Genomic DNA, 55290 nt, shown 5'->3' with positions numbered 1-55290 from the left:
GCAGTCGACAATGGCCGAATCCGTTGCCCACCAGCGCACGTCGCATGTGCGTTCGAAAAGATTGCGGTCGATCAACTCGATGGCGTTGAGCGACAGGTCGACCAGTCGTTCTCCCCGGGCCTGCTCCGACATGAGCCGGGTCAGCGTTTCAAGCATCTGGATTTCTCCGGACAGCTCTTCGCCAAGAGCGATCGAAATCCCTTCGACTTCCGAAGAGACGCCCCGGACTTCCTGGGCGACGACAAGGAAGCCTCGGCCCTGGTCGCCGGCCCGTGCGCTTTCGATCATGGCATTGAGTGCCAGAATACGCAGGCGCGCGGTAATTGCCCGGATTTCGCCGACTTTGGATGCCGCCAGTTCCCTGACTTCGGTTGTCCGTTCGACAATATCTGTCAGTGAGGGAACGTGTTCGTCAGCGAAGTCCGGTGCGGGCATGGTTCTCATCTTCAAATTCTGGTTCAAATTCTGCCGGTCGAATGCCGTTTGCAGGCAGTGTCAGGTCCCTTCGTCCTGCCGGTCGATAACGGGGCTGGTTAGTGAGCGTTTCTCACGCTCCAGTAGCGGCAGTTTCCGGGGCTTATTGTTAAAAATTAGTTTGAAATTTCAGGAAGTTCCCAAAAAGTATTGTCTAATTTGACTAAACTTTAGGCAACTGTAGGTATTTCCATTTATTTCCCTTTAGGGAAGAAATGGCCCTGAATACTCGGCCAGCTGAACCGGAAAATCCCCCGAAGGGGTCTTTCCTGTCAGTAAAGGCTGCCATCCGGAAAATCCGTGCCTGAACAAAGGCGCCGGGCATTGTGGGTCTTCGTGCGTAGCAATATTTTTACCTAATCACCTTTAGAGTCCCAGTCAGTTTGCAGAGTGGGATGTCTCAAGCGGCGTCCTTCTAGAGTGACAGGATTCGCCGTGACGTTATCAATTCCCGGCCGTTTCATTTCAATGGTCGTCACCGCTGCCGCCATCATGATGGGCGGAACCGGTTTCGCGTTCTATACTTTCCGTCAGGCGCTTGTCGGCGAAATCGGGAATGCCGATTCCGCGGCGGCGTTCATCTCCGGAAATGTTGCCGGCAAGGTCGATGGTCTCATCATCGACCAGATGATCACCATCGCCCTGGTCTGTACGCCGGTCGGGATCGCCTTTCTCGGCCTTGCGTTTTTCCTGGCCATGGGTGTGGCGCGGCCGCTCAAGCGGCTGCAGAACGGCCTTGACCAGCTTTCGCACGGCGATCTGGATATCGAGATCGACGGTGCCGAGCGCAGGGATGAAATCGGCGCGATCGCCCGTTCCATCACCGGCTTCCGCCAGAAGCTTGCCGAACGCACCGCAGAAGAAAAACGGCAGCAGGCGGCCCATCAGGAGCAACTGAGCGAAGAACGCCGGACCCTGATGCAGGACATCGCCGATGACTTCGAGCATTCGGTGATCCATGCGGTCCAGGCATTGTCCCGCGCGGCGGACACTGTCGGCCGGAATTCAGAACAGTTGCAAGGGGCAGTCGGCTCGTCGCTCGAGGCGGTGAACGGGGTCGGAGATGCCTGCGGGTCTGCGAATACCTCCGTCGGGTCGCTGACGTCGTCGGCGACGCAGCTGTCGCAGTCGATCGCCAATATCGGCCGCGATGTGGATAGCGCATCCGAAATTGCGGACAATGCGGTCCGGGAAGCCCGCAAGACCGATGAGATCGTCGGCCGGTTGTCGGAAACGGGCCGGGCCATCGGCGAGATCGTCGAGTTGATCAGCCAGATCGCGAGCCAGACGAACCTGCTGGCGCTGAACGCCACCATCGAGGCTGCGCGGGCGGGCGAAGCCGGGCGGGGCTTTGCGGTGGTCGCTAACGAAGTGAAGGCGCTGGCCGAACAAACCACGCGGGCGACGGAAGATATTTCCAGTCAGGTTGCTTCGGTCCAGGATGTGGCCGAACAGTCCGAAGAGGCGATGCGTACGATTGCCAGCACAATCGACCAGATCAGCGATCTGTCCCGGAGGATCCGCGAAGCCGTGGAAGAGCAGGAAACGGCAACCCATGAAATCGAGCGGAACGCCGATATCGCCATGTCCAGTTCCGAGCGGGTCGCGTCCAATATCGGAACCTTGTCCTCGGCGATGGATGCAAGCAGCGCGGCCACGTCGGAGATGCAGGCGGCCTCGAGCGATCTGTCGTGTATTTCCCACGGACTTGAAAAGCAGGTCGCGCAATTCCTGCAGAACATCCGCGCCGCATAGGTGCAAACACAGGCGGAGTTGGCTGCCAGTCCCTGCTGTGGCCATTCGGTCACAGCCGGCCGCGAAGAAACTCCGCGCGGATAGCCGAGGCTTCCATGAGGGGCTGAAACAGGGTATCCGAATATTCAGCGGTTCAGCTAGAATCGTCCCGTAACTTTATTTTTGGCCACGACCGCAACGGTCCAAGGACAGGAGGGCGTAAATGACAATTTGCATGATGTCGATCGAACACGTCCATGTGTCCGGCTCCTGGGGATGTCCGCGCCATTGAGGCGCCCCGACACCAGTCTTCTTTAACTTCCTGACTCCGGCTTCAAGCCAACCATTCGAACCTTTTGGGTGTGCTGCATGCCTTTCGGCATGTCCTGCCGGCGTCGCATTTTCTGATTTCTTGCGGAGACGAAGATATGTCTGCCCGTTTTTCACCGAGGCCGCGACGGCCTGACACTCAACTGCCCCCGTTCGTCCGCAGGCGGGCCAACCGGCTGCGCAACGGTGCGCGGGTGCTGCGTGTTGCGGTGTCCGTTTTTCTCGTCAGTTTCGTGCTGGCGTCGGCCCTGTTCACGCCGGTTTTCCTCCTCGAGGTCAGCCGGATGGAGGTCGTTTCCGGTGATCGGTTGATGGAAATCAGCCGGTTTGCGGACCATCTTCAGGCGCTGTTCCTTGGACTGCTTGTCCTTGCGGTGGCGATTGTCAGTTTGTTTGCAGGCGTTCTGCTTGCGCGCGGCGCCTGCCAGGTCACACGCAGGCTTGCGGAGCGCGAATTGCCCGATGTTCCTTCCAGATGCCTGTTGAAAGGCGGAATTGCGGAGATGTGTGGTGTTTGAGCGGTTTGAAAATCTGATCGACCCCTTTGAGAAAACCGGGCTCGACGTACCGCCGAAGGGTTTTATCGCCTTTTGCTGGTACTACACGAAACCTGCCTGGAAGATCCTTGCGGGTGTCGCCGCGCTCGGCGCTCTGGTCGCGATAATGGAGGTGACAATCTTCACCTTCCTCGGCGACCTGGTGAACTGGCTGGAAAAGGGTGACAAGGAAACCTTCCTGGCAGACAACTGGCCGGCTCTTGTGGGAATGGCCGTCGTTCTGCTCGTTTTGCGGCCGCTGTTAGAAACGGCGTGGCAGCTCTTATTCCACCAGGGGCTGATGGCGACCTATCCGATGTCCATCCGCTGGCGGGTGCACCGCTACCTGCTGCGCCAGAGCATTTCCTTCTACCAGAACGACTTTGCCGGACGGATCGCCAACAAGCTGATGCAGACCGCGCTGGGTGTGCGCGAGGTGGTCACCCGGATTGCCGATATCCTGATCTACGTGGCCGTCTACTTCACCGCCGCGGTCTTTGTTGTCGCCAGCGCCAACCTCTGGTTCATCGTGCCGTTCCTCACCTGGCTTGCGGCCTATCTGGCGGTGATCCGGGTGTTCATTCCAAAGCTCAGGGACGTGTCGAAGGAGCAGGCGGACGCGCGCTCGCTGATGACCGGCCACGTGGTGGATGCCTACACCAACATATCGACGGTCAAGCTCTTCTCCCACGCGGACCGGGAAGAGACTTATGCCAGGATGTCGATGTCCGCGTTCCTGACCACGGTGTTCGGACAGATGCGGCTCGTGACGTTGCTGAACATCGCGCTGACGAGCATCAACATGCTGCTCCTGTTTTCGACAGGCGCGCTTTCCATCGCATTGTGGCAAAGCGGAACGGTCTCGACCGGGGATATCGCGATTGCCGTGGCGCTGGTCCTGCGTCTTCAGGGCATGTCCCACTGGATCCTGTGGGAACTGGCGGGCCTGTTCGAAAACGTCGGAACCGTTCAGGACGGGATCTCGACGATTTCGCGGGAACGTGACGTGCGCGACGCGCCGGATGCGACGGACCTTGCGGTGTCGCGCGGCGAGATCCGCTTCGAGACCATTCGTTTTCACTACGGCAAGGAGGCCGGTGTGATCGAAGGTCTGGATCTGACGATCCGGCCGGGCGAAAAGATCGGCCTGATCGGACGCTCGGGGGCGGGCAAATCGACGCTGGTCAATCTGCTCCTGCGGTTCTACGACCTGGAGGGTGGCCGGATCCTGATCGACGGTCAGGATATCGCCGGCGTGCGACAGGATGCCCTGCGGGAAAATGTCGGCGTCGTGACCCAGGACACCTCGCTGCTGCACCGCTCGATTTTCGAGAACGTGGCCTACGGTCGCCCGGAGGCGAGCCGGGAGGCGGTGACAACCGCGCTTGAAAAGGCTCATGCGCTCGAATTCGTGCACGGTCTGAGCGACCAGGCGGGGCGCACCGGCCTGGACGCCCATGTGGGCGAGCGGGGTGTGAAGCTCTCCGGCGGTCAGCGGCAGCGGATCGCGATCGCGCGTGTTCTTCTGAAGAATGCGCCGATCCTGATCCTCGACGAGGCGACGTCCGCGCTGGATTCGGAAGTTGAGGTCGCCATTCAGGAGAGCCTGTTCGACCTGATGGAAGGCAAGACAGTGATCGCGATCGCCCACCGCCTGTCGACCATTGCGGCCATGGACCGCCTGATCGTGATGGATCGCGGCAGAATCATCGAGGAAGGCACGCATGAGAGTTTGCTGGAGAAGAAAGGTCTCTACGCGCAGCTGTGGTCGCATCAGTCCGGAGGGTTCCTGGCGCCGGTGCAGGCGGCGGAATGAAGGCATTTATCGGGCAGTCGCTGAGTTGCTTGATTCTGTTGCCGATATCCGGTTTTTTACAGAGCCGTCTTGCACTGCTTCCGTAATTTGGGGCAGAAAAGGGGCGCGGACTGTCTTTTTCCCGCGACATTCTCCGAATGGTTCGTTTGTCGATCTGGACAAGCGGGCTCAAGGGTGCAAAAAGACAACCGTTTTGACGGGTGTGGAGAGATCCGCGCCTTGTCTCCGTTGAGACCCGCTTTGATCCGCTTCGCTTCCTGTTCCTGCAGAAAGCCCGCGGCCCGAAGGTGGGCTTTCGGTACAGGTTGAACAGGTTTCGAGAGGACGCGACCTTGGCACATACGGATACGGCGGAACCGACCCGCCGCGACTTCCTCTATATTGCGACCGGCGCAATGGGCGCGGTGGGTGCAGGAGCCTTGGCATGGCCGTTCATCGATCAGATGAATCCGGATGCCTCCGCACTGGCCCTGGCTTCCATCGAGGTCGATGTTTCTGCCATTGAGGAAGGGCAGTCGATCACAGTCAAATGGCGCGGTAAGCCGGTCTTTATCCGTTACCGCACCGCCGAAGAGATCGCGGAAGCCACAGCTGTTCCGCTCAATGATCTGCCCGATCCGCTGGCGCGCAATCTGAACCTTCCCGATACCGCGGAAGCCACCGACCCGAACCGCGCCGCCAAGGACATGGAACCCTGGCTGGTCATGGTCGGCATCTGTACCCACCTTGGCTGCGTGCCTATCGGCCAACAGGGCGATTTCGGTGGCTGGTTCTGCCCATGCCATGGTTCGCACTACGATACCGCCGGCCGTATCCGCAAGGGCCCTGCGCCCGAGAATTTGCTCATTCCGCCGTACGAATTCGTGTCTGACGCGAAGATCAAGATCGGTTAACGGCAGGAACTTGAGGAGACAGCCATGGCTGGACATTCTAATTACGTACCGCAGAGCGCTGCCGCCAAGTGGCTTGAGAGCCGTCTGCCGGTCATTTCACTCGTTCGCGGCTCTTTCGTGGACTTCCCCACTCCGAAGAACCTGAATTACTGGTGGACCTTCGGCGGGATCCTTTTCTTCGTGCTGATCGCCCAGATCATCACCGGTATCGTGCTGGTCATGCACTATACGCCGAACACGCTGATGGCCTTCGACAGTGTCGAACACATCATGCGCGACGTGAACTTCGGCTGGATGCTGCGCTACCTGCACTCCAACGGCGCCTCGATGTTCTTCATCGCCGTCTACATCCATATCTTCCGCGGTCTCTACTACGGTTCCTACAAGGCGCCGCGCGAGATTTCGTGGATCCTCGGCGTGATCATCTTCCTGATCATGATGGGCACCGCGTTCATGGGCTACGTTCTGCCCTGGGGCCAGATGTCCTTCTGGGGCGCGACCGTGATCACCAACCTGTTCTCGGCCATTCCGATGGTGGGTGAGGCGATCCGGACCTGGCTGTGGGGCGGTTTCGCCGTCGACAATCCGACGCTGAACCGGTTCTTCTCGCTGCACTACCTGCTGCCGTTCATGATCTTCGGCGTGGTCATCCTGCACGTGTGGGCCTTCCACACCACGGGCAACAACAACCCGAGTGGCGTTCAGCCGAAGTCGAAGCAGGACACGATCCCGTTCCATCCGTACTACACGATCAAGGACCTGTTCGCGATCGTCGTGTTCATGATCCTGTTCGCCTGGTTCGCCTTCTATGTGCCGAACTACATGGGCCACCCGGACAACTACATCGAGGCCAACCCGCTCTCGACCCCGGCGCATATCGTGCCTGAATGGTACTTCCTGCCGTTCTACGCGATCCTGCGCGCCATTCCGGACAAGCTCGGCGGCGTGGTTGCCATGTTCGGCGCGATTGCGGTGCTGTTCATTCTGCCCTGGCTCGATACGTCCAAGGTTCGTTCAGGCACCTACCGTCCGCTTTTCAAGCAGTTCTTCTGGATCTTCGCCGCGGACTGCGTTGCGCTCGGTTATCTCGGCGCCATGCCGGCAGAGGGTGCGTACGTGATCTTCTCCCGGATCTTCACGGCCTACTACTTCGCACACTTCCTGATCATTCTTCCGCTGCTCGGGTTCCTGGAAAAGCCACGGCCGCTGCCAGCCTCGATTTCGGAAGCGGTTTTGAAGGGTGGTTCCGGAACCCCGGCCGGTGCGGCCTCCGCGCCGAACACCAAGTGACGTCGAACCGATCAGGAGTTATTGGAAAAATGAGCACCATGATCAAAATGGTTCGTGCATTCGCCGCGGTCGCAGTTGTTGCGACTGCAGCTCCGGCGCTGGCCGCCGGTGACGCACCGCACATCGCGCGCCAGCAATGGTCGTTCTCCGGTCCTTTCGGGACCTTCGACCGGGCACAACTTCAGCGCGGCTTCAAGATCTACAAGGAAGTCTGTTCGGCCTGCCACGGAATGCGTCTGGTTGCTTTCCGCAACCTGGCGGAGGAAGGCGGACCCAGCTTCACCGAAGAGCAGGCCAAAGCGATCGCTGCCGAGTACACCGTCACAGACGGCCCGAACGATGACGGCGACATGTACGATCGGCCGGCGACGCTTGCCGACCGGTTCCCGTCGCCGTTCCCGAACGAGCAGGCCGCCCGGGCGTCCAACGGCGGTGCCTATCCGCCCGACTTCTCTCTGCTGGCAAAGGCGCGTGCGGCGCACCGCGGGTTCCCGTGGTTCGTCTTCGATGCCTTCACCCAGTACCAGGAGCAGGGGCCGGATTACATCTACGCACTGCTGACCGGTTATGAGGAAGAAGCACCCGAAGGCGTGACCATTCCCGAAGGCAGCTACTACAATCATGCGTTTCTTGGCGGCACCTCCATCGGGATGGCGCCTCCGCTGAGCGAAGAACTGGTTGAGTACACCGACGGGACGCCGATGACGGTCGACCAGTATGCCCATGACGTCGCCGCCTTCATGATGTGGGCTGCGGAGCCGCATCTGGAAGCCCGCAAGAAGACCGGCTTCCGGGTCATGATCTTCCTGATCGTGTTTGCCGGTCTGCTCTACTTCACCAAGAAGACGCTCTGGCGCAACGTCGACCACTAAGCGTCAGCTTGGGTTGAGTGAACGAAAATCAGGCCGCCGGATTCTTCGGCGGCCTTTTTCGTGGCGCGGGTTTGACATGATGTCATTTGCGGGGCCTAGTGTCCCCGGAACAATCGTTTGAGGAACTCCATGGTAAAATCAGTTCTCGGTGTCGTTGGGGGATCAGGGATTTACGACCTGCCCGGACTGGAAAACTCCGAATGGGTCGCGGTTGAAAGCCCCTGGGGAATACCGTCGGACAAGGTTCGCATCGGTTCCATCGACGGGCTCAAGGTTGTCTTCCTGCCCAGGCACGGACAGGGGCATGCCCTTTCGCCCACCGGCATCAACTACCGCGCCAATATCGATGTCCTCAAACGCTGCGGCGTGACCGATCTCGTTTCGGTGTCGGCCTGCGGCTCGCTCAAGGAAGAATTCGCTCCGGGCACCTTCGTGCTTGTCGACCAGTTCATCGACCGCACCTTTGCCCGCGAAAAGAGCTTCTTCGGCAATGGCTGCGTGGCGCATGTCTCCATGGCCTATCCGGTCAGCCCGAAGCTGGTCGATTGCGTCGAAAAGGCCGCGCGGGCCGAAGACCTGCTCTACCGCCGGGGCGGCACCTATCTGGCGATGGAAGGTCCGCAGTTCTCCTCGCTGGCGGAAAGCCATCTCTACCGCTCCTGGGGCTGCGACGTCATCGGCATGACCAACATGCCGGAAGCCAAGCTCGCCCGCGAGGCGGAGATCTGTTACGCGACGGTTGCCATGATCACCGACTATGACAGCTGGCATCCGGATCACGGCGAGGTCGATATCCAGACCATCATCAAGGTGCTGCACGAAAACGCGTCGAATGCCCAGCGACTGGTTGCACGGATCGCCAGGGATCTGCCGCGCGAGCACGAAGCCTGCCCAGTCGGGTCCGACACGGCGCTGGAATATGCCATCATGACTGCTCCCGAGGCCCGCGATCCGGAACTGGTCGCGAAGCTGGATGCGGTCGCCGGACGCGTGCTGAACCGCTGAGCGGACGACGCCTTCCTCAACGATCCAGAGACCTTACAGAGACACTTCAATGAATGAAAAGACTGCGCGGGAAGAATTGATCGAGTCGATCCGCACGATCCCGGACTATCCCAAGGAGGGTATCCTCTTCCGCGATATCACGACGCTTCTGGGCAACGCGAAGGCCTTCCGCCGGGCGGTGGATGCGCTTGTTCAGCCCTGGGCGGGATCCAAGGTCGACCAGATCGCCGGGATCGAGGCACGCGGCTTTATCCTGGGCGGTGCCGTGGCGCACCAGCTCTCCGCCGGGTTCGTACCGATCCGCAAGAAGGGGAAACTTCCCCATGAAACGGTCAGTGTCGCCTATTCCCTGGAATACGGTCTCGATGAAATCGAGATGCACAAGGACGCCATCAAACCCGGTGACAAGGTGATCCTGGTGGACGACCTGATCGCAACCGGCGGCACCGCGGAAGCGGCCTGCAAGCTGTTACAGTCCATGGGAGCCGAGATCGTGGCAGCCTGTTTCATCATCGATCTGCCGGATATCGGCGGGCGGCCGAAGATCGAGGCTCTCGGCGTTCCAGTCCGGACACTGGTCGAATTTTCGGGACACTAATGATCAATGGGAGGGGCTTCATCCGGAGGGCAGATGCCACCCGTATTCGATGAACGCTTCGAACAAGCTTTCGAGACGCTGCTGCACTGGCGCCGGGATGTGCGCCGGTTTCGTACAGAGCCACTTGCGGACGGCTTGCTGGACAGGCTCCTCGACCTTGCCGATCTCGCGCCTTCGGTTGGAAACAGTCAGCCGTGGCGTGTCGTGCTGGTGGAGGATCCCGGCCTGCGGGCGCAGGTCGTCGCCGGGTTCGAGTCCGAAAACCGCGTAGCGCTTGAAGCTTACGAGCCAGACAAGGCCGCTCTTTATGCCCGGCTGAAGCTTGCCGGACTTCGGGAAGCGCCTGTTCATTTGGCCGTATTTTGCGACTGCGAAACCGACCAGGGGCATGGTCTCGGACGCCGCACCATGCCGGAAACCCTGCAGTATTCCGTGGTCGGCATGATCCAGACCCTTTGGCTTGCCGCACGTATTCACGGGGTTGGGGTGGGCTGGGTTTCCATTGTTGACCCTGCCGCCGTACACGATACGTTAGACGTCCCGGCAGACTGGCAGTTGGTCGCGTACCTTTGCGTCGGTTACCCGCAAGAAGAACATACAGACCCGGAACTCGAGCGCGAAGGCTGGCAGGGCCGAACGTCACTCTCGAACCGGATTTTCAGGCGATGAGGACCCAGGGATGAGTGTCACGATCCGGCCGATATCGGAAGAAGATCACGAAGCCGTCCGCAATTTGCTTACGGACCGTTGGGCGGGGCCTGAGATTCTGCTCGATGACGAAATGGTCGATGCGTCGAAACTGCCCGGTTTCCTCGCTCTGGACGAAGGGGACCTGGTCGGACTGGTGACGTTGATCAAGCGGCCGGACGAATGGGAAATTCTGACCCTGGATTCTCTGAGTCGCTGGGGCGGCACCGGAACCCTCCTGCTCAATGCCGTGATCGATCAGGCCCGGGACAACGGGTTGAAGCGGCTGTTCGTGCGGACATCCAATGATAATCTGGATGCGTTCCGCTTTTATCAGCGCCGGGGGTTCCGCCTTGAGCGGATCGTTCAGGGCGTGATCGACAGGGAACGGGAGCTGAAGCCGGACCTGCCCTTGCGCGGAGACTACGGCATCGAGATCCACGACGAGGTGCTGCTCGCCCGTAGCCTGTAAATCGCCCCGCGCTTAAGGACGGCGTTCAACGAAAACAGCGCTCTTGAAGAAAAAGACCGGTTCGCCGTTTTGGTTGGTGCCGTGGTTTTCGGAACGCACGACACCCCAGCGCGGGCGGCTTCTGGTTTCGATCTTTTCGCTGATTACCCGCTTGTAGGTGATGGTGTCGCCCACATAGACAGGGCGCAACCACTTGAGATCCTCAAATCCGGGCGAGGGGCCTCCTTCGGCGATCGGCTCGCCGCGCTGCAAGGCCGCTTCCTTCAGGGCCTTGGCCATGTCGACGCTCAACCGCATGAATACGGCCGCCGTGTGCCAGCCGGACGCGCAAAGCCGGCCGAACTGGCTTTTCGCGGCAGCTTCCTCGCTCAGGTGAAACGGCTGCGGATCGTATTTTTTCGCAAAGGCGATGATGTCTTCCGCGGTAAAGGTGTGGCTGCCGAGCGTCAGTTCCTCGCCCACGGCAATATCCTCGAAATAGGCCGCCATCAGTTATCCGCTCCCGAGACCAGGGCCGCACGTCGGCCGAAGAAAATCGGCCCGATCTGGCGCATGACATCCGTTCCGGACTGATTGCGGACGTTGATTTCAAAGGTGACGATGCCCAGGTTCGGGCGCGATCGCAGGTCCCTGGTGGCGATGACCGTTGCCGTTGCGGTCAGTGTGTCGCCGGGAAAGACGGGCTTGAGCCATGACAGCTTGTCGATGCTGTTGCTGCCCTGACTCGAGGTCCTGTTCAGGAGCCCGTCCGCAAGCAGTCTCATGACCAGGGCGCCCGTATGCCATCCGGATGCGGAGAGGCCGCCCAGCAGGGAGGCTTTTCCCGCTTCGTCGTCCAGGTGAAAGGGCTGTGGATCGAATTCGGATGCGAATTCGATGATTTCTTCCCGTGTGACTGATCTGGAGCCAAGATCGTACGCTTGGCCGAGTTTGAAATCTTCGAAATATATTTCTGTCTGCATGCGCGCAGACTAAGACAGTGCGGTTTTTCTTGCGACCCCTTTTTGTCGGAAGTTCAGCAGAAAAATTTCCTAGTATTCTTATAGTTATTTGTAATTTCAGAAGTTGGTATTCAGAATTATCAGGCGGGATGAGCCAAGTTTGGCACCTTATCGGAAAGCTTCCGCACAAAATTTGCGTTGCGCCGCACAATCGTTATAATGCCTGCCAACAGCCTACATCTTTTTCAAATCGTGAGTGTTTTCTCGCGGTGAACCCGTTTGTCTTATCGAGAATGGAGAAGTTCTGTCGTGACCGTCGTAAAGCCGTTGGAATCTGCCGAGGCAATCTCTGATATCGCGTTTGCCTTCATGGGCTCCAAGGCTCTGTTTTCCGCCCTGCATGTGGGGCTGTTTTCCGCCCTGTCCGAAAAGACCATGAGTGCAGAGGATGTTGCAGCCGCGACCGATCTGGACGTGGACCGTGCGACGACACTGTTGACCGCCCTGACATCGCTCGGGCTGGTGCTGAAGACGGACGACGGTTTTGCGAACTCACCCGCCGCCGAGGCCTTTCTGGTCAAGGGGCGGAAATATGATTTCGGCGATTATCTGCGTTTCCAGATCGACCGGCAAATGTACCCGTTCCTGACCCAGTTGAACGACGCTCTGACCGGCTCGCTGGAAGAGGACAAGGTGGCGTCCTATGCGGACTGGTTCTCAGACCCGGAGGAGGCGCGCCTTTACTCGGAATCGCAACATGCGGGATCGCTCGGCCCGGGACGCAGCCTGGCCAAGATGGTCGATCTTTCAAGCGCGCGGACCCTTCTGGATGTCGGTGGCGGCACGGGTGCCTTTTCGATTTCGCTTTGCAAGTCCTATCCGGAACTGACATCGAAGGTGCTGGATTTCCCCAATGTGGCCAAGGTCGGCGAGGAATTCATCGCGAAGGAAGGCCTGAGCGACCGGATCACCTATCAGCCGGGCAACGCGCTGACCGACCCCTGGCCGGAAACAGCCGATGCGGTGCTGATGTCCTATCTGTTTTCCGGCGTGCCGGGCAGCTCGATCCCGGGTCTGGTGCGCAAGGCGATGGAAACCCTGACGCCGGGCGGCCGCTTCATGGTCCATGACTTCATGGTGGACGAAAGCCGGGAAGGGCCGAAGCTCGCCGCGCTTTGGCAGCTTCAGCATACCGCCTTCAATCCGGAAGCCCGGTCGATCACCAGCGATTATGTCGCCGAGCTGATGACCGCTGCCGGTTTCGTCGATATCGAAGTCAAGGTGATGATCCCGGGCATGACCATGCTCGTTCATGGTCGCAAGCCGGACTAAGACATCCGTCATCGATTTTCGAAGCAGGACTTGAAAACCCGCCGGGACTGGCTGTTCCGGCGGTTTTTTTTATGTTCGGATCCCTTTGCATTGCGGGGCATGACAATTGGTCGCTTTCCCCCGATCCGGCAATCCGTTAAGGGATGATCGGAAATCGCCATTTGAATCGGACGGGTACCGGGGCCTGACCCAAGGTTGACGCCTTCCGCAATTCAGAGAGCCATGACATGTTCAGTCGTTTCTTGAGCCCGGGCCGCCGGGATTTTTCGTCACTCTCGGAACAGGAAGTCCTGGCGCTTGCCATTTCTTCCGAAGAAGACGATGGCCGGATCTACAAGGCCTATGCCGAGGGGTTGCAGGATCAGTTTCCCCAGTCGGCCAAGGTGTTCGAGGAGATGGCGGCCGAGGAAAACGAGCATCGCCGACGCCTGATCGAATTGCACCGGTCGCGCTTCGGTGAAACCATCCCGTTGATCCGGCGCGAGCATGTGCGCGGCTATTATGAGCGCAAGCCCGACTGGCTTGTCCGGCCGCTTGGGCTCGACAAGGTGCGGGCCATGGCCGAGCAGATGGAGGATCAGGCGTACCGGTTCTACCTCGAAGCCGCAAAACGGGCGACGGATGCCGGGACGCGCAAGCTGCTTGGCGATCTGGCCCTTGCTGAAAAGGGGCATGGGAGCCTGGCTCGCCGCCTGGGTCTCAAGTACACGCCTGAGAACGTCCAGGAGGAAGAACGGCAGACCGAACGCCGCCAGTTCATTCTGACCTATGTCCAGCCCGGTCTTGCCGGACTGATGGACGGTTCGGTCTCCACACTGGCGCCGATCTTTGCCGCCGCCTTTGCCACGCAGGACACCTGGCAAACGTTCCTGGTGGGCCTGTCCGCTTCCGTGGGCGCCGGTATTTCCATGGGCTTTACCGAGGCGGCCCACGACGATGGGGTGCTATCGGGCCGCGGGTCGCCGGTCAAGCGGGGGCTGGCGTCAGGGATCATGACCGCCATCGGCGGTCTGGGGCATGCACTGCCCTATCTCATCCCTGAATTCTGGACCGCGACGAGCGTCGCCGCTGCCGTCGTTTTCGTGGAATTGTGGGCCATCGCCTGGATCCAGAACCGCTATATGGACACGCCGTTCCTGCGCGCGGCTTTCCAGGTTGTGCTTGGCGGATCGCTGGTCTTTGCCGCGGGTATTATCATCGGGAATGCCTGAGGCGCGATTTAATTCATTTTGATTTCGCTGAGTTAACCTGAACCCAACAGGCTCAGGTATAGTTTCCCCGTCCCGATTAAGTCTTTTTGGAGAAGCACATGTTTCGTGAATTGGTTTTTAGTCTTGCTCTTGTGTCCGGTGTTGTCGGCATGTCCGGTTCGGCATCGGCCTTCGACTTCAGTTTTCAGTGGGGAAATATTCCCAAATGCACGAACGGTCATCCCGGACGAGTACCTAATCCGGTTTTCAAGTTGCGTCAGGTTCCCAAGGGAACCGCGACGATCCGGTTCGACATGAAAGACCTTGCCGTGCCGAGCTATCCCCATGGGGGCGGAACGGTGAAATATGCCGGCAAGAATACGATCGGCGCCGGCGCCTTCAAATATAACAGCCCCTGTCCGCCGGGGGGACGGCACACGTATCAATGGACTGCCGTAGCGAAAGACAAGAGCGGCAAGAAACTGGCGACCGCGACTGCGCAGCGCAAATATCCTTGAGGGTTTCCATGAATTGAAAAAGGCCGGCAATCGCCGGCCTTGGGTTTTGCTGAGGCGGGCAGACGTCAGTCGTAATAGATATCGTTGTCGTCGAGATAGACGTTGCTGGCTTCGCAGATATCGATCGAAATCGGCTCGTCCAGGACCTCGTCTCCGTTTTCGCCGAGCCAGCCGATCTGGAAGGTCTGGTCACAATTGCCGGTATCCGCGGCGAACTCCGCTCGGGCCGACTCTCCAGGCTCCAGTTCCTCGGCAAGCCAGTTCTCGCTCCAGCCGCTGCCATCGTTGGTGTAGAAGCCGACGGCCACATTTTCATCGGTGTTGTTGTAGATCTGGAAATAGCCTTCCGAGCCTGTGCCTGCCGCAAAGGCGCTGCAGGTGCCGATTGCCAGTGCCGCAACCGCTGCGGATAGTCTGATCCGTTTCACTGTGAATTCCCCCCCCCAATCGTAACGCGACGGGAGGTATTTGGGCATAAGTCCCGCGGACAGGCTACGGTAAAATGCGGGATGGCTCCTTCAGGATCCGTCCTCGGGCAGGCCGTTCTGCTTTGCTATGAAATCGGCGAGCATGGGCACGTATTTTTCGCCCTGGCCGGAGGCTTCCATGGCGGCAAAGGCGTTCTTCACCACCGCCTGAACGGAATTCACGGTGCCGACGCTGTTGGCCATGTTGGCGAGGTAGCGCATGTCCTTGTGCGCATTGACGATGGTGAACTTGTGGGCGTTCTCGTCGCGGCCGACGGACCATTTCATGAAGGTGTCGTAGAAGCCGTTGGCCATGCGGCCCTGGCTGATCACCGAATGGACCTGCTCGATGGTCAGGCCGGATTTGCGCGCGATCGCAAGCGCTTCCGAATAAAGCGCCGCGTAGCCCATGGCGATGAAGTTGTTGACCAGCTTCATCTTGTGGCCGAGGCCGACCTCGCCGAGATGCACGATGACGCCGGCCCAGCATTCCAGGATCGGTTCGATCCTGGCGAAGGTGTCCGGGTCCGCGCCGACCATGGTGTCGAGCGTGCCGGCTTCCGCTTCCTTTGGCGTGCGTGACAGCGGCGCGTCGGCGAAGTCCATGCCTGCGGCTTTCAGCTCCGCGGCGATCTGGAGCGTGGAAACCGGATCGGACGTGGAACAGTCAATCACCGTCAGCCCCTTCTTGCCCGAGGCGAGAATGCCGTCCGGTCCCCGAACGACGTCCTCAACCTGCGGGCTGGCGGAGACGCAGAGATGGATGATGTCGCATTTTTCGGCCATCTCCTTCGGGGTCTTTGCTTCGCTCGCGCCGCGTTTCAGGAGGTCTTCCACCGGTTCCCGGTTACGATGAGCCATGACGACGAGCGGATAGCCCTTTTCGACGATGTTCTTTGCCATGCCGTGACCCATAAGGCCGACGCCGATAAAGCCGATGACCGGTTTGCCCATGTCGATTTCCCCCGTCTGGAAATGCTCTTCTTTTTGCTGCACGTCAGGCTGATGTGCGTTCCTCATGGTGAGAGAACAGCATGGGTCAGGCACGCGCAAGAGGCGCGTGAGGAAAAGCTGCCATGCGGCCATCGTCCGGAGAATAGGGCTTAGAGGTGCGCGCCTTCGGGAATGATCGACGGCTGGCTGTTCAGCGCCTGGATGGCGAAGCCGGCAACCGCCTTGTACTTGGCGGCATGATCGGCGAGCTCTTCCTTGGAGATGACGTCGTTGATGTCCTTGAAGTCTCCGCCGCAGCGGTCTTCCACCACCTGAAGCACCGCGTCAGGGCCGCTGCCCCGGTTGGTCATGATCAAACGGGTAGTGAGGGGGAGCATGTCCTCCTCGTAGGCCTTGAGAGCGGCATGGGTCAGGCCGTGCTCCAGCAGGGCCGCGCCGAGCCTGCGGGCGTCGACGATCGCCTGGCTGGCGCCGTTGGAGCCGACCGGATAGGTGGCATGGGCGGCATCGCCCATCAGTGACACGTTGCCGTCCGTCCAGTGATCGAGCGGATCGCGGTCGACCATGGGATATTCGTAGACGGCATCGGCGCCGGCGACGAGAGCGGGCAGGTCGAGCCAGTCGTAACGCCAGTCGGTGAACCGGGGCATGAAATCGTCGATGTTCGCCAGCCGGTTCCAGTCGCCCCGGTTCCACCCTTGCGAGGCGTCGAAAGAGAGCTCGGTGATCCAGTTGATGGTGGCAAGGCCGGTTTCGGGATCTGCTTCGGAAATCGGATAGGCGACGATCCGCTGGGTGGAATGGCCGATCATGACCATGGTCGCACCGGTGCGGAAGGGTTTTGCCTTGGCGGTGCCGCGCCACAAGACCGGGCCGCCCCATTTCGGCGCGCCCTCGTCCGGGTTCATCTGGGCACGGATGGCGGAATGAATGCCGTCGGCTCCGATCACCAGATCGCCCTCGACGGTTCGCTCCGTGCCGTCGACGGTGGATTTCAGATGGAGGGCCGCACCCTTGTAGGTGTTGCTGAAGCCGACTGCCCGTTGGCCGGCAACGACGCAGTCGGGCCCGGCGCGCCGTATGAGCTCCCGGTAGAGCATCATCTGCAGCTCACCGCGATGGACCGAATATTGCGGCCAGTTATAGCCGGCCCATTTCCCGCGCGGCTCGGTCCAGATCTCGAGACCCTTTTTGGAAAAGAGGCCGAATTCCTGTGTCTGCACCCCGATCTTGGGCAGACTGTCCTCAAAGCCGAGTTCGTAGAGTTCGCGAATGGCGTTGGGCTGCAGGTTGATGCCGACGCCGAGCGGTTTGATCTCCGGGGCCGTCTCGTAAATTCTGAAAGGCGCGCCGATCTGGTGACAGGTCAAACCCATGGCAAGGCCGGCGATGCCGCCGCCGGCAATCAGAATGGTCATGCATGCTTTCGGGCCTTTTGACCCGCCTCCCGTTCATTCTTTTTCAGCGATTGTCGCCCGACCGGCTTTTCGCGTTCCGTTGCAAGGGCAACCGCTGTTATGTTGGCTTCGTGATACAAAACATCACGTGTGAAGTAAACGCGCTTGGCTGAAGCGCAGGGTGTTGGGAGGAACCAGCACTCGAGGAAACGGATCTGAAGGGGATTTATTTTGGTAACACCGGTCCTGACGCATTTCTGCGATCTCACCGTCGAACTGGCCGACATCATGGAAATGGGCGAGGGACGGGCCGGAAAACGGCGGATCATTCCCATCATCGGCGGAACCGTGCGTGGGCCGAAGATCAACGGTAAGATCCTCAACCTCGGTGCGGACTGGCAGACCGTCTTTTCCGACGGCATGGCCGAACTCGACACCCGCTACGCCTTCGAGACCGATGACGGTGCCATCATCGAGATCCGCAACTTCGGCTATCGTCACGGGTCTCCAGAAATTATCGCCGCGGTCGGGCGGGGCGAGCACGTTGACCCGTCGGAGTATTACATGCGGACCCATGCCCGCCTGGAAACGGGGGACGAACGCTACGCCTGGGTGAACCGCATGCTGTTTGTCGGCGCGGGCGGACGGAACAGGAACTCGGTCGAGATTGCGCTTTACGCGGTGGAATAGAGGCCGGGTGCCTGATTACAGCGGCCAGAAGACCAGGATGGCCGGCACGGAAACCCCGAGTACCAGAAGTTCCAGCGGCAAGCCGAGGCGCCAGTAGTCGCCGAAACGGTAGCCGCCGGGACCCATGATGATGGTGTTGTTCTTGTGTCCGATTGGCGTGAGAAACGCGCAGGACCCGGCAACCGCGACGCTCATCAGGAACGGATCCGGATTGACCCCCAGCGTCTGTGCGATCTGGAGCCCAATGGGAGCCGCGATCAGGCAGGTCGCGACGTTGTTCAGGAAGTCGGAGAGCGTCATGGTGACCGCCATCAGCACCGCGAGCGCGACCCAGGCGGGATAGCCGTCGGTGACGCCGACAATGCCCGATGCAATCAGTTGTGCGCTGCCGGAGGTCTCGAACGCCTGGCCGAGCGGGATGAGCGAGCCGAGCAGAACGATTACCTTCCATTCCACCGCCTCATAGACTTCCCGTCCGCTGATGAGGCCGGCCAGGGCATAGACGATGGTGCAGGCGGCAAGGGCCACGGGCAGATAGACAAGGCCGGTAACGGCGGCGGCAATGGCAAGGCCGAATGCGGCAATGGCGAGAATGGCCTTGTTGCGCTGGACCAGCCCGGTGCTGCGGCCCTCGAGCGGCAGCACGCCGAGCCAGTTGATCGCGGCCTTCAGACGGGTTTCAGATCCGAGCAGCAGGAGCACGTCGCCGGGCAGAATCGTCATGTGCCGCACGCGGGCGTGGACGCGCCGGCCCTGGCGGGACACGCCGAGCAGGGTGACGCCCTGGCCGTGCAGCAGGCTCAGGTCGAAGGCGCTGTTGCCGGAGATCCGGGCGCCGTCTGGAACGATGGCTTCCTTGAGGGTGAGATTGCCGCCGGTCAGACCGCCGCTGTGTTTTTCGGAGCCTGCGAAATCCAGCTTGGCCGCGCCCATGAAGGCTTCGATGGCCTTCGGGTCGCCCTCGACCACGAGAAAGTCGCCCGGCGAAACCGGTTCCTGCCGGGCAAAGCCGCGTAGCCGGCGTCCGTTGCGGATGAGGCCCAGAATGTTGAGGTCGTTTTCATCCGCAACCGGGTAAAGATCGCCAACCGTGGTTTTCTGTTCCTTCGCGCTTTCCCCGACGCGCAACTCGGCAATGTAGAGGCTTGCTTCCGGATCTTCCGTGACGGGCGCCTCGGTGACCCGGGACGGCAGCAGCCGCCAGCCGATCAGGGTGACAAAGAGAACGCCGATCACAGCCACGGTCAGGCCGACCGGCGTGAAGGCGAACATTGAAAACGGTTCGCCGAGCGCATCCTGGCGGTATTGCGCGACCACGATATTCGGCGGCGTGCCGATCAGCGTGATCATGCCGCCGAGAATGGTGGCGAAGGAAAGCGGCATCAGGGACAGGCCGACCGCGCGCCCCGCCTTCTTGGCGGCCTCGATGTCCAGCGGCATCAAAAGGGGCAAGAGCTGCGACGTTGTTGATGATGGCGGACAGGCCGGCGCCGACCACCGACATCAGTCCGATATGTGTGAACAGGCCGTGCGAGGACGACAGAAGTTTGCCTGCCACGAGTTCGATCGCGCCGGAGTTCATCAGCCCCCTGGAGACGATCAGAACCAGGGCAATGATGACCACCGCCGGATGACCGAAGCCGGAAAATACTTGATCCTTCGGGACGAGGTGCAGCACGGTTGCCAATACCAGCGCAGCGAATGCGACCAGGTCGTAGCGGATCCGTCCCCAGATCAGCAACGCAAAGACCACGCCGAAGAGTGCGAACAGGAGGGCTTGGTCAAGTGTCACGAACAGGATCTCCGGGGCCGGATGCGGGGACAGGTTGCGATCGGAATCCGGCAGACCTTAGTCCGGATCGGAAGGGCAGGTCGAGGGGTTTGTGCTCGTCCTGTATCGTCATCCGCGCAGGCGCTCCGGTATTGGCAGGAGGCTATCGTGGATCGCTTATTCCGCAGGTATTGCGGGAGGCTCGGCTTCGTCTTCGGTCGACGGCATGAAACTGACCACAAGAAATGCCAGGATCCCGGCCGCGGTCAGATAGAAGGCCGGGGCAAGCTGCATGTGGGTTTCATGGATCAGGTAGGTCGCAACGAGTGGTGATGTGCCGCCGAAGAGCGCCAGCGGGATGTTGTAGCCGATGGAATATCCGGTGACGCGTACTTCCGCCGGGAACTGTGAAATCATGGCGCCGAGCAGCGGCGCGAGATAGCAGGCGAGGACCAGCGCCAGACTGCATTGACCGAGGATGACCATGGTCGGATCCGGGTGATGGAGCAGCCAGAACGCGGGATACCCGAGAACGGCAATGCCCCCGGAGCCGATCAGCAGCAGCGGACGCCAGCCGATCCTGTCGGCCAGATAGCCGAGCAGCGGCAGCAGAAGCATGAAGACGACCATCACGCCGGTGTTGATCGTCAAGGCCCGGCTCTCGGTCAGCTTGCTGTAATCGACGAGATAGGTCGTGAGATAGACGAAGGTGAGGTAGAAGCCGACACCGTTGAGCACATTGCAGGCGATAGTGCGGAACAGGGCCGGCTTGTGGTGTTGCATTACGTGGTGCACCGGGACCCGGACCGGTTCGCGCGGCGACGGCGGCAGGTCGGTTTCATCCGCTCGTGTGTTGGACCGGATCATGAAACCGGAAACCCCGAGCAGGAGGCCAAAGGCAAACGGGATCCGCCAACCCCAGCTGTTCAGGTCGTCGGCCGGGACCATTCCGGTGGCAATCGCGGCGACGCCGGATCCCAGGAGAATGCCGAAGACCGCACCGACCATCGTCCAGGAGACGGTGAAGGATCGCAGGTGTTTCGGCGCGATTTCATAGAGATAAACGGAAGATCCGGTGTACTCGCCGCCGACGGACATTCCTTGCAGCAGCCTGAGAACGGTCAGCAGGATGGGGGCCAGAATGCCGATGGATTCGTAGGTGGGGAGCAGTGCGATCAGCGATGTCGGAATGGCCATCAGGGCCACCGAAATCAGCAAGGCCTGGCGGCGCCCGGCGCGATCCGCGATATGGCCGAGCAGGAGGCTGCCGACCGGACGCATCAGGAAGCCCGCGGCAAAGACGCCGAAGGTCGCGATCAGGCTGACGGTGGGGCTGCCGCTTGGAAAAAACTGGTGGGCGATGATCGGTGCGAGATAGCCGTAGACGGCGAAGTCGTACCACTCCAGGGTATTGCCGACCGTGCCGGCAATGATCTTCCGGATGTTTTTCCGATCCGCGCCCATCCAATATGCTCCTTACCGGACAGGCGCCCCCCGCCTATCTAAGGCCGAGGATAGGTAAAAACCCTTTATTTTCTCTTTGTCCGGTAGGGGGCGGCCTTTTCATGCCGCCCGGGCCGACTTATCCGGCGAACCTCAGGTGTTGAACTTGAACAGCAGGATGTCGCCGTCCTTGACGACATATTCCTTGCCCTCGTCGCGCGCCTTGCCGGCTTCCTTGGCCGCCGTTTCGCCGCCAAGGGAGATGTAGTCGTTGTAGGCGATCGTCTGGGCGCGAATGAAACCGCGTTCGAAGTCCGTATGGATGACCCCGGCGGCGCCCGGTGCCTTGGTGCCGGAGGTGATCGTCCAGGCGCGCACTTCCTTCGGGCCGGCGGTGAAATAGGTGATCAGGCCGAGCAGTTCGTAGCCGGCGCGGATCAGCCGGTCGAGTCCCGGTTCCTCAAGGCCGATGGTCTCCAGGAACTCGTCCTGTTCTTCCTTGTCGAGCTGCGAGATTTCCGCCTCGATCGCAGCGGAGATGATGACCGAGCCGGCGCCCTGCGCCTTGGCCATTTCCTCCACCTTTGCCGACAGCGAGTTGCCGGTGGCCGCCGATGCTTCATCGACATTGCAGACAAACAGTACGGGCTTGGAGGTCAGGAGGTTCAGGCCCTCGAGGATCTTCTTCTCTTCCGGATCGTCGAGTTGCAGCAGGCGCACGGGTTTGCCGTCCTGAAGCAATGCCAGAGCCGCTTCCATGATCGGAATGACCGCCTTGGCTTCCTTGTCGCCGCCGGTTGCCTTCTTCTTCAGCGGCGCGATCCGGCGCTCCAGGCTTTCCAGATCGGAGACCATCAGTTCGGTCTCCACCGTCTCGGCGTCGGCGATCGGATCGATGGTGCCTTCCACGTGGGTGATGTCGTCATCCTCGAAGCAGCGCAGCACGTGGACGATGGCATCGACCTCGCGGATGTTGGCCAGGAACTGGTTGCCGAGGCCTTCGCCCTTGGAGGCGCCACGCACGAGGCCGGCGATGTCGACGAAGGTGATCCGGGTCGGGATGAGTTCCTTCGAACCGGAGATCTTCTGAATGGCGTTCAGGCGCGGATCGGGAACGGCGACTTCACCGGTGTTCGGCTCGATGGTGCAGAACGGATAGTTCGCGGCCTGCGCGGCTGCGGTCTTGGTGAGCGCGTTGAAGAGCGTGGACTTGCCGACATTGGGCAGTCCGACGATGCCGCACTGGAAACCCATGGATGATCGCTTTCGGTTTGGATGTCTTGGACGTTGCCGCTATGTGCCGGAAGGCCGGGGTAAGGTCAAGGGGCATGGACGCGGTGCTGTCGCAGAAAGAGCCGCGAAATCGCGGCTCTTCGGAAGTTCGGCGTCTGCAGGCGATCAGTCCGCCTTTTTCTGGATCTCTACCGAGTGAGGATAGGGGATCGAGATGCCCTTCGCGTCGAAGGCTTCCTTGACCTTCTTCGTCATCGCGAACTTGAGCTCCCAGTAATCACCGGCCGCGCACCACAGGCGGACACCGAGATCGACGGATGAATCCCCCAGGTTGGTCACCCGGACCCAGGGCTCCGGATCCATGTGTACGCGCTCGTCTGCGTTTGCGAGTTCTGTGATGATGCCGACCGCCTTGTCGATGTCGTCGGAGTAGTCGATGCCGAAGGTGAAATCGACCCGACGGGTCGGATGGGTGGAATAGTTCGTAATGATGGAACCCCAGGCCTTGCCGTTGGGCAGGATGATCTGGACATTGTCCGGCGTGGCCAGTTCCGTCATGAACAGGTTGATGTCCTTGACCGTTCCCGACGTGCCGCCAATGTCGACAAATTGTCCGAGCTTGTAGGGCCGGAAAAGGATCAGCATGACTCCGGCCGCGAGATCGCTCAACGTGCCCTGGAGAGCCAGGCCGATGGCGAGGGTTGCGGCGCCGAGCACCGCTACAAGGCTGGTTGCCTGGATGCCGAACAACTGCAGAACAGCGATGATGGTGACCAGCAGGATCAGCCACTTGATGATCGACGCGGCGAAGTTGCCGAGCGTGTCGTCGATCTTCGGGCTGGCATTGACCCGTTTGCGCACCATGCTGCTCAGGAAGCCGGCGAGAAACCAGCCGACGATGAGAACGACTATTGCCTTGGCTGCGTTGAGAATGAGGGGCGTGTAGGCACTCGCCTCCGCGATCATTGTGTCCATGGGCCTTCCTTTTTGGCTTTGAGGTCAGGCTGAGACCGGATTGAAACGCTGTCCGTAATTTAACGTATGAGGCGCAAAGATAAACCGCTGCCGGAAGACAAATCCGGTTGCTGGCATAGGCCAACACGGCCGGCGAGCCGAACCGCCGCATATGAACGGGGTGTTTGCCCTAGTCCTTGTTGCCGAGCAGCTTCTTGAGCATGTCGGCCATGGGGCCGGACTTCGGCAGGTTCGGGGTCTTCGCCTGTCGAGCCTGGCGGATATGGCTTTGACCCTTGGCCCCGGGTGACTTCGGGGGCTTGGCAGCGGCGGTTTTCCCGCCCTGATCCCCGCCTGCCGGTCTGGAGCCGCCGCGCTTTGCCTTTTCCGGCTCGAGGGCGAGCGTCAGCTTGTTGGCGAACTGGCTGTCCTTGCCCTCCGCGAGGAGATCCGCGTTGTCGGCAATCTCGCGCAGCAGGGGTTCGATCCAGTCGCTGTCGGCCTTGGCGAAGTCGCCCAGCACATAGTTGGACACGAGCTTCTTGTCGCCGGGGTGGCCGATGCCGAGGCGCAGGCGGCGGTAGTCGGCGCCGATATGGGCGGTGATCGACCGCAGGCCGTTGTGGCCGCCGTGTCCTCCGCCGGTTTTCATGCGGTATTTTGCCGGCGGCAGATCGAGTTCATCGTAGATGACCACGATGTCTTCCGGCTCGATCTTGTAGAATCGGATGGCCTCGCCGACGGCGCGGCCGGATTCGTTCATGTAGGTGGAGGGCTTTAAAAGGAGCACCTTTTCCGATCCGAGGCGGCCTTCGGAGACCTGGCCCTGGAATCGGGCGCGCCAGGGCGAAAAGGAGGAATGGCAGCGGTGGATCTCGTCAACGGCCATGAAGCCGATGTTATGCCGGTTGCGCTCGTATTTTGCTCCCGGATTGCCGAGACCAACGATCAGCCGCATGAGATGCCCCCAGCTAACGAACGATTCTTATCGTTTGTTTCCGCCCGAAAAGGGCTTGAGAAACGAGAAGGGGACGGTCGACCGTCCCCTTCGAAATGCGTAAAGCGATAAGGCTTATTCGCCTTCTGCTTCGCCTTCTTCTGCACCTTCTTCGCCTTCGTCCGTTTCCTTCAGGCCGGCCGGAGCGGCGATCGTCGCGATGGTGAAATCGCGGTCGGTGATCGTCGGTTGGCAGCCTTCCGGCAGCTTGACTGCGGAAATGTGCAGGCTGTCGCCAAGGTTGGCGGTCGCGAGGTCGAGTTCGAGGGCTTCCGGAATCGCGGTTGCCGGAACGGTCATTTCGACCGTGTGGCGCACGATGTTGAGAACACCGCCGCGCTTGATGCCCGGGCAGGTTTCTTCGTTGAGGAAGTGAACCGGAACTTCGATCGTCAGCACCGCATTCTTGGAAACGCGCAGGAAATCGACGTGCAGCAGTTCATCGCGAACCGGGTGCAGCTGATAGTCCTTGGCAATGACCTGATGCTTTTCGCCGTCGACATCGATGATGCCGAGGTGGGTCAGAAAACCGCCTTTGTGCAGGGTCAGCGTGGTTTCCTTCACCGGAATGGTGATCGGCAGGGCTGCTTTCTTGTCGCCGTAGATAACGGCGGGGAGAAGGCCTTCGCGACGCAGTGCCCGAGCGGCCCCCTTGCCCACCCGTTCCCGTGCCGCTGCCTTCAGCTCATAGCTGGTAGCCATGGCAAAACTCCTTCGGATGTTTTGAAATGGGCCGGCGACACACTGTGCATTCATCTTTCAATCAATGCACCGCATACCGGAATCGGCCCGAAAGCGCCTCCTCCAGGGGTGCAGGCGCGCGGGTGCTATAGCGGAAAGGCCCCTGTTACGCAAGCGAGAAGCTCGAAACCACACCTGCCCCTCCTGTCGAGACTTTCAGCCGGAATGTGACGTTGGCGCGGCTTTTGGCGGTGCGGCAACGACATGATGCTGTGCGGTAAGTATTTGTCAATATGCATTTTTCTGGAAATAGCTGACTTTTTCGGTACTGGCAGGAATTCATTCATCGATTTTATTTGTAAGAATTAGCGATATCTAAATAATAATTACAGCATGTGTATATTAAATCTATACAACCTTAGGTAAGAAATTCAGTTATATATTTTTTAAATTGTTCGCCTTCTAATAGTCCTTAGAGGAAAAATGGGAGTTACTGATGAAAATACTTACCAGTGCAGTGCTGGCGGTTCTGATTGGTTGCAGCTCGGTTGCGGCCAACGAATTCCAGAGTGAGTTGACGGCTTTGGCTTCGGGGAAAATCGCTGAAATCGCGGGTTCCAGCGAGGTCGTTTCCGCCGTAAAGGCCCAGAACGAACAGACGACCGGTTACGACCAGGCCAAGATTGACGAGCTCGACAAGCAATGGCGGGCGGAGGCGGATGCCGCCGACCAGCCGATGATCGACACGGTCCTGGAAAACGATCTTTCCGCCTATCTGGCCGATGCCCAAGGCAACAGCGACGGACTTTTCACCGAGATCTTCGTCATGGATGCAAAGGGTCTGAATGTCGGACAGAGCGACGTCACCTCAGACTACTGGCAGGGCGACGAGGCCAAGTGGAAGGAAACCTTCCTGAAAGGCAAGGGCGCAGTTCATGTCGGTGACCTCGAGCAGGATGAAAGCACCCAGCAGCTTCAAAGCCAGGTCAGCGTTTCCGTAACCGACCCTGCCACCGGCGAGACCATCGGCGCGGTCACCTTCGGCGTGAACGTCGACAAACTCTGATATTTGATGAGGGGCGCTTCGGCGCCCTTCACCGGCAAAGAATAAAAATGGGAGCTTGAGGTGAGGGTATCTACGAAACTGCCGTCGGTGATTGTCGGGATCGCGCTCTTATGTTCGGCCGGCGTTGGCGTTGCCAGCTACCTGTCGGGTGCTAAAAGCGTCAAGGCTCTGGCCGAGGAGCGCTTGATGGCCGTCGCTGAAAGCCGGAAGGATTCCCTGATCGACGAACTGACAGCGGTTCGTGCCGGTATTCTCTCCAACGCCGAAGGGCAGACCATTCGGGCCGCCATAGCCGATTTCGAAGCCGGGTGGGCGAAATACGGTGATGAGGCGACCGAACGGGTCCTGAAGACCTACGTGATGGACAATCCCCATCCGGAAAACGAGCGGGCCGAGCTGGTGAAAGCCGGGCGCAAGCCCTACGACCGCTCGCACGCGAAATTCCACCCGCTGCTTCGACGATATATCGCCGACAACGGCTACGAGGATCTGATGCTGATCGATCCTGAAGGCCATGTCGTCTATACGGTCAACAAGCTCGGCGATTTTGCCGCCAACCTTCGCTCCGCGGAGTGGAAGGACACCAATCTGGCGAAAGCCTTCGAAGACGCGATAGCCGCCGATACCGGCACTGCAGTTCTTTATGATCTCGAGCCCTATCAGGCGCATAACGGCGAACCTGCCGGTTTCATGGCCACTCCGATCGGGATCGGCTCCAAAAAACTCGGCGTCCTCGTCTATCAGGTGCCGACCGACAAGATCAGTGCCACGTTGGGTAAATATGCAGGTCTCGGGGAAACCGGGGATGTCTATTTCATCAACGGTGACGGCATCGTGCAAAACGACAGCCTGCGGACCGCCGACGCTTCCGAGGTGATGAGCGATATCCTGAAGCGGAACGAGGTGCTCTCTGCGCTTGGTGGCAAGCCGGAGTTCAAGGAAATCCATGACTTCAATGGACGCGAGGTCGATGCGGCCATCATTCCGTTTGACTATCTGAAGAAGCCCTTCGCTGTTGTCGTGGTGCAGGATGTGGCCGAAGTACTGGCGCCGCTGGCCAGCCTCAGGAACTGGATCCTGGGCATCGCGGCCCTGAGCGCCCTGATCGCCGCGGCTGTCGGCGTCTATTTTTCGAGAAACCTCAGCGGCCGGATCCGGCTCCTGTCCGATGCCATGGTGCAGCTTGCCGACGGCAACACGGATGCGGAGGTGCCGAGCCAGACATCCAACGACGAGATCGACGACATGGCCAAGACGGTCGTCGTTTTCCGCAACAATGCCATTGAGCGGACCCAACTGGAGGCCGATCAGCGATCGACCAGCGAGGCGCGCGAGCGGCAGGCCGGAGAGGTCCGATCCCTGATCGACAGCTTCCGTTCGGAAGTGGCCGATATGCTGGACGCGGTTTCAAACAACTCCGAAGAGATGCGTACCGTAGCGGAAGATCTCAACGCAATCGCCGATGCGACCGCCGGCGAAGCGTCCGGCGCATCGTCCGCCTCGGAGCAGGCGTCCAGCAACGTTCAAACGGTGGCCTCGGCCGCTGAAGAACTGACGGCCTCTATCCAGGAGATCAGCCGCCAGGTCGAGAGCACCACCGGGATCGTCGGGAAGGCGGTTGAAAATGCCGCGCAGACCAACGACAAGATCGGAGGCCTCGCGGAAGCCGCTCAGCGGATCGGCGATGTGGTCAAACTGATTTCAGACATCGCCGAACAGACCAACCTGCTTGCGCTCAATGCCACGATCGAGGCGGCGCGCGCCGGCGAGGCAGGAAAGGGTTTTGCCGTGGTGGCGTCGGAAGTCAAGGAACTGGCCACCCAGACGGCCAAGGCGACTGAGGAAATCAGCGCCCAGATCAACGAGGTGCAGGATGCAACCCGGGAAGCCGTCGTCGCCATCCAGGAGATCACCGACACAATGGGTGAGGTGAACTCCTACACCACGTCGATTGCATCGGCCGTCGAGCAGCAGGGCGCTGCGACCGGCGAGATTTCCTCAAACGTCCAGGAAGCTGCGTCCGGCACGCTGCATGTGGCGGAGACGATGGTCAATATCTCCGAGAAGGTCCGCGATACCAGCGAGTCGGCCTCGAAGGTGCTGGAAGCCTCCGCAAGTGTGAGCGATCGGACGGGCGAGCTGCGCCGGACCGTCGACAGGTTCCTTGCTGCGGTTTCGGCTGCCTGAACGAAAGAAGCGGAAAGGCAAAAAGCCGGCCACGGGGCCGGCTTTTTCATGCGCGTTCGACTTCCGTCAGCTGAACAGGCTGGAAACGGATTTTTCCAGGGCCGTCCGGTTGATCGCCTCGCCGATCAGCGGGGCGATCGAAATCGCGCGGATATTGGCCGCCGCGGTGATCGCCGCCGTGGGCTCGATGGAATTGGTGATCACCAGTTCCTTGAGCTTCGACGAGGTCACGCGGGCGACCGCACCGCCGGACAGAACGCCGTGGGTGATATAGGCCGTCACCGATTTCGCGCCGTCCTTCAGGAGAGCTTCGGCGGCGTTGCACAGGGTGCCGCCGCTGTCGACGATGTCATCGACAAGGATACAGTCGTAGCCGTCGACGTCGCCGATGATGTTCATCACCTCGGACTCTCCAGGCTTGTCCCGGCGCTTGTCGACGATGGACAGCGGCGCCTCGATGCGCTTTGCCAACGCACGGGCGCGGACCACGCCGCCGACGTCCGGAGACACGACCATGACGTTGTCGGTCGCGTAGCGCTCCTTGATGTCGCGGGTCATGACCGGCGCGGCGAACAGGTTGTCGGTGGGAATGTCGAAGAAACCCTGGATCTGTCCGGCGTGAAGATCGAGCGTGAGAACGCGGTCGGCGCCGGCCTCGGTGATCAGGTTCGCCACCAGTTTGGCCGAGATCGGCGTCCGGCCTGAAGCGCGGCGGTCCTGGCGGGCATAGCCGAAATAGGGGATCACGGCGGTGATCCGGCGCGCCGACGACCGGCGTAGCGCATCGATAATGATGAGCAGTTCCATCAGGTGGTCGTTCGCGGGATAGCTGGTCGGCTGGATGACGAATACATCCTCGCCGCGCACGTTTTCCTGAATTTCGACGAAGATTTCCTGGTCCGCGAAGCGACGGACCTGACAGGAGGCCAGAGGCACGTCCAGATATTTGGAAATCTCTTCCGCAAGGGCTCGGTTGGAGTTGCCCGCGACGATTTTCATGAGCCGCAAGTCCTTCTGGTGCGACGCCGGGCGGGGGTCAGCCCTTTTTCCCGGTATGGTCCTGGTTCACATCGTGCCGCGCGTCCAAGCCGCGCTGGCCAGCCCTTAGCAGGCGGCGGCGTTTTAGCAACCGCTTTTCCATCCGACAACCGCAGGAGAGCGGTGTTTTCGTCCCTTTTCGCAAAATTCTTTCATAAAGAATGAAATTGCGCCGGCAAAACGGTCACTGTCGGTTGAGCCAGGCGATGATTTCCACCACCGAACGGTTGGCTATTCTGTCCAGTGTCGCCGAATCGATGGCCTGCCAGGGATCTCCCTTCGTCCCGCTGACGGTTTCGCTGCCGGTGATACGCTTCAGGCGGGTTCCCGACGGTGTGACGATGTCGAAGACATAAAAAACCGTGGCGGACGAGGGCTCGCCCGTGGCCGACAGGTAGCCCTTGACCCGGTAGTTCGACGCGGCGCCGACCCGGCGCACAAGCAACAGGCCCTGCTTCTGGGCCTCGATCCCGATAAGCCGGGACAGGTCGTCGGCGATATTGCCCGGCGCACCGGTAAAGGGTTCAAAGGCAAAGGTGGCGTCCGACGGGGTCGCAGGCGGCGGTGCGGCGGTCGCCTGGTTCGGCGTCGGCGAGCCGAGGGGCGAGGGCGGTTCCGGCAGCCCCTGGCAGGCGGCAAGGGTCAGAACGCTCAGGATGGCGAGACACCGGCGAAGGCCAGCAGCGGAAGGCAGGGTCATTGGCACGTTCGTAGCTCGCAGGCTGTTCGATGGCTTTCGGGCACAAGTTTCGGGTCAATCGAATCCGACTGTACCGGCAGATTTAGCCCGACTTGACCGGAAGGTCGAGAGGCAGAGCCGAAAGGCATTCCGGCGCAGCTTCGGTGGTGAGGTAAGTCTGGCCGATCGTCATGGCGGTTTCGGTGACCGAATCCATCAGGATCATGTGCATGAAAAGGGTCATGTTCGGTCTGACCTCGGCGGGATTGCCCTTGTAGGCCATGGGCCGATCCATCCAGCTCGGCGTGAAACGGGCGCCCAGGGAATAGCCGCAGGTGTTCAGCCGATGGGACATCATGTCGTGCGCGTCGACAGCCGCTGCATAGGCTTCGAAAATATCGCCGAAGGTAAAGCCGGGCCGGAGTTTGTCCTCAACCGCGGCCAGGCCGTCTCGGGCCGCCTGGTACATTTCCTGATGGCGCGCCGTCGGCCTGCCGACGATCACGGTCCGCATTAGCGCTGCGTGATAATGGCGGCAGACCCCGGCCCATTCCAGGGTGATCTGGTCGTTTTCATCGAGGGTGCGGCGGCCGCTCTTGTAGCGGCACAGCAAAGCGTCCTTGCCCGAACCGATGATGAATTCGTTTCCCGGGTAGTCGCCGCCGCCTTCAAGGATGACACCCTGCATGGCGGCAAGGATCCTGCCCTCATCCGCTCCCGGCCGGATTTCGTCCATGGCGGCATGATAGGCCTTGTCGGCAAGCTCGGCCGCCTGCCGGACGTAGGCGATTTCCGCCGGGCTCTTGACCGCCCTCAGCCGTCGTACGATGCGCGATCCGTCGCTCAGGTCGGCGAAACTGTTGAGCTGGGCATTGATTTCGATGCCGATCGTTCCTGTCATGCCGTGGGTGTCATATTCGATGCCGATCTTCGCACCCAGAAGATCCATATCGAACAGCAGATCCTTCAACTGTCCGACCGGGCTGGCGTCGGGCAGGTCGATCCAGATGCGAATATCGGAGATGTTGGAGGTGAGGCGCGCCTGGCGCTGGTCCGCCGAGCGTGTCAGCAGGACTTTCCGGCCGTCGGCGGTCACCACGAGACACTGGAAGAAACAGAAGCCGAAGGTGTCGTAGCCGGTCAGCCAGTACATGCTTTCCTGAGCGAATAGCAGCATGGCGTCGAGCTTTTCTTCCGCCATGCGCTGCTTCAGGCGCTCGAACCGGCTGTCAAATTCCTCGGACGTGAAATGCAGAGCCATAGCTAGTCTCCCGCCAGTACGATGGCCGATATCAGGCGGCCGTAGTCCGGTTCGCCACGATGGGTGGTCCGCCTGTAGGAGAAGAACCGCTCCTCGTCGGCATAGGTGCACAGATCGAGGTTTCGGCTGTTTTCCAGGCCGGCTGCCTTCAACCGGTCGATGATGAAGGCGGGCAGGTCGAACTGGTGATGATGTTCGCGTGGAGATGGGCGGAAATACTTTTCGTTTTCCGGCGCCATCTCCAGAAGCCGTTCCCGGAACTCCGGCCCGACCTCGTATGCCGCCTGCGAGATCGTGGGGCCGAGGACGGCGGTGATCCGGCTCCGATGGGCGCCAAGCGCTTCCATCGCCGTGATGGTGTTTTCCAGGATACCGGAGATTGCGCCTTTCCAGCCGGAATGGGCCGCGCCGATGACACCGGCTTGCGGGTCGGCAAACAGGACGGGACCGCAGTCCGCCGTGGCGACGCCGATCAAAAGGCCAGGCCTGTCGGTGACCAGCGCATCGGCCTTCCGGTCGGCGTTCTCGTCGAACGGCGCATTCAGGGTGATCACATCGGCGGAATGGATCTGGTAAGGGGTCGCCAGTTGCGACGGGTCGATACCCAGTTTCCGGGCGACCCGCGCCCGGTTCTCCGCGACCTTGTCCGGCGCATCGCTCGAACCGTTGCCGATGTTGAGGCTGTCATAAATCCCGTCGGAAACACCGCCCCGGCGGGTAAAGAACCCATGCCGTACCCCGGGCTGTTTGAGCTCTTCAGCCTCAATCATCCGTTTTCTCCGCCGCGCATATGGGTAAATCCTTGCTGGGTTCCGGCTGGCATGTCAAATGGGGTCAGTGCCTGCCCATCGCCGCTGAACGCCAGTACCTTGAAAAGCGTGCCCATCTGGTCCGGAGCCGCCAGCCGTTCCACGGCATCGCGGATCGTTTTCTGAATCTTGTGGCTTTTACCCGACCCAAGCACACCCGCACGTTCCAGCAGGCCGAGCCGGAGCAGGAATTCGCCCTGCTCCAGAGGGGGGAGCGGTTTTGCTCCGCCTTCTTGAGCTGCCCGTGCCAGTGTCTCGAAATTCACATGGGCGGTCAGGTCCGCGTCGCCCGGGTGGGAGAGAACGTCGTCATAGTCATGTTTGTAAAGCGCCTGCAGCGTGTCGCCGGCCGCCGTTTTCAGATAGCCGTAGTCGATGATCAGTGCCGCTCCGCCGTGGCGGGAAAGGCGGGTCCCGATCTCCTGTGCGATCGCGTTGGCTGCGGGCTGGGTTTCGAGGATGGTCCCCTCAGGTGCGTCCTGTGTCGCCGCAGGCATGTCAGAGTCGTCGAGACGACCGGTGCCGATGCCGAAACACAGGCCGCCGGTCTCCGACAGGCCGATCATGCGTTCCCGCCAGTCCTCGGTGGTCTTCACATACTGATGGATCGGCAAGGCGTCGAAGAACTCGTTGGCGACAAGGATCAGCGGCCCGTCGGGAACATCGGTAAAGCGGTCGCGGAACGCGGGCGAGAGCGGCGCTTTTTCCAATGTCTTCGTCTGTACTTTGCGGAGTGCCGGGCTGGTTTCGACGAGTGACAGACTGGCCGCGTCGACGAATTCCGGCCGCAGGGAGGCCATGCGCAGCAGGTCCGCCATCAGGGTGCCCCGTCCCGGGCCGAGCTCGACAAGCTGGAAGGCTTTGGGTGCGCCCAGATCCAGATAAGCCTGCAGGCAGAAGGCACCGATCAGTTCGCCGAACATCTGGCTGACTTCGGGAGCGGTGGTGAAGTCGCCCTTTTTGCCGAAAGGGTCGCGGGTGATGTAATAGCCGGCCTCCGGATCGGCGAGGCAGGTTGCCATATAGTCGGCAACCGTGATCGGGCCGTGAGCCCGGATCCGCGCAGCAAGCTTTTCCTTCAGGGCCGGTCCGCTCATGCGGCGTCCTTGTGCCGGCGGGTGGCCCAGATCATGGCGATCAGGCCGGCAAGCATCATCGGTACCGACAGCAGGATGCCCATGGTCATGAAGCCGCCGAGATAGCCGATCTGGGCATCGGGAACCCGGTAAAGTTCGCTGAAGGAGCGGGTGAGGCCGTAGCCGAAGGCGAAGGCGCCGGCGATGAAGCCGGGTTTTTGGAGCATCTTGAACCGGTGGCTCAGGAGGCGCATCGCAAGAAAGAGCAGGATCCCCTCAAGGGCGGCCTCGTAAAGCTGGCTCGGATGGCGCGGTTCCGGGCCGCCGGTCGGAAACACCATGGCCCAGGGCACGTCGGTCGCCCGGCCCCAGAGTTCGCCGTTGATGAAATTGGCGATCCGGCCGAAGAACAGGCCGATCGGCGCCGCGCAGCCGGCGAGATCGAACAGCGTCCAGATCGACAGACCCCTTTTCCAGGCAAACAGGATCATGGCGATCACGGTGCCGGTGAAGCCGCCGTGAAAAGACATGCCGCCGGTCCAGACGGCGAAGATTTCCATCGGATGGGTGAGATAGTAGCCGGGGTTATAGAAGAGCACGTAGCCGATCCGGCCGCCGACGATGATGCCGACGGTGCCCCAGAGCACGAAGTCATCCATGTCCAGCGGGGTCGGGCGTTTGACGCCGTTCCACAGGGTATCGTTCAGCACCAGGCGGCGCATGTAGCGCCACGCAAGCAGGATGCCGACGATATAGGCGAGTGCATACCAGCGAAGGACGAAGGGGCCGACTTGGATCAGCACCGGGTCGATGGCGGGAAAGGGGAGGACGAAGAGCGGCATCGGCGCAGCGACTCCTGCTGGCAGGGAAGGGGGGCCGTTTCGGGATCCGGTCCGGCGCGGCCAGACGCTGGCCCATTCAGCCCTGCCACGTCAAGAGGTGGGGGCTTACCCCACCGACTTTTGCGATTGGCGGCAAAACGCCGTCTTGAAGTTGCCGTCAAAGCCTCATAGGTGTGTACTGATATTTTGAAGGGACTGACAGGAGTTCGCCATGACCCAGGGCCCAAACCGCATGTTCGATGAATTTGCAAAGCTCATGACCGATGCTGCGGGCGTCGCCCAGGGCGCCCGGCGCGAGGTGGAAACCGCCTTCAGGGCGCAGGCCGAACGGTTCCTGTCCGACATGGATTTCGTTTCTCGCGAAGAACATGATGCGGTCAAGGAAATGGCCGTGAGGGCGCTGGACCGGGTTGAGGAACTTGAAGCGCGCATCGAGGCGCTTGAGAAAAAACCGGCCGCAAAACCCAAAACGGCGGCAAAAACGTCTGCAAAGACGGCTCAGGACTAATCGCCTGAATTCACTGAGAAGTTTTGAGAAGGGTCGCGGCGGATAACCTGCGGCCCTTCCTGTTTACACCAGGTCGTCCACATTTTTCCGGCCATAAAAGCGCCACGTTATGTATCGCTTTATTCGTTAGTGCTTATATACTGAATCTTAACAGGGATTCGTGGGGCATGATCGAACCGCCCAGACGGTCAGGATGCTCCGAAGGCTTGGGACATACCCGGCGCATCGGCCTGATATACAATCCGGCCCCGTGCTCCGGCTCGAAAGGGGAGTAGGCTCATGAGCCTCATCGAATTTGACTTCGAGCGACCTGACAATCCCGTCGACACCATCGAAACCGTTGCAGCGCTGAATGACTGGTCGTTCGAAAGATCGGCCGACGACGAGATTACGATCTCCGTCGCAGGCAGCTGGTGCGACTACCATGTTTCCTTTTCCTGGATGGAAGAGGTGGAAGCCCTGCATCTGGCCTGCGCCTTCGACCTGAAGGTCACGGATGCGCGCAAGACGGAAGTCGTCCGCCTGCTGGCTCTGGTCAATGAGCAACTCTGGATGGGGCATTTCGACCTGTGGAACCAGGAGGGCGTCGTTATGTTCAGGCAGTCCCTGCTGCTGGCAGGCGGCTCGGAGGCAACCTCCACCCAGATCGAAGCCATGCTCTCCAATGCGCTCGACAACTGCGAGCGCTACTACCAGGCCTTCCAGTTCGTCGTCTGGGCCGGACGGCCCGCAAGCGAAGCCATTGCAACGGCCATGTTCGAGACCGTGGGAGAAGCATGATTTTTTCAAAAGACCGCCCGTTCCTTCTTGTCGGTGCAGGAAAGATGGGCGGGGCGATGTTATCCGGCTGGATGGCGGAGGGGCTGGACCCTTCCGCCATTGTCGTTTCCGATCCGAAGCCCGGCGACGAGATCAAGGCTATTCTGGAAAAGCATGGAATTCGCCATGTCACCGAGGTTTCCGCCGATCTGGCGCCGTCGATCGTTCTCGTTGCCGTCAAGCCGCAGATGATGGACGTGGTCCTTCCGGCGATCGCTCCGGCGATCCGTCCCGATACGCTGATCCTGTCGGTTGCGGCAGGAACGCCGATTTCCCGGTTCCAGACCGCGTTCGGTCCGGTTCCGGTTGCTCGTGCCATGCCGAATACGCCGGCCATGGTCGCGCGCGGCATCACCGCGGTTTTCCCGAATGACGGGGTGAGCGAGGACCAAAAGGACACTGTCGGAACGCTGCTGTCGGCGGTTGGCAAGGTCGTCTGGCTGGAAAGCGAAGATCAGATCGACATGGTCACCGGCGTCAGCGGGTCCGGTCCGGCCTATGTCTTCTGGCTGGCGGAGTGTCTTGCGGAAGCCGGTAAAGCGGCCGGGCTTCCGGAAGAGCTTGCCAGGGAACTGGCCGAGGCGACCGTGTCGGGTGCGGGTGAGCTGATGCACCAGTCACCGGAGACGCCGACCGTGCTTCGCCAGAACGTGACGTCTCCCAACGGCACGACGGCGGCAGCACTTGAGGTTCTGATGGCCGAAGACGGTTTGAAACCGCTGATGACCAAAGCGGTGGCAGCTGCGGTGAACCGGGCGCGCGAACTCGCAGGCTGATTTTCCTATTATCGGAGCCCGAACCCTTTCAGGCCGGTGTCTTTGCTCCTATCTTTCCAAGAACATCGGACGATAACTTTGAACCATTTGATGTCAGAAAGCTGTTCACTCGGCCAGGCGCGTCGCGAAGCGCGATGTGGTGCATCGTGCAAGCGGCGCAACGCAGCCGATGGGCTGCTTTCTGACACCCGAAGGGCCGGGCTCTTTTGCCTGCTGACCGCGTTGGCTCGCGCTTGTGGTGGGAAACACCACGGCACGCGACCCGCCTTGTCAGCAGACAAAAGCGCACCGGTCAAATGCTTCAAAGTTATCGCCCGATGCTCTAGCAAGGGAGTTTGATCATGGCGACCGCTAAGACCAGGCAGAAGATCCTGAAAACCTTCCTCGATCTGCTGTCGCAGCATTCTTACGAGGATGTCAGCCTGCCGCTGCTGGCGAAGACGGCCGACGTCAAGCTGTCTGCGCTTCGGGAGTGTTTTTCCTCCAAGCGGGCGCTCGTCGAAGCGTTCGCGGAAATGATCGACACCGCGGTTCTCGACGACCGCGATGAAGAGATGGGCGACCAGCCTGCCCATGACCGGCTGTTCGATATCCTGATGATCCGGCTCGACCACCTGGCGCCCTACAGGGATGCGGTGCGAAGCCTTGGCGAGGCCGTGCGCCGGGACCCGGCGTTGGCGCTGGAGTTCAATTCCATCGCGGTCCGATCCCAGCGCTGGATGCTGATTGCCGCCGGTATCGATCTGACCGGCATCAAGGGACGGATCGTCACGCAAGGGTTGGCGATGGCCTTCGGCCGGGTCGTCGAAACCTGGCTCGATGAGACCGATGAAGGCCTGCCGAAAACCATGGCCAGGCTCGACGAGGAGCTCAATCGCGGGGAGGCCTGGATGCAGCGGCTCGACAGTGCCGAGAAATTTGCCCGCCCGATCTGGGAAGCGGGAAAACGGGCGCGTGCCGGGCGCAATCGCGGTGAGCCGACGGAAGAAGCCGGTGCCGAGACGGCTGAGTCCTAAAAGCCACAGCCGCTTACAAACGGTTGGAGGTGTCTTGTCCCGGAGACGTTGTTCGGGGCAAGGTCGGCGGGTTTTGAACGACCTGTCAGCGAGTGAAGCCCGTGAGCGATACGATATCCTTTGACGATTTCCTGAAGGTGGACATCCGGGTCGGCAAGGTGATTGCCGCAGAAGAGTTTCCCGAAGCCCGCAAGCCCGCCTACAAGATGCAGATCGATTTCGGTCCGGACATCGGCATCAAGAAGACCTCCGCCCAGATCACGAAACATTATACGCCGGAAACCCTGATCGGCCGTCGGGTCATGGCCGTGGTCAACTTCCCGCCGCGCCAGATCGGTCCGGTCATGTCGGAAGTCCTGACCCTCGGCGTGCCGGACGAGGACGGTGAGGTGGTTTTGCTCAGGCCCGACCTGGACGTGCCTGTCGGGGGGCGCCTGTACTAACCGGGTATCCGCAGCCGGGCCCTGAGGCCGCCGAGCGGGCTGTCTTCCAGGAAGAGATCGCCGCCGTGGCTGCGGGCGACGTCGCGGGCAATGGCGAGGCCGAGGCCGCTGCCGGGCTGGTCCTGGTTGCGGGACTCGTCCAGCCGGTGAAAGGCTCTGAAAGCCAGATCGCGGTCTTTTTCGGCGATCCCCGGCCCGTCGTCGTCCACGGTGATCGTCAGCCAGCCCTTGTCGAAACTGCCCTTCAACTCCACCCGCGTCCCGAATTTCATGGCGTTGGTCACCAGATTGGACAGGCAGCGCTTCATGGCGAGGCGGCGGAGTTCGACTTCTGACGGTCCTGCAAACGAGGCGGTGACGTTGGCTCCGGAGATTTCCGCTTCCTCTTCCAGCTCTTCCAGCATCAGGGCCATATCGGTCAGTTGGACGTTCTCGTCTCCGTCTCCGCGGGCGAAAGCGAGATAGTCCTCCAACATGCTGCTCATTTCATTCAGATCCTTGCGCATGCCTTCGCTTTCGGGCGTGTCGCCGATGAGCGCGAGTTGCAGGCGCATCCGGGTCAGGATGGTTCTCAGATCATGGCTGACACCGGCGAGCATCGTCGTGCGCTGCTCGATCTGGCGCTCGATCCGGCGGCGCATTTCCAGGAAGGCCTGCGCTGCCTGGCGGACCTCACGGGCTCCGCTGGCGCGGAATTTTCCGATCGGCCGGCCCTTGCCGAAGCTTTCGGCTGCATTGGCCAGGCGCACGATCGGGCGGATCTGGTTGCGCAGGAACAGCATGGCGATGGTGATCAGGACCAGGGATGTGGACACCATCCAGACCACGAAGAAATGGGAGTTGGTCGCATAGGTCTGGCTGCGCCTGGAAAAGACGCGCAGGACCGCGTTGTCCAGCTGGATGCGGATTTCCACGAAACTGGAGCGCCCGACCGTATCGATCCAGAACGGTTTGCCGACCTTCTGGCTGATCGCCCGGCTCAGGCCGCGGTCGATGATATCGAAAAACGGTTTTGGCGCTGGTGGCGGAAGGGGCTCCGGCGGCAACAGGGTTACGGACAGGCCGAGTGCATTGCTGGCCATGCCCTCGATCTTCGCGTGTTCGGGATCCTGCGGATAATTCTCCAGAACGTAAACGATGGAAGCGACTTCCCGAGCGACCGCTTCGGACAGGCGTTCGGAGACCAGTTGGTAATGCCGCTCCATAAAGACATAGAGCAGCACGGTCTGGAGCAGCACGATCGGCGTAATGATGATCAGAAGCGCCCGGGAATAAAGTCCCTTGGGCATGGCCCGGTAGGCGGCACGGGCCATGCGCCGGTAGCCGCGCACCAGATAGCGGAAGGGGGGCGGAAGTTTGATGCCCGCCAGAAGCTGGTTCAGATTGGCCATGCGAAGCCCGCCCCCAATTTACCGCTCAGTCGCAGGCCAGACGGTAGCCGATGCCGCGGACCGTCTGCAGATAGACCGGATTGCCCGGATCCTTTTCGATCTTGCGCCGGAGCCGGTTGATCTGCACGTCCACGGTCCGTTCGCCAAGGCCGCTGTCGTCGCCGACGATCTTGTGGCGCGGAACGGTGGCGCCCGGCTGTTCGGCGAAGATCCCCAGGATCTGCTTTTCCCGGTCGGTCAGGCGTACCGTTTCATCGCCATTCTTCAGTTCGCCGCGTCTTGTATTGAAGACAAAGGGGCCGAAATGGATCTCGCGCGTGGTTTCCGCCGGCTTGGGGCCACCGCGTCGCAGGATGGCGGACATTCGCAGCATGAGTTCGCGGGGTTCGAAAGGCTTGGCCAGATAATCGTCTGCCCCGACCTCGAGCCCGGCAATGCGATCGGACGCATCGGATCGTGCCGTCAGCATCAGGATCGGTACGTTTGAATTTTCCCTGAGCCAGGCGGCCAGTTCCAGTCCCGTCTCGCCGGGCATCATCACGTCGAGAATGATGAGGTCGAACAGGAGGCCTGACAGGCAATGGCGCGCTTCGGCCGCATTGGCGGCGGACGTGACCCTGTAGCCGGCGTCGACCAGGATGCGGCTCAACAGCTCGCGAATTCGGTTGTCGTCATCGACCAGAAGAATGTGATGCGCGTTGTCGTTCGGCGGGAACGGGGTGGTCACGAAGGTCTCCTGTGTACCGTGGCCTGATGCCTGGCCTGGGGCTGCCTTAAGGTTGATTGGGCAGGCGCACAAGCTTCGCCACATCGGGCCGGGCATCCGGATCGATCATCTGAAACAGAAAGTGCCGTACAACGTCGGCGGCGCCATCTGGCAGGTCCTTTGTGGCGTGCTCAAGGCGCCTTGCCTGCAAACGGGACAGGCGCACCGCCAGGTCGTGTCCTTTTCCGGTGGTGAACAGAAGTCTCTGGCGCCGGTCCAGGGGCCCCGGGCGCTGCTCGATAAAATCCTGGTCGACCAGCTGTTTCAAAACCCGGCCGAGGCTTTGTTTGGTGATCCGCAGGATATTGAGCAGATCGGTGACCTTGATCCCGGGATTGCGGTCGACAAAGTGGAGCACCCGATGGTGGGCGCGGCCGAATTCATACTGTGCGAGCACGTCGTCCGGGTCGGAGGTGAAGTCGCGATAGGCGAAGAAAAGCAGTTCAATCAGATCGTAAGGCAGGTCGCTCAACTCTTCAGCCGGACTGCCGACGCGGACCTTCTCATCCGGAGATGAGACCGGTGCCGACTGGTTTTTGAAATTTACGTCAGTCATATTGACTTATTTCTGGTCGATTGTTACTTAAGATGCGCTCTGAACGAAATGATTGAACGATTTGATGCGTTTTTTCGGCATTTCCGTATTAAAACGAATCCGTTCGACGATTTCTTCACGGCAGGATACCGGGAGTTTCGGCGGCGTGCAAAGCACGGTTGAACGGTCTGCGCAAGTCCGGGCTCAGCGGGTCATTGCATGATGTGTCGGGTTTAAAGATTGAACACGCCCAGTGAGAGGCGGTCGGGAGCAAGAAGATGGCAGGTGTGCCTTTTGATCAGCGCGAAGGTGAAATCTGGTATGACGGCACGTTCGTGCCCTGGAGCGATGCCAAGCTGCATGTGCTCAGCCACGGTTTGCACTACGCCAGCGCTGTCTTTGAAGGCGAACGCGCCTACGGCGGCCGGATCTTCAAATCCGAGGAACACACGGCCCGTCTCCACGCCTCGGCCAATGTTCTCGGCTTCGAGATCCCCTGGACAAAGGACCAGATCACCGCTGCCAAGGAAGCCGTGCTTGAGCGGATGAATCTTGTCGACGCCTATATCCGGCCGATCGCATGGCGCGGCAGCGAGATGATGGGCGTGTCGGCACAACAAAACACCATTCACCTGGCGATCGCCGCCTGGGAATGGCCGAGCTACTTTGCTCCGGAAGAGCGGCTGAAGGGCATTCGCCTCGACCTGGCGACCTACCGTCGTCCGGATCCGGCGACAGCGCCTTTCAAGTCCAAGGCGGCCGGCCTCTACATGATCTGCACGCTGTCGAAGCACGAAGCGGAACGCAAGGGTTATGCCGATGCGATGATGCTGGACTGGCGCGGGCAGGTCGCCGAGGCGACCGGTGCGAACGTCTTCTTCGTCAAGGACGGCAAGATCCATACGCCGACGCCTGACTGTTTCCTGGACGGCATCACCCGGCGGACGGTGATCGGCCTTGCAAAGGCGCGCGGCATCGAGGTTATCGAGCGGGTTATCATGCCGGAGGAACTGACCGGGTTCGAGCAGTGCTTTCTCACCGGCACTGCCGCCGAAGTGACACCGGTGTCGGAGATCGGTCCGTACAATTTCGAGGTCGGTGAGATCACGAAGACGCTGATGACCGACTACGATGCGGAAGTCCGTCCGGATGCGCCGGCCCTGAAGTCCGCGGTCGGCTGATCGGAAAAATCACGGTCTCTTTGGAAGGCGGGCAGTGCCCGCCTTTTTCATTCCGGTTTCGGCCGGTCGCCGGATCCGGGCGCCTGATGATGGGCATGGAACATCCGGCCCTTCTCCGCATAAACGACACAGGCGAGCGCGCACAGGCCGTAGACCGCAAAGGCGAAACCGAGCGGCTGGGTCGTGCCGTCGAAATACTGGCCCATGACGTAGCCGAGAACGGCCCCGCCGAGCGTGGTGATGAAGCCGATGACCGATGAAGCTGTCCCGGCGATATCACCGAGAGGTTCCATGGCCATGGTGTTGTAGTTCGCTCCGATGAAGCCGAAGCAGCCCATCAGGGCGCCGGAAATCAGGGTGAAGGCCCAGAAGTGTTCGACACCGGCCGTGGACAGGGCGAAAAGCAGGATGCCGAAGCCCATGAAGGCCAGGGTCGCGGCATGGGACAGGCGCCGCATGCCGATCGCTTCCACCAGACGCGCGTTCATGTAGGAGGCAACCGACATGGCAATCGCGATCGCGGAAAAGACGATCGGAAACCAGACGCCCAGATCGAATATCTCGACAAAGATCTGCTGCGACATGGTGATGAAGGCGAACAGGCCGCCGAAGACAAAGGTGAGGGCAAGCGTGTACCCAATGCTTTCCCGGGTGCGCAAGGTCGTCCAGTAGGCTTTGGTGATTGCCGTCACGTTCAGCGCCTGCCGGTATTCGCGCGGCAGGGTCTCGCGCAGACGGATCGCACACCACAAAAGCATGACGACGCCGGCGAAAAGCAGCATTGTGAAGATCCAGCGCCAGCCGGCAACGAGTAGGATCGCCTGGCCGATGGACGGCGCGATGATCGGAACGGCCATGAAGATCATCATGACCAGAGACATGACCTTGCCCATCTGACGCCCGGTGTAGCAATCGCGCACGACGGACACGGCAATGACCCGGGTCGCGGCGCAGCCAACCCCCTGGAGAACACGGGCCAGCAGCAACTGGTCGAGGGTTTGCGACATCAGCGAAACCACACTTGCCGCCGCATAGAGCGCCAGGCCGCCGAGCAGGACGGTCCGCCGGCCGAAGGCGTCCGTGATCGGGCCGTAAAAGAGTTGTGCGCCGCCAAAGCCGACCAGATAGGCGACAAGGACCTGCTGGCGGTCGTTTTCGTGCAGGATGTTCAGCGCATCGCCGATCTCCGGCAGGGCGGGCAGCATCACGTCCATGGCGAGCGCGTTCAGCGCCATGAGCGCGGCGATCATGATCACGAATTCAATAAATGGCATGCCCGGCTGGGCGTGGGTGCCCGTCTGGGAGGACGATTCTTGCATATGTATCCAACTGTCTCATAGCCGGGAGGCCTGAGGAAGGCGGCTCGTTTCAGATGACCGGCGACCGCCTCATGCCTGCGGGTAATCAAAGGGCAATTTGCGGTAGGGTCAAGCGTTTTCGCACCGTAAAGTAAGCCATGTCCACTTCTCGGTACGGTAGAATTAACGAGGGATTACGACCAGCGCTCCGCTGCGGCATCGTCAGATTTCGTGGCTTCGACCCAAGTGTCCGCTTCCCCCGACTTCAGGTGTTCCTTTTTCCAGAAAGGCGCTCTGGTCTTGAGGAAATCCATGAGAAAGTCGGCGGCTTCGAAGGCAGCGCGCCGGTGGGAGGATGCCGCGATGACCAGGACGATTTGCTCGCCGGCGGGGATCTTGCCGAAGCGATGGATCACCGTCAGCCCCGTCAGCGGCCATCGGTCGCAGGCCTCAAGGGCGATCCTGCCGATTTCGGTTTCCGCCATGCCGGGATAATGCTCGAGCTCCAGCGCCGCCAGTTTGCCGCCGTCGTCGCGGCAAAGACCGGTGAAGGAAACCAGCGCGCCGACATCCTTGCGTCCCGCCGTCAACCGTTCCGCCTCGGCGGCGGCATCGAAATCCTCCGTCTGAACCCGGATCAGCGGTTCACAGGCCATTGCCTATCCTCCCGTCATGGGCGGGAAAAAGGCGACTTCGCGCGCGGCACCCAAGTCGGCGTCGGCTTCGACATGCATCTGATCGAGGGCGACACGGATCGCGTCTTCCTCTTCGAAGGCGGCGGCGTGATTGTCGTCGATGGTTTTCAGATAGGCGATCAGATCGGCTACCGTGCCGATGTTGCCGGGAAGGTCGAGGGTTTCCTCTTCAATTCCCACCTTCTCACGCACCCATGCGAAGTAGCGGATTTGCACGTTGTCCCGTCCCTTCTGGTCATTGTGACCGGAGTTAATCCCGGCGCAGGCCTATTCGTCAATGAGATGACCGATGCCGGCGCGGAAGTAGTCGTAACCGGTATATATGGTCAAAATCGCCGCTAGCCAGAGCGCCGTGAGGCCCGCAAGGGTGGTTCCGGGCAGGATGGTTTCGCCGGCCGGACCGGCCAGCAGAAGGGCGATGGCGAAGAGCTGCACGGCCGTTTTCCACTTGGCCAGCCGGGTGACCGGAACACTGACCTGCAGTTCGGCGAGAAACTCCCTCAGGCCGGAAACCAGGATTTCCCGGCACAGGATGATGATGGCTGGAATGAGCGACCAGTCGTCGATGGTTCCGTCGGCCGCCAGCATGAGAAGCGAGACGGACACCAGAAGTTTGTCGGCGATCGGATCGAGCATCCGGCCGAGAGCCGATTGCTGCTGCCAGGCGCGAGCCAGGTAGCCGTCGAAGAAATCGGATATGGCCGCAAGGATGAACAATCCAAGAGCGACCCAACGAAGCGTATGGCCCTCGAAATAAAGACATCCCGCAAGGGCCGGTACCGCTACGATACGCCCATAGGTGAGGATGTTCGGCAGGCTCAGGGCAACGTTCTTTTTCATGTGGCCATTTTGGATCATCTGACGGTGAAAGTCGGTCCACTCAGCAAGGGCGATCCGGCTTTTCGCGGACACAAGCATGCCAGTGGTAGGCTGTCAACGACGGGCGGCTCCCGTTCATTTCACAAATGCCGCTTGCGGTGTTGATCGGGGAAGGGGGCGCCGATCTAGTTGAAGATCTTGTCGCCCTGCTGGTCGATCATGAGCTTGGCCTTGCGCACGGTCTGGCTGACGGCTTCGTCCTCGCTCGGCAGCATGTCGGCGCGGATGAAGATGTGGACCTTGCGCTGACCGTCCGTTTCCTTCTCGATCCGTCCGGTAATCTGCCATTGCCCGTTGACCAACTGCGGTTCGCTGATGATCTCGAAATCGTTATAGAAAACGGGTGGGTGGTCTTCTGACTGTGTCTGTCCGCTGCCGCCGCCGAACAGCTTGCTGAAGAACTTTCCGATCATGTCTATACCCCTAAGATCAAGTGCGGAAGTGCAGGAGCCATCTTCGCGTTGTGCCGGTTTACCGTTGATCGGGTCTCTTCTTCAAGACGCAAACCCGTTACGATCTAATTTGCCGGTTCGCCTGTCTTGTCGCCGAGCAGAACGATCTCCGCTATCAGGGGTAGATGATCCGACCCGATATCGGGTCCGAGTTGTACGTCGGCGAACCGCAACCCAGGCGTTATGGCGACATGATCGACGACAGCGCCAAGGATCCAGTGCAGGCGATAGTCGAAAAAGAAGCGGGTTGTTTGCGGGTATCTATCGGCAAAGGCCGTGTGGAGGTTCAGTCGGCCGAACAGGTCCGAAAAATAAACAGACCAGGGTGACAGGTTCCAGTCGCCGATGACGATGGTCTCAGTACCCGATTGCGCCTGCAGGTCCTTCAAAACGGCCTCCAGCCGCTCCAGATAGGTCTGCCTGCGGATCCATTGCACCTCAGTCCGGGGGCTTGACGGATGGACGGCGACAAGATTGACCGTCCGTCCGTCGATATCGAGTTTCAGGACAAGGATCTCGCGAATGTCCTGACGCGGCTGGCCGGGCCGGTCTTCGACGACGATGGATTTGCTCTCCAGGATCGGGAACCTGGAATAAACACTGATATCGCCGAGGGAACCGACAAAAAGGTGTTCCGGAAAGGGCGGCTTTCCGGCCGCCCCGACCGGAAGGCCAAGCGCCTTCCAGTGACGTTTCTGTAGCCACCAGCCTGTTTCCTCAAACACCATCACGTCGGCTTCCACCTTCGTCAGGAAGTCGGTGAGGGTCCGGTTTTCCAGAAACAGGGTCTCCAGATTGGTTGCAACGACCCGAAGGCTTGTCGCGCCCGGCTGAGGCGTTGCGAGCGGTCGCGTGTGCTCGACGGTTCTCCAGACTGTCGAGCCGGCAAGCACGGCGAACAAGAGGGCATGCAGCACAAGAGAGGTTTTGTAGAGCCTGGGCCGGCGATGGGGAACGGTAAGGCCCAGAAGTCCTCCGAGCAGGCCCGCCAATCCGGCCGCCAGAAACTGGCGCAGGAAAAAGCTCATGTTGTCCGCTGCCCAAAACCCGGGTGCCGCAAACGCGGAGAGCCCCAGGAGGCAGACCGTGATACCCCCGGTTAAGCTGAGCCAGCCGATCAGCGATCGCAGCCGCCGGAAACGGGTGTGGTGCATGGACGGCTTCGCTTGTCCTGTGAGTGATGCTCTGCGGGAGGTGTACCGGCCACGGGCGCGGCCGGTCTGTTTTTATTGTTGCGGCGCGTGTTTTCCGAGCGCCTCGAGCAACGGTTGGATATGGGATCCGTACTTCCGCCAACGTCCCATTGACGAGGTGTAGATCGGCTGCCTGACCTGCTGGCTGGAGAAGGTGATAACCTGCCGCTCGCCGGACTGGAAATCGAGGCAGACCGGATCCCACGGCAAGCCGACATACTCCAGCAGAGCCCGGCTTTCCGTTTCCTGGTCCGCGATTAAGGCTTCGTAGGACTGGTGATGGATCTTGATGGGCAAAACCTTGTCCCAATGTTCCATCATCTCGGCATATATGCCGTAGTATTGTCCGAGCGTTTCGAGATCGCGACAATAGTTGTGCTGGGCGGCAAGCGGCGTCGAATAGATTGACGTGCAGGTGTCGGCCGGCTCCCGATACGTATGGATGACTTTCGCATTGGGAAACAGCAGCGCAATCAGCCAGAGCATTTCGAAATTGTGTGGCATCTTGTCGACGACACGGCTTGCTTTCTTGTCGTATTGATCAAGCTCGGCCAAGTACTTGCGCCCAATGCGCTTGGCATGTTTCGCGTCCATTTCGATGGCCTGCGCAAACAATCTCGGGGTGACAATGTCTGCTCCCGACATATCTGTCAGAAGGCTGGCAAAAAAGTTCAACTCGCCGACACCGGTCGCCTTCGGGTGGCGACCGATGATTTGCTCCACAAGGGTCGTTCCGGAACGGGGCATGCCGACAACGAAGACCGGCCGGTCGGACGAGAGGCCGAAATCCTTCCGATGTTCGAAGAATTCCTTGCTGAACATCCCTTTGGTCGTCTCAAGCTGCCATTTCCGCTTACCCATACTATAGGGAGCGTACATGACGGTCTTGTACTTCTCGTAGTGCGTGAATGCCGTTTCGATATCGCCTTTTTTCTCGAAAAGTTTTCCGGCAGCAAAATGCAGTAACGCATTCGCTTCCAGAGAATTTTTGGCTTCCGGGTTATCCACTTGCTTGAGAATGCGATCGAGCACGTCGGCCTGCAGTTCAGGGTCCGATTGTTCGGCAAGATTCACCAGAACATAGGCGTTATCGGGGGCGATGCCATAGGCTTTCTTGAGGAGTTCCAGCGCCCGTTCGCCTTCCCCCAACGACGTTTCGAGGCGAGCCAGGCCCACCAGAGCGGTGGTAAAATCCGGGTTCAGTTCCAGAGCTCTTTCGAAGGACTGCCGGGCCAGAACCGGCTTCTGCATGTTGTAGTAAGCATCTCCGAGTACGGCTTGGGCGTGATCGGACGTATTATTAAGTCCAACGGCTTTTCTCGCCGCTTCCAGGGCGTTTTCTTTTCGTCCTAATTTGCTGTATATTTCAGAAAGCAGGGAGAAAATTTCATATTGTTTCGATTCAACTTTTGATGCTGCGATCAAATGTTGTTGGGCTCTGTTTAAGTCTTTGTAGTGATAGAAAATTACGGCAAGGAGATAGTTTATCCGCGCTTCCTGAGGATACGCGGCATGCAATTCAAGAAGAAGAGGTGCGGCTTCTTCGTAGCGCCGTTCTTCCATGAGGGCAGCTGCGCGGAGGAATAGGGCATTCGCCATTTTCGTTACTCTTTGATCTGAAGGATAGAGACCCAAATTTGGCCCCTTATATCGTCGCTTCGGCTTAAAAGTAAGGCTGTCTCTGAGAAACGGCCAGGGACGGGGCTGGGGACGGGGCGGCCTTATTCATGGAAATGATCATAAACGAGTTTTGCCGTTGCCTCGGAGATGCCGGGAACGGCGACCAGATCGTCCAGGCCGGCCTTCGAGACGGCCTTAGCGGTGCCGAAATGGCGCAGCAAGGCGCGTTTGCGGGTCGGGCCGATGCCGGCGATATCGTCGAGCGGGTTCCTGGCAATGTCCTTCTTGCGTCGGGCCCGGTGCGATCCGATGGCGAAGCGGTGTGCCTCGTCGCGCAGGCGCTGAACGAAGTAGAGCACCGGATCGCGCTCGGGCAGCATGAACGACTGTCTGCCGGGGATGAAGAATTTTTCCCGGCCGGCATCCCGGTCTGGTCCCTTGGCGATGCCGACCAGCGGGACGTCGGTGATCCCGAGGCCTTCCAGCGTCTCCCGCGCGGCGGTCAGCTGCCCCTGACCGCCATCGATCAGGACCAGATCGGGCCAGGCGGGCATTTCCATCGCGGGAGCGGCGGGGGTGTCATCATTCTCATCGCCGGTCTCGCCGTCGATGTCCGTTTCGTTTCCGGCCACGGGTAATTGGCGCTCGTGTTCCTTGAGCAGCCGGGAGAACCGCCGGGTCAGGACTTCGCGCATCATGCCGTAGTCGTCGCCGGGGACGAGATCTTCCGACTTGATATTGAACTTGCGGTAATGGGCCTTGGCAAAGCCTTCCATCCCCGCGACGATCATGCCACCGACCGCATTCGTGCCCATGATATGCGAGTTGTCGTAAACCTCGATCCGCCGTGGCGGGAAGGCCAGGTCGAAGGCCTCGGCCACACCCTTCAGCAGCCGTGCCTGGCTGGAGGTCTCCGCCAGGCGCCGTCCGAGGGCTTCCCGGGCGTTGGTCAGCGCGTGGTCGACAAGGTCCTTCTTTTCGCCGCGCTTCGGAACGGAAACGTCGACCTTCCGGCTCATACGTTCGCTCAGCGCTTCGGCGAGAAGATCGCGCTCGGCAAGGTCATGGGAGAGCAGGACCTGCCGGGGGGCTGGTTTGTCGTCGTAGAACTGGGCAAGGAAGCTCTCCAGAACCGCCGCCTCGTCCAGCGATTTGTCGGCCTTGGGGAAGTAGGCCCGGTTGCCCCAGTTCTGACCGGTCCGGAAGAAGAACACCTGCACGCAGGTCTGTCCGCCTTCCTGATGGACGGCGAAGACGTCCGCCTCCTCCACGTTGTGGGGATTGATACCCTGGTGGGACTGGACGTGGGACAGAGCCGCCAGACGGTCCCGGTAGATCGCGGCGCGTTCGAAATCGAGTGTTTCGGAGGCCTTTTCCATCTGCTCGGCCAGATCCTGTTTCACCAGCTGGCTGCGGCCGGAAAGGAAGGCCTTGGCTTCGGCGACAAGGCCGGCATAGTCCTCCGGGGCGATCTCGCCGGTACAGGGGCCGGCGCAGCGCTTGATCTGGTAGAGCAGGCAGGGACGCGAGCGGTTTTCATAATAGCTGTCGGAACAGTTCCGGATCAAAAAGGCCTTCTGCAGGGCATTGATCGTACGATCCACAGCGCCGGCGGAGGCGAACGGGCCGAAATAATCGCCTTTGCGCTTGCGCGCGCCGCGATGCTTGATGATTGCCGGTGCTTCGTGGTCGCCGGTGATCAGGATATAGGGAAACGACTTGTCGTCGCGCAGGAGCACGTTGAAGCGCGGCCGCAACCGTTTGATCAGGTTGGCTTCCAGAAGCAGCGCTTCGGCTTCCGTCCGGGTGACGACGAATTCCATGGCCGCCGTTGACAGGATCATGCGCATGATCCGGTTCGACTGTCCCTGGAGGCGGGTATAGCTGGTGACGCGCTTTTTGAGGCTGCGGGCCTTGCCGACGTAAAGCACGTCGCCATTTTCGTCGATCATCCGGTAAACGCCCGGCCCCATGGGCAGCCGTTTCACGATATCGGAGATCACCTCAACGCCCTTGCGCTGGGTTTGCGGCTGTCCGCCGTCATCTGCCGTTGTATGTGCTTCCGGTTCGGTCGGAAGATCCGTGTCATCCTGCATGGCGCTTATGTAAGACGATTGGCCGGTCCGGAAAAGCCATTAGCGCCCGCCATGCGGACATATCCCGTCAGGATTATTCGCCGACACCGATGACGTCGTCTGTTTCCCAGGCCAAATGCTGACCGCCGTCGATTGCGATCATCTGGCCCGTGATCGACCTACTCTCCCAGAGGAAGCGGACCGTCCGGCCAAAGTCTTCCGGCGCGGGGCCTTTGCCGAGGGGAACGGAGCGCCATTGCTTGTCGAATTCTTCCGCGCTCTGGCGGATGTTCTTGAAGCTCGGGCCCGGACCGATGGCATTGACCCTGATCCCTGGCGCCAGAGCTTGGGCGAGTGTTTGCGTCGCGGTCCAGAGTGCTGCCTTCGACAGGGTGTAGGAAAAGGCCTGGGGCGTGAGTTTCCAAACCCTCTGATCGATGACGTTGACGATCAGTCCGTTGCGCCCTTCCGGCAATTGCTTCGCGAAGTCCTCGGCAAGGAACACCGGCGCCCGTGTGTGGATGTTGAAATGCGCGTCGTAACGTGCCGGATCGAGCTCGCCGATGGCATCGTCTTCGAAAATGGAGGCATTGTTGATCAGAACCGATGGGCTTCCGAAGGACTTCGCGGCATCTGCCATGAAGCCCCTCAGCTCAGCGATGTCGGTCAGGTCGGCAATCAGGAGCTCGGCCCGGCCGCCGCGGGAGCGTATGTCCCGCACCAGTTCGTCTGCTTTTTCCGGATGGATGTGGGCATGAAGAACGAGGCTCCAGCCGTGGCTGGCGAGGTCTTCGGCCATGGCTCTGCCGATACGGCTGGACCCACCGGTGATGACTGCGATCGGGGCATTTTCCATGACGGGGAGCCTGCCTGTCTTTTGGGAAAAAGGAAAGCTGCTTAGGTCACGGTCCTAAAATTGAGGCTGACGTTTGCCTCAGTTCGTGATGCTGAAGGTATAGACCACGAAAATATAGGCGCAATAAGCGGCAGTTAGCGCCAGGCCGGCCAGCTTGTTTAGGTTGACGCGGTAGACGGCGAGGCCGAGCAGGAGAATGGCGCAGGCCAGCATGACCCAGATGTCGAGCCGCAGGATTTCGGCCGGCACATCGAGCGGAACCACGACGGTCGTGATGCCGATGATCGCCAGAAGGTTGAAGATGTTGGAGCCGATCACATTGCCGATGGCCACGGCACCGTGCTGACGGATCGCGGCCATGACGGTGGTCGCCAGTTCAGGAAGAGAAGTGCCGAGCGCGATCACGGTCAGGGCGATGACGGCGTCGCTGACCCCCCAGGCTTCGGCAATGGCCGTCGCGCCTTCGATGGTGAAGTGGGCGCCGAGCGGCAGGCCGATGAGGCCGAGAACGATATAGACCCCGGCCAGGCCGACGGATTCGGGAACCCCTTCGACTTCCTCCAGGCCATCATCGGTATCTTCCTCCGCCTCGTCGGTTTCCGTGCCGTTGGCTGCAGTCACGCCGTTCGCGGCGTCCTTGAGCGTCTTCCGGTGGCGGTAGGTGCTGAGGGCGGAATCGCCGAGAAACAGGGCGAGCAGGACAAGCAGAATGCCGCCACTCAGGATGTCGAGAGGCGAAAAGAGGCACAATACGATGAATACGCCCGATACGGCGACCATGAACAGGGCGTTTCTGACCGCTCCCTCCTCGCCGCAGGGGGTCGCGGCGATCAGGGCCGGCATGCCGAGCACGAGAAGCACGTTGGCGATGTTCGAACCGACAACATTGCCGATTGCAATGCCGTCGGCGCCCTCCAGGGCGGCCTTGAGCGAAATCACCAGTTCAGGCGCCGACGTGCCGAAGGCGACAATGGTCAAGCCGATGATCAGGTTCGGAATTCCCAGCCGTTGGGCCACCCCTACGGAGCCTCTGACGAGTACGTCACCTGCGATGATCAACGCAACAAGACCACCTGCTAGGCTCACATAATCAAAAAGCATTTAGGGGTTCCGGTCAGGGCCAGGGGTAATGGGCCAGGGTTAAAGGGATGGGGCGGGTCGGGTGTTCATCAATAGCCAAATACCGGCGCATCATGCAGATGCGCATCGGATACGCAATAGATTGGTTCGCCGCAAGCGAAGACAAGATGTCAAGACTCCGGATTCGTACCCGCAGGGTGCCTTTAACGCTTTGTTCACCAAGCAGAATTCCGTCGCGCTTTAGTCACGAAATTTCCTCAAATTCATTTTCGTGCCGCCACAAAGGGACGCCATACAAGGTCATGGGTGAGGTTGGGGACAGTCCATTGGACTTGTCCGAACTTCGTTTGGGGCATGTACAGTTGGAGTAATGACACATGAAAGGTTTTGCATCTCTGGCGGCCGCCGCTGCGGTACTTACCGCTTTTTCGGCGCAGACCTTTGCCGCAGATCTGCCGCAGCCGGTGGATCCGGCTCCCGCCTATCCGGTCAGCCCGGACACGATCTCCGGTTTCGACTGGACCGGCCCCTATGCCGGTGCACAGCTTGGCTGGGGCTGGGGGTCGTTCACGACCCGGTCCACGCCGACCGGCAAGTTCGACAACGACGCAAACGGGGTTCTGGGCGGCTTTTACGGCGGCTACAACTTCATGGTCACGCCGAACATTCTGGCGGGTCTCGAAGGAACATTCGATTTTACCAATCTGAATGACCGTACGTCCGTCGGCGGCATCAATTACAAGACCGGGTCCGACTGGAATTCGACCGTTCGCGGGCGTCTTGGCTACGCCTTCGACACGTTCCTGATCTACGGAACCGGCGGCCTTGCGATTGCCGATCTGGATGTCAACGCCAGCGGCAATAAGGACAGCACCACTGCGATCGGCTGGACCCTTGGTGCAGGTGTCGAAACCGCATTGTCGCAGCATGTCACCATGCGTCTCGACTATGCGTATGAAAATTTCGGCAAGGAAAGCTTCAACCTGGGCGGTACGACCTACAAGACCGACCTGGACAACAACGTGGTCCGTGCCGGCGTAGCTTATAAATTCTGATCCGGATTACCGGTCGGGAATTGCCGCGACATTCAAAAACCCCCGGAGCGAAAGCACCGGGGGTTTGTTTCATTCAGGTTCGGAGCATCACCCGATGCTCTAACGCAATTGTTCCGGGACCTCGGCGACCGGTTGTGCCGGCAACCTGGTCTTTGCAAAGATCGGGACCGCCTGCTCGATGCCGTCGATCCATGAAGTGAGTCGGGGACAGGCCGCGCGCCAGTCGCCGTTGAAGCGCAGGTCCAGGTAACCGAGCGCGCAGGCGATGGCGATGGTCCCGACATCGAGATCTTCCGGTGCGCTGACAGATGCCGGGGGCGTATCTTCGAGCACCTTCAGTGCGCGTTCGACCTTTTGTGCCTGGTATGCCTGCCAGTCGGGAAAGCGGTACTCGACGGGACGGAAGCGCTTTTCATAAACCTGAAGGATGCCCGCATCCATCATGCCGTCCGCCATCGCCTGATTGCGGAGGGCTGCAAACCGCGCTTCGCCCTGCGGAATGATCCTGTTTCCGCCGGCAAGATGATCGAGATATTCGATGATCACCCGGCTGTCGTACATGGTGGAGCCGTCCTGAAGGATCAGGGCCGGGATCTTGCCGAGCGGATTCTGCTTGCGCAGGTTGTCTTCCGGGTTGGTCGTGCTGGTGTTTTCGACCTTGATTTCGTCAAGCAGTCCGAGAACGGATGCCGCGATTTTGACTTTTCGGCCAAAAGGCGAGGCCGGAGAGGAAAGAAGAACAAGCATGAAGGGCTCCTTTGAAAGGCTCGTCAAATGTGCATAGCAACCCGCTCGGGACAAGCCCCTCGGACACAAACTTTGCAAAAATTCTTTGCCCGGAAACGCCGGAATTCCGCGACGTTCGGAGTTTTGTGAGAATTGTAATCATTCCCATTAAGGGATGTTAATGGGCGACTTGTAGTTTCTCGCGGTCACAGGCGAGGCGGGCAGGACCGTGTTTTCTACTCAAGCAAGCAGAAAGCTGTTTTCACGCGGGGTTGCGGAAACCCTGCTGGTCGCCTTTTTCTTCCATGGTTATGGTGCGCCGATCTTTGACGGGATGCGCCCGGAATTCCTCGACAAGCCCCTTGCCGAATACCGGACCGCGGTGCAGACCGTCAGCAGCGGTCATGAAATCGGCCTCGAACAACCATTGCTCGACGCGCTCGGCCCGCTCAAGCAGGTCGTGAAAAACGCACTTACCCCGATCTAATTCTAAGCGTTTCGCTTCGCCTGATCAGTTCCGCAAAGGCGGATCGACGGTCAGCCGATTGGACCGGCAACCAGACCGGTCGACGGCCCGGCATGAGCGGAAGCTGAGATCCTTGTTCAGGCAGATTTGTACTTCCTTGAGCCGGCCGCTGGTGCAGGTGACGGCCATGGCGGCGTCATGCAGGCCGGGATTCGCCAGACGGAATGCCTTCTCTACGGCGTCGGGGGCGATTTTGCCGGACCGGTCGATCGTGTTGAAGGCAGCGGGAATTCTGACCTTTTCGAACGCCCGCCGGGTCAGGTCGAAATAATCTTCAGGACTGAGACCGGAACAGGTTCCGTGCTTGCGCCACTGATGCCGTGCAAGGCTGCGGCTCGGCATGATGTCGAGAATTCCGGAGACGGTGTGCCGGCCGGGTTCTCTTGTATTGCTCCGGCAGAAGTCCGGCCAGCCGCGTTCGTATTGCGGCCACAGTCCGTGAACGATGAAACGATGCGGCCGGGACGCGTTGCACTGCAGCGGATCTGCATTGCGTCCGGCCGACCGGCAGTAAGTCGGCGACCAGGACAGGCTCAGGACGTAATAGTCGAAATCGCCTGGCGTTCCCCCGGCCCTGGACGGCAGGCAGGTGCCAAGCGTCAGGAGAAAGGCCAGGACAAGTGTCCGCAGGGAACGGACAGGGAAAGCCATCATGAATCAGCGCGGGCGGGTGGTGCTGCAATACGCGCCGTAGACACGCCATTTGTCGAGCGGCGCCAAGCAGGCTTCGACATTCCAGCTGACCCCGACGAAGCCGGCGTTTTCCTCTACCAGGTAATGAACAGCGCGCACGCTGCCGTCGCTCAGGCTGGCCGTTCCCCGGCAATAGCGGCGGGCGAGCGGGCTCACGCCGTTGACCTGGTAACGGGTCTCCCGAATTTTTGTAATTCCGGTGATCGTCCGACCGCCCGCATAGTCCACTTGGGCCCGCGCCAATGTGCCTGCAACCGCGCTCTGCACCGAAGCGGCCGTGCAGTCAGGCAATCTCGGGTCCTTGTGGAAGGAAAAATAGGCGCGGTTCTCGGCCGCGGCACCGCTTGCATAAAAAGCGGCGGCCATCGTAAGGGCGAGACTGAATTTCCGGAGCAAAAACACGGCGAACCTCCAGGGGGGAGCAAATCAATGGGAAAGACGATGGTGGACTAGGCCCGCAAGGTCAAGCCGTTC

At 60.4% G+C, this 55290-nt stretch carries 56 protein-coding genes and 2 pseudogenes (1 of these 58 only partly in view); 24 read left to right on the top strand and 34 right to left on the bottom strand.

Features of this window, described 5'->3' with window-relative positions:
• Positions 1 to 462 (bottom strand): annotated as a pseudogene (locus ABIN98_RS11440) (methyl-accepting chemotaxis protein) (it extends 619 nt beyond the left edge of the window).
• 447 nt (positions 463 to 909) lie between these two features.
• Between ABIN98_RS11440 and ABIN98_RS11435 the strand changes: the two are divergent.
• The 10 genes from ABIN98_RS11435 to ABIN98_RS11390 all read left to right on the top strand — a co-directional run bounded on the left by ABIN98_RS11435 (position 910) and on the right by ABIN98_RS11390 (position 10707).
• Positions 910 to 2229: a methyl-accepting chemotaxis protein gene (locus tag ABIN98_RS11435; RefSeq protein ID WP_346910066.1), complete on the top strand. Its 1320-nt coding sequence runs from the start codon at positions 910 to 912 to the stop codon at positions 2227 to 2229.
• A 407-nt stretch (positions 2230 to 2636) separates the two neighbouring features.
• A complete protein-coding gene (locus ABIN98_RS11430) occupies positions 2637 to 3056 on the top strand; it encodes a hypothetical protein (RefSeq protein WP_346910064.1) in 420 nt (139 codons plus the stop codon).
• Positions 3049 to 4890, top strand: coding sequence for an ABC transporter ATP-binding protein (locus ABIN98_RS11425; RefSeq protein WP_346910062.1), 1842 nt, complete (start codon positions 3049 to 3051; stop codon positions 4888 to 4890). The genes ABIN98_RS11430 and ABIN98_RS11425 overlap by 8 nt, the downstream gene beginning before the upstream one ends.
• Positions 4891 to 5222: 332 nt before the next feature.
• A complete protein-coding gene (gene petA, locus ABIN98_RS11420) occupies positions 5223 to 5783 on the top strand; it encodes a ubiquinol-cytochrome c reductase iron-sulfur subunit (protein ID WP_346910060.1) in 561 nt (186 codons plus the stop codon).
• A 24-nt stretch (positions 5784 to 5807) separates the two neighbouring features.
• Positions 5808 to 7073: a cytochrome b/b6 gene (locus tag ABIN98_RS11415; RefSeq protein ID WP_346910058.1), complete on the top strand. Its 1266-nt coding sequence runs from the start codon at positions 5808 to 5810 to the stop codon at positions 7071 to 7073.
• A 29-nt stretch (positions 7074 to 7102) separates the two neighbouring features.
• Entirely contained in the window at positions 7103 to 7945 is an 843-nt protein-coding gene (locus ABIN98_RS11410; protein WP_346910056.1) for a cytochrome c1, read from the top strand.
• 129 nt (positions 7946 to 8074) lie between these two features.
• Positions 8075 to 8950, top strand: a complete 876-nt coding sequence (locus tag ABIN98_RS11405; RefSeq protein WP_346910054.1) for an S-methyl-5'-thioadenosine phosphorylase — start codon at positions 8075 to 8077, stop codon at positions 8948 to 8950.
• A gap of 49 nt (positions 8951 to 8999) precedes the next feature.
• Positions 9000 to 9548: an adenine phosphoribosyltransferase gene (locus ABIN98_RS11400; protein ID WP_346910052.1), complete on the top strand. Its 549-nt coding sequence runs from the start codon at positions 9000 to 9002 to the stop codon at positions 9546 to 9548.
• A 33-nt stretch (positions 9549 to 9581) separates the two neighbouring features.
• Positions 9582 to 10217, top strand: a complete 636-nt coding sequence (bluB, locus tag ABIN98_RS11395) for a 5,6-dimethylbenzimidazole synthase (RefSeq protein WP_346910051.1) — start codon at positions 9582 to 9584, stop codon at positions 10215 to 10217.
• A 10-nt stretch (positions 10218 to 10227) separates the two neighbouring features.
• Positions 10228 to 10707 carry a GNAT family N-acetyltransferase gene (locus ABIN98_RS11390; protein WP_346910049.1) on the top strand — a complete coding sequence of 160 codons (480 nt, stop codon included), beginning with the start codon at positions 10228 to 10230 and terminating at the stop codon, positions 10705 to 10707.
• A gap of 12 nt (positions 10708 to 10719) precedes the next feature.
• Here the strand turns inward: ABIN98_RS11390 and ABIN98_RS11385 are convergent, their stop codons facing one another.
• Together ABIN98_RS11385 and ABIN98_RS11380 are read right to left on the bottom strand one after the other, a co-directional pair.
• Positions 10720 to 11196, bottom strand: a complete 477-nt coding sequence (locus ABIN98_RS11385; RefSeq protein ID WP_346910047.1) for a MaoC family dehydratase — start codon at positions 11194 to 11196, stop codon at positions 10720 to 10722.
• Positions 11196 to 11669, bottom strand: a complete 474-nt coding sequence (locus ABIN98_RS11380; RefSeq protein ID WP_346910045.1) for a MaoC family dehydratase — start codon at positions 11667 to 11669, stop codon at positions 11196 to 11198. The genes ABIN98_RS11385 and ABIN98_RS11380 overlap by 1 nt, the downstream gene beginning before the upstream one ends.
• A gap of 288 nt (positions 11670 to 11957) precedes the next feature.
• On the opposite strand from ABIN98_RS11380, the gene ABIN98_RS11375 reads away from it, so the two are divergent.
• From ABIN98_RS11375 to ABIN98_RS11365, 3 genes are all read left to right on the top strand, one after another.
• Complete coding sequence (locus ABIN98_RS11375) at positions 11958 to 12980, top strand: methyltransferase (RefSeq protein ID WP_346910043.1); 1023 nt, start codon at positions 11958 to 11960, stop codon at positions 12978 to 12980.
• Between the two features lie 227 nt (positions 12981 to 13207).
• Entirely contained in the window at positions 13208 to 14191 is a 984-nt protein-coding gene (gene mbfA / locus ABIN98_RS11370) for an iron exporter MbfA (RefSeq protein WP_346910041.1), read from the top strand.
• Between the two features lie 98 nt (positions 14192 to 14289).
• Positions 14290 to 14688 carry a phospholipid-binding protein gene (locus ABIN98_RS11365; RefSeq protein ID WP_394701485.1) on the top strand — a complete coding sequence of 133 codons (399 nt, stop codon included), beginning with the start codon at positions 14290 to 14292 and terminating at the stop codon, positions 14686 to 14688.
• Positions 14689 to 14753: 65 nt separating this feature from the next.
• Here ABIN98_RS11365 and ABIN98_RS11360 read toward each other — a convergent pair whose 3' ends face one another.
• The 3 genes from ABIN98_RS11360 to ABIN98_RS11350 all read right to left on the bottom strand — a co-directional run bounded on the left by ABIN98_RS11360 (position 14754) and on the right by ABIN98_RS11350 (position 17527).
• Entirely contained in the window at positions 14754 to 15116 is a 363-nt protein-coding gene (locus ABIN98_RS11360; RefSeq protein WP_346910039.1) for a hypothetical protein, read from the bottom strand.
• A gap of 90 nt (positions 15117 to 15206) precedes the next feature.
• Positions 15207 to 16175, bottom strand: a complete 969-nt coding sequence (locus ABIN98_RS11355; protein ID WP_346910037.1) for an NAD(P)-dependent oxidoreductase — start codon at positions 16173 to 16175, stop codon at positions 15207 to 15209.
• A gap of 83 nt (positions 16176 to 16258) precedes the next feature.
• A complete protein-coding gene (locus ABIN98_RS11350) occupies positions 16259 to 17527 on the bottom strand; it encodes a flavin-dependent oxidoreductase (RefSeq protein WP_346910035.1) in 1269 nt (422 codons plus the stop codon).
• 210 nt (positions 17528 to 17737) lie between these two features.
• On the opposite strand from ABIN98_RS11350, the gene ABIN98_RS11345 reads away from it, so the two are divergent.
• Entirely contained in the window at positions 17738 to 18196 is a 459-nt protein-coding gene (locus ABIN98_RS11345; RefSeq protein WP_346910033.1) for a DUF3237 domain-containing protein, read from the top strand.
• A gap of 15 nt (positions 18197 to 18211) precedes the next feature.
• On the opposite strand, the pseudogene ABIN98_RS11340 reads toward ABIN98_RS11345, so the two are convergent.
• The 6 genes and pseudogenes from ABIN98_RS11340 to ABIN98_RS11315 all read right to left on the bottom strand — a co-directional run bounded on the left by ABIN98_RS11340 (position 18212) and on the right by ABIN98_RS11315 (position 25296).
• A pseudogene (locus ABIN98_RS11340) lies at positions 18212 to 19988 on the bottom strand (SLC13 family permease).
• 156 nt (positions 19989 to 20144) lie between these two features.
• Positions 20145 to 21431 carry an MFS transporter gene (locus ABIN98_RS11335; protein ID WP_346910032.1) on the bottom strand — a complete coding sequence of 429 codons (1287 nt, stop codon included), beginning with the start codon at positions 21429 to 21431 and terminating at the stop codon, positions 20145 to 20147.
• Between the two features lie 132 nt (positions 21432 to 21563).
• Positions 21564 to 22664, bottom strand: a complete 1101-nt coding sequence (gene ychF, locus ABIN98_RS11330; RefSeq protein WP_346910030.1) for a redox-regulated ATPase YchF — start codon at positions 22662 to 22664, stop codon at positions 21564 to 21566.
• Between the two features lie 144 nt (positions 22665 to 22808).
• Positions 22809 to 23618 (bottom strand): mechanosensitive ion channel domain-containing protein, encoded by an 810-nt coding sequence (locus ABIN98_RS11325; protein ID WP_346910029.1) that lies wholly within the window; start codon positions 23616 to 23618, stop codon positions 22809 to 22811.
• A gap of 169 nt (positions 23619 to 23787) precedes the next feature.
• Positions 23788 to 24555 carry an aminoacyl-tRNA hydrolase gene (gene pth / locus ABIN98_RS11320; RefSeq protein ID WP_346910028.1) on the bottom strand — a complete coding sequence of 256 codons (768 nt, stop codon included), beginning with the start codon at positions 24553 to 24555 and terminating at the stop codon, positions 23788 to 23790.
• A 114-nt stretch (positions 24556 to 24669) separates the two neighbouring features.
• Positions 24670 to 25296, bottom strand: coding sequence for a 50S ribosomal protein L25/general stress protein Ctc (locus ABIN98_RS11315; protein ID WP_346910026.1), 627 nt, complete (start codon positions 25294 to 25296; stop codon positions 24670 to 24672).
• 475 nt (positions 25297 to 25771) lie between these two features.
• Here ABIN98_RS11315 and ABIN98_RS11310 point away from each other — a divergent pair, with 475 nt between their 5' ends.
• Together ABIN98_RS11310 and ABIN98_RS11305 are read left to right on the top strand one after the other, a co-directional pair.
• Positions 25772 to 26341 (top strand): hypothetical protein, encoded by a 570-nt coding sequence (locus tag ABIN98_RS11310; protein ID WP_346910024.1) that lies wholly within the window; start codon positions 25772 to 25774, stop codon positions 26339 to 26341.
• Between the two features lie 60 nt (positions 26342 to 26401).
• On the top strand, positions 26402 to 28528 hold the full coding sequence (locus ABIN98_RS11305) for a methyl-accepting chemotaxis protein (RefSeq protein ID WP_346910022.1): 2127 nt from the start codon (positions 26402 to 26404) through the stop codon (positions 28526 to 28528).
• A gap of 66 nt (positions 28529 to 28594) precedes the next feature.
• Here the strand turns inward: ABIN98_RS11305 and ABIN98_RS11300 are convergent, their stop codons facing one another.
• The 6 genes from ABIN98_RS11300 to lgt form a co-directional block, all read right to left on the bottom strand.
• Entirely contained in the window at positions 28595 to 29527 is a 933-nt protein-coding gene (locus ABIN98_RS11300; RefSeq protein ID WP_346910020.1) for a ribose-phosphate pyrophosphokinase, read from the bottom strand.
• Between the two features lie 223 nt (positions 29528 to 29750).
• The gene (locus ABIN98_RS11295) at positions 29751 to 30266 is read right to left on the bottom strand and encodes a hypothetical protein (protein WP_346910018.1); all 516 of its coding nucleotides are present in this window, start codon (positions 30264 to 30266) and stop codon (positions 29751 to 29753) included.
• An 82-nt stretch (positions 30267 to 30348) separates the two neighbouring features.
• Positions 30349 to 31506, bottom strand: a complete 1158-nt coding sequence (locus ABIN98_RS11290; protein WP_346910016.1) for a Xaa-Pro peptidase family protein — start codon at positions 31504 to 31506, stop codon at positions 30349 to 30351.
• 2 nt (positions 31507 to 31508) lie between these two features.
• A complete protein-coding gene (pgeF, locus tag ABIN98_RS11285) occupies positions 31509 to 32276 on the bottom strand; it encodes a peptidoglycan editing factor PgeF (RefSeq protein WP_346910014.1) in 768 nt (255 codons plus the stop codon).
• A complete protein-coding gene (locus tag ABIN98_RS11280; RefSeq protein WP_346910013.1) occupies positions 32273 to 33412 on the bottom strand; it encodes a class I SAM-dependent methyltransferase in 1140 nt (379 codons plus the stop codon). The genes pgeF and ABIN98_RS11280 overlap by 4 nt, the downstream gene beginning before the upstream one ends.
• Complete coding sequence (gene lgt, locus ABIN98_RS11275; protein WP_346910012.1) at positions 33409 to 34233, bottom strand: prolipoprotein diacylglyceryl transferase; 825 nt, start codon at positions 34231 to 34233, stop codon at positions 33409 to 33411. Before lgt ends, ABIN98_RS11280 begins: the two co-directional genes overlap by 4 nt.
• Positions 34234 to 34444: 211 nt before the next feature.
• Between lgt and ABIN98_RS11270 the strand changes: the two genes are divergently transcribed.
• From ABIN98_RS11270 to ABIN98_RS11250, 5 genes are all read left to right on the top strand, one after another.
• Positions 34445 to 34741, top strand: a complete 297-nt coding sequence (locus tag ABIN98_RS11270) for an accessory factor UbiK family protein (protein WP_346910011.1) — start codon at positions 34445 to 34447, stop codon at positions 34739 to 34741.
• A gap of 279 nt (positions 34742 to 35020) precedes the next feature.
• The gene (locus ABIN98_RS11265) at positions 35021 to 35521 is read left to right on the top strand and encodes a YbjN domain-containing protein (protein ID WP_346910009.1); all 501 of its coding nucleotides are present in this window, start codon (positions 35021 to 35023) and stop codon (positions 35519 to 35521) included.
• Positions 35518 to 36336: a pyrroline-5-carboxylate reductase gene (gene proC / locus ABIN98_RS11260; RefSeq protein ID WP_346910007.1), complete on the top strand. Its 819-nt coding sequence runs from the start codon at positions 35518 to 35520 to the stop codon at positions 36334 to 36336. Before ABIN98_RS11265 ends, proC begins: the two co-directional genes overlap by 4 nt.
• A 341-nt stretch (positions 36337 to 36677) precedes the next feature.
• Positions 36678 to 37352 carry a TetR family transcriptional regulator gene (locus tag ABIN98_RS11255; protein WP_346910005.1) on the top strand — a complete coding sequence of 225 codons (675 nt, stop codon included), beginning with the start codon at positions 36678 to 36680 and terminating at the stop codon, positions 37350 to 37352.
• Between the two features lie 101 nt (positions 37353 to 37453).
• On the top strand, positions 37454 to 37795 hold the full coding sequence (locus ABIN98_RS11250) for a tRNA-binding protein (RefSeq protein WP_346910004.1): 342 nt from the start codon (positions 37454 to 37456) through the stop codon (positions 37793 to 37795).
• Here ABIN98_RS11250 and ABIN98_RS11245 read toward each other — a convergent pair.
• Genes ABIN98_RS11245 through ABIN98_RS11235 form a run of 3 tightly spaced genes read right to left on the bottom strand, consistent with a single transcriptional unit; the run spans position 37792 to position 40508 of the window.
• Positions 37792 to 39186, bottom strand: a complete 1395-nt coding sequence (locus ABIN98_RS11245) for an ATP-binding protein (protein WP_394701484.1) — start codon at positions 39184 to 39186, stop codon at positions 37792 to 37794. The genes ABIN98_RS11250 and ABIN98_RS11245 overlap by 4 nt on opposite strands.
• A gap of 25 nt (positions 39187 to 39211) precedes the next feature.
• Positions 39212 to 39913 (bottom strand): response regulator, encoded by a 702-nt coding sequence (locus ABIN98_RS11240; RefSeq protein WP_346910003.1) that lies wholly within the window; start codon positions 39911 to 39913, stop codon positions 39212 to 39214.
• A gap of 46 nt (positions 39914 to 39959) precedes the next feature.
• The gene (locus tag ABIN98_RS11235; RefSeq protein ID WP_346910001.1) at positions 39960 to 40508 is read right to left on the bottom strand and encodes a MarR family winged helix-turn-helix transcriptional regulator; all 549 of its coding nucleotides are present in this window, start codon (positions 40506 to 40508) and stop codon (positions 39960 to 39962) included.
• A 257-nt stretch (positions 40509 to 40765) separates the two neighbouring features.
• On the opposite strand from ABIN98_RS11235, the gene ABIN98_RS11230 reads away from it, so the two are divergent.
• Positions 40766 to 41668 (top strand): branched-chain amino acid aminotransferase, encoded by a 903-nt coding sequence (locus ABIN98_RS11230; RefSeq protein WP_346910000.1) that lies wholly within the window; start codon positions 40766 to 40768, stop codon positions 41666 to 41668.
• Positions 41669 to 41715: 47 nt separating this feature from the next.
• On the opposite strand, the gene ABIN98_RS11225 is transcribed toward ABIN98_RS11230, so the two are convergent.
• From ABIN98_RS11225 to ABIN98_RS11180, 10 genes are all read right to left on the bottom strand, one after another.
• A complete protein-coding gene (locus ABIN98_RS11225) occupies positions 41716 to 42987 on the bottom strand; it encodes a multidrug effflux MFS transporter (protein WP_346909998.1) in 1272 nt (423 codons plus the stop codon).
• A 173-nt stretch (positions 42988 to 43160) separates the two neighbouring features.
• Positions 43161 to 43622 (bottom strand): molybdenum cofactor biosynthesis protein MoaE, encoded by a 462-nt coding sequence (locus tag ABIN98_RS11220; protein ID WP_346909997.1) that lies wholly within the window; start codon positions 43620 to 43622, stop codon positions 43161 to 43163.
• A gap of 3 nt (positions 43623 to 43625) precedes the next feature.
• Positions 43626 to 43877 carry a molybdopterin converting factor subunit 1 gene (gene moaD / locus ABIN98_RS11215; RefSeq protein ID WP_346909995.1) on the bottom strand — a complete coding sequence of 84 codons (252 nt, stop codon included), beginning with the start codon at positions 43875 to 43877 and terminating at the stop codon, positions 43626 to 43628.
• Positions 43878 to 43928: 51 nt separating this feature from the next.
• Positions 43929 to 44501 (bottom strand): CDP-diacylglycerol--glycerol-3-phosphate 3-phosphatidyltransferase, encoded by a 573-nt coding sequence (gene pgsA / locus ABIN98_RS11210; RefSeq protein ID WP_346909993.1) that lies wholly within the window; start codon positions 44499 to 44501, stop codon positions 43929 to 43931.
• Between the two features lie 164 nt (positions 44502 to 44665).
• Complete coding sequence (locus tag ABIN98_RS11205) at positions 44666 to 44953, bottom strand: HlyU family transcriptional regulator (RefSeq protein WP_346909991.1); 288 nt, start codon at positions 44951 to 44953, stop codon at positions 44666 to 44668.
• Positions 44954 to 45057: 104 nt separating this feature from the next.
• A complete protein-coding gene (locus ABIN98_RS11200) occupies positions 45058 to 46020 on the bottom strand; it encodes an endonuclease/exonuclease/phosphatase family protein (protein WP_346909989.1) in 963 nt (320 codons plus the stop codon).
• A 198-nt stretch (positions 46021 to 46218) separates the two neighbouring features.
• Positions 46219 to 47784 (bottom strand): sulfotransferase, encoded by a 1566-nt coding sequence (locus ABIN98_RS11195; protein ID WP_346909987.1) that lies wholly within the window; start codon positions 47782 to 47784, stop codon positions 46219 to 46221.
• Between the two features lie 122 nt (positions 47785 to 47906).
• Positions 47907 to 49901: an excinuclease ABC subunit UvrC gene (gene uvrC / locus ABIN98_RS11190; RefSeq protein WP_346909985.1), complete on the bottom strand. Its 1995-nt coding sequence runs from the start codon at positions 49899 to 49901 to the stop codon at positions 47907 to 47909.
• 73 nt (positions 49902 to 49974) lie between these two features.
• Complete coding sequence (locus ABIN98_RS11185; protein ID WP_346909983.1) at positions 49975 to 50736, bottom strand: SDR family oxidoreductase; 762 nt, start codon at positions 50734 to 50736, stop codon at positions 49975 to 49977.
• A 78-nt stretch (positions 50737 to 50814) separates the two neighbouring features.
• A complete protein-coding gene (locus tag ABIN98_RS11180) occupies positions 50815 to 51837 on the bottom strand; it encodes a calcium/sodium antiporter (protein ID WP_346909981.1) in 1023 nt (340 codons plus the stop codon).
• A 356-nt stretch (positions 51838 to 52193) separates the two neighbouring features.
• On the opposite strand from ABIN98_RS11180, the gene ABIN98_RS11175 reads away from it, so the two are divergent.
• Positions 52194 to 52871 (top strand): outer membrane protein, encoded by a 678-nt coding sequence (locus ABIN98_RS11175; RefSeq protein WP_346909980.1) that lies wholly within the window; start codon positions 52194 to 52196, stop codon positions 52869 to 52871.
• Positions 52872 to 52970: 99 nt separating this feature from the next.
• On the opposite strand, the gene ABIN98_RS11170 is transcribed toward ABIN98_RS11175, so the two are convergent.
• Positions 52971 to 53618 (bottom strand): glutathione S-transferase N-terminal domain-containing protein, encoded by a 648-nt coding sequence (locus tag ABIN98_RS11170; RefSeq protein ID WP_346909978.1) that lies wholly within the window; start codon positions 53616 to 53618, stop codon positions 52971 to 52973.
• A gap of 208 nt (positions 53619 to 53826) precedes the next feature.
• Here ABIN98_RS11170 and ABIN98_RS11165 point away from each other — a divergent pair, with 208 nt between their 5' ends.
• Entirely contained in the window at positions 53827 to 54084 is a 258-nt protein-coding gene (locus ABIN98_RS11165; protein ID WP_346909977.1) for a hypothetical protein, read from the top strand.
• Positions 54085 to 54108: 24 nt separating this feature from the next.
• On the opposite strand, the gene ABIN98_RS11160 is transcribed toward ABIN98_RS11165, so the two are convergent.
• Positions 54109 to 54777 (bottom strand): ribonuclease T, encoded by a 669-nt coding sequence (locus ABIN98_RS11160; RefSeq protein WP_346909975.1) that lies wholly within the window; start codon positions 54775 to 54777, stop codon positions 54109 to 54111.
• 3 nt (positions 54778 to 54780) lie between these two features.
• Entirely contained in the window at positions 54781 to 55218 is a 438-nt protein-coding gene (locus ABIN98_RS11155; protein ID WP_346909974.1) for a cytoplasmic protein, read from the bottom strand.
• Positions 55219 to 55290: the final 72 nt, after the last annotated feature.

The sequence above is a fragment of the uncultured Roseibium sp. genome (genome assembly GCF_963675095.2).
In the GTDB taxonomy this organism is placed as follows: Bacteria; Pseudomonadota; Alphaproteobacteria; order Rhizobiales; family Stappiaceae; genus Roseibium.
The sequence above is the reverse complement of the archived record's forward strand: the minus strand, read 5'-3'. Positions and strand labels throughout refer to the sequence as shown.

Excerpts from the sequence above, each read along its gene's own strand:
- ABIN98_RS11220 (WP_346909997.1), bottom strand. The coding sequence starts at position 43,622 with ATGGCCTGTGAACCGCTGATCCGGGTTCAGACGGAGGATTTCGATGCC.
- ABIN98_RS11225 (WP_346909998.1), bottom strand. The coding sequence starts at position 42,987 with ATGCAAGAATCGTCCTCCCAGACGGGCACCCACGCCCAGCCGGGCATG.
- ABIN98_RS11290 (WP_346910016.1), bottom strand. The coding sequence starts at position 31,506 with ATGGCTCTGCATTTCACGTCCGAGGAATTTGACAGCCGGTTCGAGCGC.
- ABIN98_RS11170 (WP_346909978.1), bottom strand. The coding sequence starts at position 53,618 with ATGCTTGTTCTTCTTTCCTCTCCGGCCTCGCCTTTTGGCCGAAAAGTC.
- ABIN98_RS11280 (WP_346910013.1), bottom strand. The coding sequence starts at position 33,412 with ATGAGCGGACCGGCCCTGAAGGAAAAGCTTGCTGCGCGGATCCGGGCT.
- ychF (WP_346910030.1), bottom strand. The coding sequence starts at position 22,664 with ATGGGTTTCCAGTGCGGCATCGTCGGACTGCCCAATGTCGGCAAGTCC.
- ABIN98_RS11385 (WP_346910047.1), bottom strand. The coding sequence starts at position 11,196 with ATGGCGGCCTATTTCGAGGATATTGCCGTGGGCGAGGAACTGACGCTC.
- ABIN98_RS11175 (WP_346909980.1), top strand. The coding sequence starts at position 52,194 with ATGAAAGGTTTTGCATCTCTGGCGGCCGCCGCTGCGGTACTTACCGCT.
- ABIN98_RS11310 (WP_346910024.1), top strand. The coding sequence starts at position 25,772 with ATGAAAATACTTACCAGTGCAGTGCTGGCGGTTCTGATTGGTTGCAGC.
- uvrC (WP_346909985.1), bottom strand. The coding sequence starts at position 49,901 with ATGCAGGATGACACGGATCTTCCGACCGAACCGGAAGCACATACAACG.
- ABIN98_RS11265 (WP_346910009.1), top strand. The coding sequence starts at position 35,021 with ATGAGCCTCATCGAATTTGACTTCGAGCGACCTGACAATCCCGTCGAC.
- ABIN98_RS11160 (WP_346909975.1), bottom strand. The coding sequence starts at position 54,777 with ATGATGGCTTTCCCTGTCCGTTCCCTGCGGACACTTGTCCTGGCCTTT.
- ABIN98_RS11410 (WP_346910056.1), top strand. The coding sequence starts at position 7,103 with ATGAGCACCATGATCAAAATGGTTCGTGCATTCGCCGCGGTCGCAGTT.
- ABIN98_RS11185 (WP_346909983.1), bottom strand. The coding sequence starts at position 50,736 with ATGGAAAATGCCCCGATCGCAGTCATCACCGGTGGGTCCAGCCGTATC.
- ABIN98_RS11245 (WP_394701484.1), bottom strand. The coding sequence starts at position 39,186 with ATGGCCAATCTGAACCAGCTTCTGGCGGGCATCAAACTTCCGCCCCCC.
- ABIN98_RS11295 (WP_346910018.1), bottom strand. The coding sequence starts at position 30,266 with ATGACCCTGCCTTCCGCTGCTGGCCTTCGCCGGTGTCTCGCCATCCTG.
- ABIN98_RS11315 (WP_346910026.1), bottom strand. The coding sequence starts at position 25,296 with ATGGCTACCAGCTATGAGCTGAAGGCAGCGGCACGGGAACGGGTGGGC.
- pgsA (WP_346909993.1), bottom strand. The coding sequence starts at position 44,501 with ATGAAAAAGAACGTTGCCCTGAGCCTGCCGAACATCCTCACCTATGGG.
- ABIN98_RS11380 (WP_346910045.1), bottom strand. The coding sequence starts at position 11,669 with ATGCAGACAGAAATATATTTCGAAGATTTCAAACTCGGCCAAGCGTAC.
- ABIN98_RS11430 (WP_346910064.1), top strand. The coding sequence starts at position 2,637 with ATGTCTGCCCGTTTTTCACCGAGGCCGCGACGGCCTGACACTCAACTG.
- bluB (WP_346910051.1), top strand. The coding sequence starts at position 9,582 with ATGCCACCCGTATTCGATGAACGCTTCGAACAAGCTTTCGAGACGCTG.
- ABIN98_RS11415 (WP_346910058.1), top strand. The coding sequence starts at position 5,808 with ATGGCTGGACATTCTAATTACGTACCGCAGAGCGCTGCCGCCAAGTGG.
- ABIN98_RS11205 (WP_346909991.1), bottom strand. The coding sequence starts at position 44,953 with ATGATCGGAAAGTTCTTCAGCAAGCTGTTCGGCGGCGGCAGCGGACAG.
- ABIN98_RS11255 (WP_346910005.1), top strand. The coding sequence starts at position 36,678 with ATGGCGACCGCTAAGACCAGGCAGAAGATCCTGAAAACCTTCCTCGAT.
- ABIN98_RS11195 (WP_346909987.1), bottom strand. The coding sequence starts at position 47,784 with ATGGCGAATGCCCTATTCCTCCGCGCAGCTGCCCTCATGGAAGAACGG.
- ABIN98_RS11180 (WP_346909981.1), bottom strand. The coding sequence starts at position 51,837 with ATGCTTTTTGATTATGTGAGCCTAGCAGGTGGTCTTGTTGCGTTGATC.
- mbfA (WP_346910041.1), top strand. The coding sequence starts at position 13,208 with ATGTTCAGTCGTTTCTTGAGCCCGGGCCGCCGGGATTTTTCGTCACTC.
- ABIN98_RS11230 (WP_346910000.1), top strand. The coding sequence starts at position 40,766 with ATGGCAGGTGTGCCTTTTGATCAGCGCGAAGGTGAAATCTGGTATGAC.
- ABIN98_RS11405 (WP_346910054.1), top strand. The coding sequence starts at position 8,075 with ATGGTAAAATCAGTTCTCGGTGTCGTTGGGGGATCAGGGATTTACGAC.
- ABIN98_RS11200 (WP_346909989.1), bottom strand. The coding sequence starts at position 46,020 with ATGAGCTTTTTCCTGCGCCAGTTTCTGGCGGCCGGATTGGCGGGCCTG.
- ABIN98_RS11390 (WP_346910049.1), top strand. The coding sequence starts at position 10,228 with ATGAGTGTCACGATCCGGCCGATATCGGAAGAAGATCACGAAGCCGTC.
- ABIN98_RS11235 (WP_346910001.1), bottom strand. The coding sequence starts at position 40,508 with ATGACTGACGTAAATTTCAAAAACCAGTCGGCACCGGTCTCATCTCCG.
- ABIN98_RS11365 (WP_394701485.1), top strand. The coding sequence starts at position 14,290 with ATGTTTCGTGAATTGGTTTTTAGTCTTGCTCTTGTGTCCGGTGTTGTC.
- ABIN98_RS11325 (WP_346910029.1), bottom strand. The coding sequence starts at position 23,618 with ATGGACACAATGATCGCGGAGGCGAGTGCCTACACGCCCCTCATTCTC.
- pgeF (WP_346910014.1), bottom strand. The coding sequence starts at position 32,276 with ATGATTGAGGCTGAAGAGCTCAAACAGCCCGGGGTACGGCATGGGTTC.
- proC (WP_346910007.1), top strand. The coding sequence starts at position 35,518 with ATGATTTTTTCAAAAGACCGCCCGTTCCTTCTTGTCGGTGCAGGAAAG.
- ABIN98_RS11270 (WP_346910011.1), top strand. The coding sequence starts at position 34,445 with ATGACCCAGGGCCCAAACCGCATGTTCGATGAATTTGCAAAGCTCATG.
- ABIN98_RS11335 (WP_346910032.1), bottom strand. The coding sequence starts at position 21,431 with ATGGGCGCGGATCGGAAAAACATCCGGAAGATCATTGCCGGCACGGTC.
- ABIN98_RS11355 (WP_346910037.1), bottom strand. The coding sequence starts at position 16,175 with ATGAGGAACGCACATCAGCCTGACGTGCAGCAAAAAGAAGAGCATTTC.
- ABIN98_RS11400 (WP_346910052.1), top strand. The coding sequence starts at position 9,000 with ATGAATGAAAAGACTGCGCGGGAAGAATTGATCGAGTCGATCCGCACG.
- ABIN98_RS11350 (WP_346910035.1), bottom strand. The coding sequence starts at position 17,527 with ATGACCATTCTGATTGCCGGCGGCGGCATCGCCGGCCTTGCCATGGGT.
- ABIN98_RS11300 (WP_346910020.1), bottom strand. The coding sequence starts at position 29,527 with ATGAAAATCGTCGCGGGCAACTCCAACCGAGCCCTTGCGGAAGAGATT.
- lgt (WP_346910012.1), bottom strand. The coding sequence starts at position 34,233 with ATGCCGCTCTTCGTCCTCCCCTTTCCCGCCATCGACCCGGTGCTGATC.
- pth (WP_346910028.1), bottom strand. The coding sequence starts at position 24,555 with ATGCGGCTGATCGTTGGTCTCGGCAATCCGGGAGCAAAATACGAGCGC.